The sequence below is a fragment of the Paraburkholderia sp. BR10954 genome (assembly GCF_040965775.1).
GTDB classification, from domain to species: domain Bacteria; phylum Pseudomonadota; class Gammaproteobacteria; order Burkholderiales; family Burkholderiaceae; genus Paraburkholderia; species Paraburkholderia youngii.
Map to the genome: position 1 here is coordinate 1 of NZ_JBFRCK010000024.1, position 57,312 is coordinate 57,312.

The window sequence follows — 57,312 nt, forward strand, 5'->3', positions numbered from 1 at the left end:
GCCAAGGGTTATCTGAATCGCGGCGTGCCGCTGCTCGATCTTATCGAGGAGGGCAATCTCGGGCTGATGCACGCAATCGAAAAATTCGATCCGACGCGCGGCTTCCGTTTTTCGACTTACGCGACATAGTGGATTCGCCAGAGCATCGAGCGCGCGATCATGAACCAGGCGCGCACCGTGCGCTTACCGGTGCATGTGATTCGTGAGCTCAACCAGGTGTTGCGCGCGAAGCGCCATCTGGAAAAGAACTCGATGAATTCGGGCGAAGCCGCCGAGCGCCGCGACGCGAGCATCGATGACATCGCCTATCTGACCGGCAAGACCACCGACGAAGTCACCGACATCCTCGCGCTGAACGAGCACACCGCGTCGCTCGACGCGCCGCTCGACCTCGATCCGGCGAGCAGCCTGCTCGATTTGCTGTCGGACGACCAGAGCCAGTCGCCAGACGCCGAGGTGCAGCATCGCGAGCTCGAAACGCTGACACGCGCATGGCTCGCGCGTTTGTCGGACAAGCACCGCCATGTAATCGAGCGGCGCTTCGGTCTGAATCATATCGAGCCCGCCACGCTCGAGGAGCTGGCCGACGAAATGGGCCTTACGCGCGAGCGTGTGCGCCAGATCCAACAGGAAGCGCTGGTGCGGCTCAAGCGCTTCTTCGCCTCAAACGGTGTCCGCAAAGACGCCGTTCTCTGACCTGATGACACCGATTCTTGTTTTCGACATCGAGACGATTCCCGATGTCGCCGGCATCCGCCGTCTTGAAGATTTGCCCGCGTCGATGAGCGACGCCGATGTCGCCGAGCACGCGTTCGCCGCGCGCCGGGAAAAAACCGGCAGCGATTTTCTGCCGCATCACCTGCAACGGGTCGCGGCGATTTCCTGCGTGTTCCGCGACAACAACGGTTTTCGCGTGCGCTCGCTCGGCACGCCCGAGGACGGCGAGGCGACGCTCGTGCAGTCGTTCTATCGCGTGATCGAAAAGTACACGCCGCAGCTCGTGTCGTGGAACGGCGGCGGATTCGATCTGCCGGTGCTCAACTATCGCGCGCTCGTCAACGGCATTCCGGCCTACCGGTTCTGGGATCTCGGCGAGGACGACCGCGACTTCAAGTGGAACAACTACATCAGCCGCTACCACGCGCGCCACACCGACCTGATGGACGTGCTCGCGATGTACCAGGCGCGCGCGAACGCGCCGCTCGACGCGCTCGCGAAGATGTGCGGCTTTCCGGGCAAGATGGGCATGGACGGCAGTCAGGTGTGGCAGGCGTTCCAGCAAGGGCGCATCGAGGAAATCCGCAATTACTGCGAGACCGACGTCGTCAATACGTACCTGCTGTATTGCCGCTTCCAGTTGATGCGCGGCGGCTTTTCGCCGTCGGAGTATGCTGACGAGATCAACCTCGTGAAGAATGCGCTGGCGCTGGAAACCGCGCCACAGTGGGGCGAGTATCTGGCGGCGTTCGAGCCGTAACGGCGCGCGAGTAGCGCGTCCGCCGGGGCGCCGCGCCGCAATCCGGGCCGCGATCCACACGCGCTCCGGGCGTGGTCCAGACCACGCCACTGGCAGGCTCGGCGCTTGGTCTACAATCTCGCCTTTCCCCATAGTTTGTCAGGAAGTCCGCAGGTGTCCCGAACTGCCCCCCAACGTCGCTCGCCGCGGCGCTCATCGAAGCATGCGAAGGCGCACGCCCCGGCGCCGGCGCCCGTCATTACCGGCAACGAACCGGTCATCGAAATCGTTTCGCTCGATATGGAAGCGCGCGGCGTGGGCCGCACCGCGAGCGAAGACGGCACGCCAGGTAAGGTCGTGTTCGTCGAAGGCGCACTGCCGGGTGAGCTCGTCAGTTATTCGACGCATCGCAGCAAGCCGAAATTCGAACAGGCCGAAGTCGTCCAGGTGTTCCGCGAAAGCGTGATCCGCACGACGCCGAAATGCACGTACTTCAACATCTGCGGCGGCTGCTCGATGCAGCATCTGGACATGCGCGCGCAAGTGGCGGTCAAGCAGCGCGTGCTCGAGGACAACCTGCAGCATCTGGCGAAGCTGCGCCCCGAAACGGTGTTCCGGCCGATTCACGGGCCGTCCTGGGGTTATCGCTATCGCGCGCGGCTCGCGGTGCGCTATCTGCCGGAGCGCGGCGGCATGCGCATCGGCTTTCATGAGAAGAAGAGCAGCTATATCGCCGATATGAAGACCTGCGAGGTGCTGCCGCCGCATGTGTCGGCGATGCTGATGCCGCTGCGCTTCATGGTCCGCAAGCTGTCGATCTACGACCGTATGCCGCAGCTCGAGCTCGCAGTCGGCTCCTCGGTCACCGCGCTCGTCGTGCGCAACCTCGAACCGCTGACAGCCGCGGACGAGCAGGTGCTGCGCGAGTTCGCGGACGAGCACAAGGTGCAGTTCTGGATCCAGCCGGGTGGTCCCGACACAGTCACGCCGCTTTATCCGCTCGACGTGCAACTCGACTACACGCTGCCGGAATACGGCATCCGCATGCCGTTCAAGCCGACTGATTTCACCCAGGTCAATCACGCGATCAACCGTGTGCTGGTGAGCCGCGCGTTGCGCCTGCTGGCGCCGGCGCGCACGGACCGCGTGCTCGACCTGTTCTGCGGGATCGGCAATTTCACGCTGCCGCTCGCGCGAATTTCGCGGGAAGTGGTCGGCATCGAGGGCAGCGAAGTGCTGACCCAGCGCGCGCTCGCGAACGCGGAGCTGAACGGCGTCGCGGGGCATACGTCGTTCGCCAGCCGCAACCTGTTCGAAGTCACCGCCGACGACCTGCGCGCGCTCGGCCACTTCGACAAGTTCCTGGTCGATCCCCCGCGCGAAGGCGCGCTCGCGATCGCGAAGGCGCTCGCGGAGATCGCGCAGAGCGGCAACGGGCCGCTGCCGAAGCGCATCGTCTACGTGTCGTGCGCGCCGGGCACGCTCGCGCGCGATGCCGGGCTGCTCGTGCATGAAGCCGGCTATCGGCTGGTGGGCGCGGGCGTCGTCAATATGTTCCCGCATACGTCGCACGTGGAATCGATTGCGCTGTTCGAGCGCGATTGAGTTTCGCGGCGCGCACGAACGAAAACGCCACGACCGAGGTCGTGGCGTTTTCGTTTCCAGACGACGGTCAGTGTGCCGTCGGCGCGTGGGGAATCAGAACTGCCACCACGACTTCGCCGTGCCGGGCCGTGCGTGGCCGGTCACGTACGGGCTGTCGGGGAAAGTGCCGGCCAGCACGCGGCGCGTGTCGTCAGCGAGTTGGTGGTTGTTCAGCTTCTCGTACGACAGAATCATGATGTGCAGCGCGTCTTCGATGGCCGGCGCGTTCTTGTACTCGCGCAAGGCGAGCTGCGCGCGGTTGATCGCGGCGACATAGGCGCCGCGGCGGTAGTAGTAGTCCGCCGCGTGGACTTCGTGCGATGCCAGCGCATTCACGATGTAGCGCATGCGCTGCGCAGCGTCCGGCGCGTACTTGCTGTTCGGGAAGCGGTCCACCACGACCTTGAACGCGTCGTACGACTCGCGCAGCGACTTCGGATCGCGCTCGCTCATATCCTGGCCCGAGAAGCGGCCGAACAGACCGAGGTCGTCATTGAAGTGGATCATGCCCTTCAGGTAATACGCGTAGGCGATGTCCGGGTGATCCGGGTGCAACTGGATGAAGCGGTCGATGGCCTGGTCGGCGGCGGCGTTTTCGTTGTCTTTCCAGTTGCAGTACGCGACGTTGATCTGCGCCTGCTGGGCGAAGTGGCCGAACGGGTCGCGGCCCTCGAGAAGCTCGAAATACTTCGCGCACTTGCCCCAGTCACCACCGGTCAGGGCGTCGTTCGCCTCCGTATATAATTTGTTGTTGTTCCACGTTGCCGTTTCGTCGGTCTTCTCCGGCAGGCCGTGGCAAGCCGCAATAGCGACGACGGCCGCGGCGCACGCAACGTATCCGGCCACTTTCCGGGCCGCCTTCTTGATGGCCGCCAAATTGATCGCCGCTTCAGTGATGGTGTTCAAGGCTCGCATTTTCCAGTCTAGCTTTACGTCCAGGTGACCCAGATTCAATGACCCGCTCAAATACTCCAGGCACCGCAGGCGCCGGGAATAGCAACAAAGATTATAGCGTAAGCGCCGACCCGGCCGACGCGTTGGGCGTCGATTCCCTCGATGACGATTTCGCCGGCGACGCGCTCGCCGAAAGCGGTCCGCAAGGCTCCGCGGCCACGGCGGCGCCGGTGCCCGTGCGCGCGGCCGACGAGGCGCCGCGCAGCGTCGTGGTGCCCGACGAACTGGCCGGCGAGCGCCTCGACAAGGTGCTCGCCAAAGTATTCCCGGAGTTCTCGCGCAGCCGTCTGCAAAGCTGGATCGAGGCGCAGCGGGTGCGTGTCGACGGCAAGCCGGCGAAGATTCGCCAGCCGGTGCCGCTCGGTGCCACGATCGAGCTCGTGCCCGATCTGCTGCCCGAGCAGCTCGCCTTCACGCCCGAGCCGGTGCCGCTCGAGATCGTCTACGAGGACGACACGCTGGTCGTCATCAACAAGCCGGCCGGCATGGTCGTGCATCCGGCGGCCGGCAATTGGAGCGGCACCGTGCTGAACGGACTGCTCCACCGCTATGGCGAGGCCGCGGCGGGTCTGCCGCGCGCGGGCATCGTGCATCGGCTCGACAAGGAGACTTCGGGACTGATGGTGGTCGCGCGCACGCTCGAGGCGCAGACCGACCTCGTGCGTCAGTTGCAGGCGCGCACGGTCAAGCGCCGCTACCTCGCGCTCGTGTGGGGCAACATGCCCGACGAAGGCACGATCGACGCGCCGATCGGCCGCGACCCGCGCGAGCGCACGCGCATGGCCGTGGTGACGGGCGCGGCCGGCAAGCCGGCGCGCACGCATTTTCGGCGCGTGGCCGCGGCGATCTGGCAGCGTCAGCCGGTCACGGCGATCCACTGCGATCTGGAGACTGGGCGCACGCATCAGATTCGCGTGCATTGCGCGCATATCGGTCATCCGCTGCTCGGAGACCCCGTCTACGGACGCGCGCGCGGCAAGCGCTCGGTCACGCCGCTGCCGGACGGCTTCGCGCGCCAGGCGCTGCACGCGTGGCGGCTCGGCCTGATCCATCCGAAGACCGGCCGCTCGATGCAATGGCGCGCCGACGTGCCGCCCGACATCGAGGCATTGTCGGCCGCGCTCGGCCTCGGTCGCGACGACGCCGGGGAGTTCGACGACGCGTATGACGAGGACTACGATGCATCGTTCGACGATGGCGCGTACGATGAAGACAGCGACCACGATGAGGACGATCACGCATGAGCGCCAATCTGCCGGAGCTGGGTTTTGCCGATGTCGTGCAGCCCGCATGGAACGTCTCGCCGCGCGTGCGCGCGCTCGTGACCACGCGCGACGGCGGCGTCAGCGACGCGCCGTTCGGCCGCTGGCGCGGCGGCGCCGACCAGCCCGGCGGGCTGAACCTGGGCATGAAGACCGGCGACGATCCGGCCGCGATCGCGAGCAATCGCGCACGGCTCGTCGCGCTGACCGGTGTTCGCGAAACCGCGTGGCTCGAACAGATTCACGGCGCCGGCATCGTGCGCGCCGAGGATGCAGTCGCGCACGCGCGCGAGCATGGCGCGCCGGCGCGCGCCGACGCGAGCGTCACCGATCGCGCGGGCATCGCGTGCGTCGTGATGGTGGCCGATTGCATGCCGGTGCTGGTGTGCGACGAAGCGGGGCGCGCGGTCGGCGCCGCGCATGCCGGCTGGCGCGGACTCGCGGCGGGCATCGTCGAGCAGACCGCCGCGCGGGTCGCGGCGCTGGCGGGCGTGCCGGCCGCCGAGTTGCATGCGTACCTCGGACCGTCGATCGGGCCCAACGCGTTCGAAGTCGGTGCAGACGTCCGTGACGCCTTCATGACTGGTGTCGACGACGCACAACGCGATGCGACCGCGAAGGCGTTCGTCGCGCATCCCTCGAATGCCGGCAAATATCTCGCCAATCTGCCGGCGCTGGCGCGCTTGCGCCTGCAGCGGCTCGGCGTTACGCGTATCAGCGGCGGCGACCTGTGCACGGTCACACTGCGCGAGCGCTTTTATTCGTATCGCCGGGACCGCGAAACCGGCCGTATGGCCGCGTTGATCTGGATCGACGAACAGGCGCAATCAATTGCCGATTAATTCTGGGTAGCGCGCGCATCTCGTCATATTTTTAGAATCGAACGGTGGTTTCATTCTGCGTGAATGCGCACCGGTTCGAGATTCGCGAATGGCACGGCAGGTCCGTCACTGAAGGCCTTCCCTCGGCCTTCAAGCACATTTTTTGTTGCACTGCCGGAAGGATTGCAGATAGCGCGAATCCCCGGCTGCTCTGTGGGCGAGCGCACGGATAAATACGCTTAAGTGCCATGCGCCGTTGGACTTTTTTTGAGTTGCGTGCGGCATGGGACATTTATTCGCAAAAGCGCAATTTGCCATACAGGGAAAACGATAATTAAAAAAATATCGCACCGCGGCAAAATCGGGAGCAAGCATTGACATGCCTTGTGATGGGGAGCAAGAATGTTCCTTCTAAGCTCCTCCTCGTTCATGAGACAGGGTGTGACGAAGTCGCGAGCAATCGCCCCGTGCGCACGAACCTGCCTCTCAACCCGTCCGCAAGGACTTACCGGTCAAAAGCAGGCATGGCAGCATCTCATTCCTCAGCTTCCCCCAGCACGGACTCCTCGAAGGAGCAGACGCAGCAGGCCGGTACGAGCGGTGCATCGTCAGCCGCAGGCATGCAGCAATTTCTCGACGCCTGGATGAACGCCTGGCGTTCGTTCGGCGCCCCGCCCAATGGCGCGGCATTCCAGATGCCTTCAATGCCGCAGATGCCGGACCTCGCGCAGATCACGGCGGGCTTTCCGCAAATCCCGGCATTTCCCGGCATGCCCGACTTCAGCAAGCTGGCCGCCGGCGCTCTGCCGGGGCTGAGCATTCCCACCGCCGCGATTCCGCCCGAGCGTTTGCAGAAGCTGCAAACCGACTATTCGCGCGAGGCGATGGAACTGATCCAGCAGGCCACCACATCGGCGATCAAGGCGCCCGAGCTCAAGGACCGGCGCTTTAGCGCCGACGCCTGGAGCCAGTCGCCGGCCTACGCGTTCACCGCCGCGTGGTATCTGCTGAACGCGCGCTATTTGCAGCAGATGGTCGACGCGCTCGATACCCAGCCGAAAACCCGCGAGCGCATTCGCTTCGCGGTCCAGCAGTGGACTGCGGCGGCCTCGCCGAGCAACTTCTTCGCGCTGAATCCCGAAGCGCAGAAAACGCTGCTCGACAGCAAGGGCGAGAGCCTGCGCCAGGGTGTGATGAACCTGCTCGGCGACATGCAGCGCGGCAAGATTTCCCAAACCGACGAATCGCGTTTCGCGGTCGGCGAGAACCTCGCGAACACCGAAGGCTCGGTCGTGTTCGAGAACGATCTGCTGCAGCTGATCCAGTACAAGCCGCGCACGGCGACCGTGCGCGAGCGGCCGCTCCTGATCGTGCCGCCGTGCATCAACAAGTACTACATCCTCGACCTGCAGCCCGAAAACTCGCTCGTCGCGCACGGGCTCGATTCGGGCCACCAGGTATTCCTGATTTCGTGGCGCAATGCCGATCAGTCGATCGCGCACAAGACGTGGGACGACTACATCGCCGAGGGCGTGCTGACTTCGATCGACACCGTGCGCCAGATCAGCGGCCGCGAGCAGATCAATACGCTCGGCTTCTGCATCGGCGGCACGTTGCTCGCCACCGCGCTCGCGGTGGCCGCGGCGCGCGGCGAACATCCGGCCGCGTCGATGACGCTGCTCACCGCGATGCTCGACTTCTCCGACACGGGCGTGCTCGACGTGTTCGTCGACGAGGCGCACGTGCAGATGCGCGAGCAGACCATCGGCGGCAAGAACGGTGCGCCGCCGGGGCTGATGCGCGGCATCGAATTCGCGAACACGTTCTCGTTCCTGCGTCCGAACGACCTCGTATGGAACTACGTCGTCGACAACTACCTGAAGGGTCGCACGCCGGTGCCATTCGACCTGCTGTACTGGAACAGCGACTCGACCAGTGTGCCGGGGCCGATGTACGTCTGGTATCTGCGCAACACCTATCTCGAGAACAAGCTGCGCGAGCCGGGTGCGCTGAGCAGCTGCGGCGAGCCGATCGATCTGTCGAAGATCGACGTGCCGACCTTCATTTACGGTTCGCGCGAAGACCATATCGTGCCGTGGCAAACCGCGTATGCGTCCGCGCCGCTGCTCACGGGACCGCTGAAGTTCGTGCTCGGCGCGTCGGGTCATATCGCGGGCGTGATCAATCCGCCCGCGAAGAAAAAGCGCAGTTTCTGGAAGCTCGAGAGCGACGCGAAGACGCTGCCCGCAAGCGCGGACGAATGGTTCGAAGCGGCGACGGAAGTGCCCGGCAGCTGGTGGCCCGAATGGACCGACTGGCTCGATCAGTACGGCGGCAAGAAGGTGAAGCCGCGCGCCACGCTGGGCTCCGACGAATTCCCGGTCATCGAGCCGGCGCCGGGCCGCTACGTGCGGCAGCGGGAGTAGGTTTCACGCACGGGCCGACGCGCGCGTCCGAAGTTGCTGCGCAGTCGGCCGGTGCATAGGTGTTTGGCAGGTGAATGAGCGTCTGGTTGATGAAGGCGTGAGAGCAACGCAAGTTGCGACGCAATTTTTAACGTAACGGGCTGCGGCGCAGTTTGCCGGGATGCCCTGAGGATATGGAAATGACTGATGTTGTGATCGTATCGGCCGCTCGTACTGCAGTGGGCAAGTTTGGTGGGTCGCTGGCGAAGGTTGCCGCACCTGAACTCGGAGCGGTCGCGGTGCGCGCCGTACTCGAACGGGCCGGCGTGAAGCCGGAACAGGTGAGCGAAGTTATCCTGGGCCAGGTGCTGACGGCGGGCTCCGGTCAGAACCCCGCGCGTCAGGCGCTGATCAAGGCGGGTTTGCCGTCGGCCGTGCCCGGCATGACGATCAACAAGGTTTGCGGCTCGGGTCTGAAGGCCGTGATGCTCGCGGCGAACGCGATCATCGCCGGCGATGCGGACATCGTCGTCGCAGGCGGCCAGGAAAACATGAGCGCCGCGCCGCACGTGCTGCCGGGTTCGCGCGATGGTTTCCGCATGGGCGACGCGAAGCTGATCGACTCGATGATCGTCGACGGCCTGTGGGACGTCTACAACCAGTACCACATGGGCGTGACGGCTGAGAACGTCGCGAAGGAACACGGCATCACGCGCGAACAGCAGGACGCGTTCGCGGCGCTGTCGCAGAACAAGGCGGAAGCCGCGCAGAAGGCAGGGCGCTTCAACGACGAAATCGTGCCGGTCGAGATTCCGCAACGCAAGGGCGAGCCGCTGCGCTTCACCACCGACGAATTCGTGCGTCACGGCGTGACGGCCGAATCGCTCGCGGGCCTGAAGCCGGCGTTCTCGAAGGAAGGCACGGTCACGGCGGCGAATGCGTCGGGCCTGAACGACGGCGCGGCCGCGGTGCTCGTGATGTCGTTGAAGAAAGCGGAAGCGCTCGGCCTCACGCCGCTCGCGCGCATCAAGGCGTACGCGAACGCGGGTGTCGATCCGAAGGTGATGGGCATGGGCCCGGTGCCGGCTTCGCGCCGCTGCCTCGAGCGCGCGGGCTGGACGCCGGCCGACCTCGACCTGATGGAAATCAACGAAGCGTTTGCCGCACAGGCGCTCGCCGTGCATAAGCAGATGGGCTGGGACACATCGAAGATCAACGTGAACGGCGGCGCGATTGCCATCGGCCACCCGATCGGCGCGTCCGGCTGCCGGATTCTCGTCACGCTGCTGCACGAAATGCAGAAGCGCGATGCGAAGAAGGGTCTGGCCTCGCTGTGTATCGGCGGCGGCATGGGTGTCGCGCTCGCGGTCGAGCGCGTTTAAAGTACGCTGGATACGCCGCGCGCGACCGCGACCGTTCGCGCGCGGCCTTCGCCGGCACAGCCATCTGGCCGCGCCGCACGCCAACTGGCGGTGCAGCGCGCTGCGCTGCAACAGGTGACTCGGGCCGGCAGCGCACGTTGCCAGACGGTCGCCCGGCGGCAACGTGAACCAGCATCAGGCGAGGCACGAGGCCGCCGGCAGGCGCCTCGACAACGATAACGGAGTGTGGTTTATGACACAGCGAATTGCGTACGTAACGGGCGGCATGGGCGGCATCGGCACCAGCATCTGCCAACGTCTGCACAAGGAAGGCTTCAAGGTGATCGCGGGCTGCGGCCCGAATTCGCCGCGCCGTGCAAAGTGGCTCGACGAGCAGAAGGCGCTTGGCTTCGACTTCGTCGCCTCCGAGGGTAACGTCGGCGACTGGGAATCGACCAAGGCCGCGTTCGACAAGGTCAAGGCCGAAGTCGGCGAGATCGACGTGCTGGTCAACAATGCCGGCATCACGCGCGACGTTGTGTTCCGCAAGATGACGCACGAAGACTGGACCGCGGTGATCGACACCAACCTGACGAGCCTGTTCAACGTCACCAAGCAGGTGATCGACGGCATGGTCGAGCGTGGCTTTGGCCGCGTAATCAACATTTCGTCGGTGAACGGCCAGAAGGGCCAGTTCGGCCAAACCAATTATTCGACTGCGAAGGCGGGCATCCACGGCTTTACGATGTCGCTCGCGCAGGAAGTCGCGACCAAGGGCGTGACGGTCAACACCGTGTCGCCGGGCTACATCGGCACCGACATGGTCAAGGCCATCCGCCCGGACGTGCTGGAAAAAATCGTCGCGACGATTCCGGTGCGCCGCCTCGGTCAGCCGGACGAAATCGGCTCGATCGTCGCATGGCTCGCGTCGGACGAATCGGGCTTCGCCACCGGCGCAGATTTTTCGCTGAACGGCGGCTTGCATATGGGCTGAGCCATCGGCGCGCCGGACCGGATGGCGGCGCGCTCCGGCTCAGATGGTTTCCCCGGCGTCCCGGCTGCGCAATCGATTCGATCGCACAGCCCGGACGCCGTTTCCGCGTTTGCTTAACTCGAGCTTAAAGGCGTTACATGACTACTACTACAAAGAAAACGGCCGAACGACTGATCAAGAAATATCCGAATCGTCGGCTCTACGATACGGAGACGAGCACCTACATCACGCTGACTGATGTGAAGCAGCTCGTGCTCGATCAGGAAGATTTCAAGGTGATCGATGCCAAGAGCAACGAGGACCTGACGCGTTCGATCCTGCTGCAGATCATTCTCGAAGAAGAGAGCGGCGGCCTGCCGATGTTCTCATCGTCGATGCTGTCGCAGATCATCCGGTTCTACGGTCATGCGATGCAGGGCATGATGGGCACGTATCTGGAGAAGAACATCCAGGCCTTCATCGACATTCAGGCGAAGCTCGCAGACCAGTCGAAGAATCTCTATGAAGGCAAGGCGATGAACCCCGAGGTCTGGTCGCAGTTCATGAACATGCAGGCGCCGATGATGCAGGGCATGATGACCAGCTATATCGAGCAGTCGAAGAATATGTTCGTGCAAATGCAGGAGCAGATGCAGAACCAGGCGAAGACCATGTTCGCCACGTTCCCGTTCACGCCGGGCGGCGCTGTCAATGCGAACAACGCGAGCAATGCGCCGGCTACGCCACAGGGCAATCCGGAGCCGGAGAAGAAGTGAACGAGTGAATGGCGGCGAGGTCCGCTCGGGTCGACGAGGGCTTCGGGGTAGCCCGCGGACGCGAAGCCGACCTTCATGGCTGCAACGGGATCGCGCGACCTGGCTGAGCCAGCTCCTGGCCGTCGGCGTAGCGTTGGCATCCAGCCGCTCCGTTGCCAATCTCCCAGATGGCTCGCACGATCGCGCAGCCACCGACGCGCTACAATACCGGCCCGCGCGTGGGGACGCTTTTCCGTCGGAACCGGATTCAGGCCGCGGTTCAAGGTCCGTTGCGTCCCGCTGCCGGCACATCGCTGCTAGCGCCGTTATCGTTTTCCTTCCGCTGGACCCGCCTTATGTTTCAGACCGTCTCCCTGATCGCGTCCGTGTCTTCCGTTGTGAAGGCCGCACGGATCGTTCTTCGCTGATCCGCCGTTCACCCACATCCTCATGAGCCGGCTGTTTCTCGCCCCAATGGAAGGGCTTGCGGACTACGTGCTGCGCGACGTGCTGACGAGCGCGGGCACTTTCGACGGCTGCGTGTCCGAGTTCATCCGCATCACGGGCTCGATGCTGCCGACGCGCGTCTATGAGCGCGAGGCGCCCGAGATCCTGCACGCGAGCGTGACCGCCAGCGGCACGCCGATGGTGATTCAACTGCTCGGCAGCGATCCCGAGTGGATGGCGCGCAACGCCGCGTACGCGGCCACGCTGTCGCCGTACGGTATCGACCTGAACTTCGGCTGTCCCGCTAAAGTGGTCAATCAGCATGGCGGCGGCGCGATGCTGCTCGCTAACCCGAAGCTGCTGAACCAGATCGTCGCGGCCGTGCGCGCCGCGGTGCCGGCCGATATCGCGGTGACCGCGAAAATGCGCCTCGGCGTGTCCGACACGTCGCGGGCGATCGAATGCGCGCAGGCGCTCGTGGACGGCGGCGCGGCCTCGCTCGTCGTGCATGCGCGCACGCGCGACGACCGCTACCGGCCGCCCGCGCACTGGGAGTGGGTCGCGCATATCGACGACGCCGTCGATGTGCCCGTCATCGCGAACGGCGAGGTCTGGACAGTCGCGGACTGGCAGCGCTGCCGCTCGGTCAGCGGCTGCACGGACGTGATGATTGGCCGCGGCGCCGTGTCGGACCCATTCCTCGCGCAGCGAATCCGCGGGCTCATGGACCCGTGTGCGTCGGCCGACGAATGGCCGCAGGTGCTGGGTTCGATCGTCGGCTACCTGAACAAGCTGCGGGCGCACGGCTCGCTGACCCATGAGCACGGCCGCGTCAAGCAGTGGCTCAGCTACTTGCAGCGGACCTGGCCGCAAGCGGCCGAACTGCATGCGGCGATTCGGCGAGTGCAGGACTCTGACGAAATTCTTACGGTGATCGGCCAGGCGCTGGCGGCCGCAGGCGCGTCGGCGCCAACGCGTGAGTACGTTTTCAGCGACGAAAATAGCGAGCTGAATCAACCCGAACCGGCTGAACCCATCCCCGTTTGAAGACTAGAATTCAAAGACTTACGAGCGGTGGCGGTGGCGAACCGCTACAATTCAGGGTTTAACGTCTTCAAGCGGTTCCCCATGTCTTCCACCCCCTCGAACGCTCCGGCCGCGCCGGGCGCCACGCCGAAAGTCGGCTTCGTTTCCCTCGGCTGCCCCAAGGCCCTCGTCGATTCCGAGCAGATCATCACCCAGCTGCGTGCCGAAGGCTACGAAATCTCCGGCACCTATGACGGCGCGGACCTCGTGGTCGTCAACACCTGCGGCTTCATCGACGAAGCCGTGCAGGAAAGCCTCGACGCGATCGGCGAAGCGCTCAACGAAAACGGCAAGGTGATCGTCACCGGCTGCCTCGGCGCAAAGAAGAGCGCGAGCGGTTCTGGTCTGATCGAGGAAGTGCATCCGAAGGTGCTCGCGGTGACCGGCCCGCACGCGGTCGGCGAGGTGATGCAGGCGGTGCACAGCCATCTGCCGAAGCCGCACGATCCGTTCGTCGACCTGGTGCCTGCCGCGGGCGTCAAGCTCACGCCGCGCCATTACGCGTACCTGAAGATTTCCGAAGGCTGCAATCATCGCTGCACGTTCTGCATCATCCCGTCGATGCGCGGCGATCTGGTATCGCGCCCGGTCGCCGAGGTGATGCTCGAAGCCGAGAACCTGTTCAAGTCCGGCGTGAAGGAACTGCTCGTGATTTCGCAGGACACGAGCGCCTACGGCGTCGATGTCAAATACCGCACCGGTTTCTGGAACGGCAAGCCGATCAAGACGCGCATGACGGATCTGGTCGCCGCGCTCGGCGAACTCGCCGCGCAATACGGCGCGTGGGTGCGCCTGCATTACGTGTATCCGTATCCGAGTGTCGACGAAGTGATTCCGATGATGGCCGCGGGTCCGTTCAAGGGCCATGTGCTGCCGTATCTCGACGTGCCGTTCCAGCACGCGCATCCGGAAGTGCTCAAGCGCATGAAGCGCCCGGCCAACGCCGAGAAGGTGATGGAGCGCGTGAAGGCCTGGCGCGAGATCTGCCCGGATCTGACGATCCGCAGCACGTTCATCGCCGGCTTCCCGGGCGAGACCGAAGAGCAGTTCGAAACGCTGCTCGATTTCATCCGCGAGGCGGAGCTCGATCGCGTCGGCTGCTTTGCATATTCGCCGGTCGAAGGCGCGAGCGCGAACGAACTCGACGGCGCGCTGCCCGACGAAGTGCGTGAAGAACGTCGCGCGCGCTTCATGGAAGTGGCCGAGCAGGTGTCGGCGAAGCGCATCGCGAAGAAGGTCGGCAAGACGCTGAAGGTGCTGGTCGACGAAATCAACGCAGACGGCGGCATCGGCCGCACCGCGGCGGACGCGCCGGAGATCGACGGCGTCGTCTATATCGCGCCGTCCAGCAAGGCATCGAAGCGCTACAAGGTCGGCGATTTCGTGTCCGTGAAGATCACCGGCGCGGACGGCCACGATTTGTGGGGTGAGGTCTAAGCGATGGCGCTCGGCGCGGCCGCACGGCCTGAAGCTCAAACACCGGACATCCTCGCGCTCGGCGAGGCGATGATCGAATTCAACCAGTCGGCGAAGGATCAGCCGAACTACCTGCAAGGCTTCGGCGGCGACACGTCGAACTTCTGCATCGCGGCCGCGCGCCAAGGTGCGAGGACCGGCTTCGTATCGGCGGTCGGCGCCGATCATTTCGGACGCCTGCTGGTCGATCTGTGGGAGCGCGAACAGGTCGACACGTCGTTCGTGCGCATCGATGCGCAAGCGTCGACCGGCGTCTATTTCGTGTCTCACGGCCCCAACGGCCACGCGTTCGACTATCTGCGCGCGGGCTCGGCGGCGAGCCGCTATGCGCCCGCCGATCTGCCGCGCGACGCGCTCGCGGCGGCGAAGGTCGTTCATCTGTCCGGCATCAGTCTCGCGATCAGCGTCAGCGCTTGCGATGCCGCGCTCGAAGCGATCGCGCATGCGCGCGCGAATGGCGTGCGCGTGAGCTTCGATACCAATCTGCGTCTGAAGCTGTGGCCGCTCGCGCGGGCGCGTGCGGTGATGCTCGAGGCGATCCGCCAGACCGACATCTGCTTGCCGAGCTGGGACGACGTCACCGAACTAACGGGGCTGACCGGCCGCGACGAGATCGTCGATTTTCTGCTGTCGCACGGGCCGAGCGTGGTCGCGCTGAAGCTCGGCAAGGACGGCTCATATATCGCGACGCCTAACGAGCGACGCGTCGTGCCGGGTCACGTCGTCGATGCGGTCGATGCGACCGGCGCCGGCGACTGCTTCGGCGGCGCATTCATCGCGCGCATCGTTGCGGGCGACGATCCATTTGCGGCGGCACGCTACGCGAACGTCGCCGCCGCGCTGTCGACGAAAGGTTATGGCGCGGTCGCGCCGATCCCGTCGCGCGAGACCGTCGAGCGGCTGCTGGCGGGCTAGATATTACGTAAGCCACGCGCGGCGCAGCATGGCCCGCGTTGGCGCAATCATCCAGGCGAACTGGAGACAACAGGAGGGGCAAGCGATGCAACGGGACGTAGTGGTGGTAAGCGGTGTGCGCACGGCAATCGGCACGTTCGGCGGTAGCCTGAAGGATTTCGCCCCGACCGATCTCGGCGCGCGCGTCGTGCGCGAAGTGCTCGAGCGCGCGAGCGTGTCGGGCGATGAAGTCGGGCACGTGGTGTTCGGCAACGTCGTGCACACCGAGCCGAAAGACATGTATCTCGCGCGCGTCGCGGCGCTCAACGGCGGGGTCGCGCAGCATACCCCCGCGCTGACGGTGAACCGGCTGTGCGGCTCGGGCTTGCAGGCCATCGTGTCGGCCGCGCAAAGCGTGCTGCTCGGCGACGCCGATATCGCGATCGGCGGCGGCGCTGAAAACATGAGCCGCGCGCCGTACTCGATGCCGGCCGCGCGCTTCGGTCAGCGCATGGGCGATGCGCGTCTGGTCGACATGATGGTCGGCGCGCTCAACGATCCGTTCCAGTCGATCCATATGGGCGTGACCGCCGAGAACGTCGCGCGCAAGTACGACATCTCGCGCGACGCGCAGGACGCGCTCGCGCTCGAGTCGCACCGTCGCGCGGCTCACGCGATCACGAGCGGCTACTTCAAGGAACAGATTCTGCCGATCACGCTCGCGTCGAAGAAGGGCGACGTCGTATTCGACACCGACGAGCACGCGCGGCTGAACGCAACCGCCGACGATTTCGCGAAGCTGAAGCCGGTGTTCGTGAAGGACAACGGCACGGTGACGGCGGGCAACGCGTCGGGCATCAACGACGCGGCCGCGGCCGTCGTGCTGATGGAGCGCAGCGTCGCCGAGCGGCGCGGCGTGAAGCCGTTGGCGCGGCTCGTGTCGTACGCGCATGCGGGCGTCGATCCGGCGTATATGGGCATCGGGCCGGTGCCAGCGAGCCGCAAGGCGCTCGAGCGGGCGGGTCTGACAGTCGCCGATCTGGACGTGATCGAGGCCAACGAGGCCTTCGCCGCGCAGGCCTGTGCGGTCAGCAAGGAGCTCGGTTTCGATCCGGCCAAGGTCAATCCGAATGGCTCGGGCATTTCGCTCGGCCATCCGATTGGCGCGACCGGCGCGCTGATCACCGTGAAGGCGCTGTACGAGCTGCAGCGCATCGGCGGGCGTTATGCGCTCGTCACGATGTGCATCGGCGGCGGCCAGGGGATCGCGGCGGTTTTCGAGCGTCTGTGACCACGCATGGCAGGCCGGCCCGGCATAGGTAGCAAGCAGGAACCAGCAACAAGGATCGACAGGATGTGGGACGCGAAAGTGACGAAGGGTTCGGTAACGCACACGTTGCGTCGGCGCGCCGGCGCGGTGGCAAGCGCCGCCGCGCTGCTGTGTGCCGGCACGGTGCTGTGGATGCCGTCGCAGGCGTGGGCGGAAAGCGATGCAGTCAAGGAGCTGGCCGCGCCGCCGCCGATCCAGCTGCCGCTGAAACCGAGCCCCGAGTTCGCGAAGTTTCCGCGCTACGCGGGCACGCTCGGCGCGCGGCCGATCGTGCTGCGGCTCGGGCCCAAGACCGACGATCCTTCCGGCGTGCACGGCGAGTATCAGTACACCGATAACGGCGAAGTGATCCTGATCGCCGGCGATCGCGTCGGCGATACGCTCGAAGTCGAAGAATCGAACGACGGCACGCATATCACCGGCAACTGGGTCGGCAAGTTCGCGGCGGACGGCTCGCTCGAGGGCGACCGCATGAACGTCGACGATTCGAACCCTCAGGAATTCAACCTGAAGCCTCTTGCGGCGGGGCAGGCGGCACCTGCGGCCGCTTCGGCCGGCGCGGCGGCCGCCAAGGCGGCTACCCCCACTCCGCAGCCGGCTGGCGCGAACGGCGCAGTGGCGGCTCCCGCGCCGGCATCCGCTGCCGGCGGGCACCCGGTGGGCGGCGTCAGCAACCTGCAAACCGGCGACTGATGCGTACGCACGCCGGGCATCTTGAGTCGCGCGGCGCGGCGCTTGCTCCAAGCCCGCTTCCCTGTGTATTTCATCGAACTCCATATGACTGAATCCAAACTCAAACACCGCCTGCAGACCCGCATCGTGCGTGCCGAGGACGACATCACGCCGGGCTTCGAATCGTTCTCGACGCCGGTCACGCGGGCGTCGACGGTGGTGTTTCCCGATCTCGCCGCGATGCGCGCGCTCGACTGGAAAAACGACGCGCAATGGCGCTACGGCCTGCATGCGACGCCGACGCAGATCGCGCTCGCGCAGCGCCTCGCCGCGATCGAGGGCGGCAAGCATGCGCTGCTGCAGCCGTCGGGGCTGTCGTCGATCTCGAACGTCTACTTCGGCCTCGTGAAGTCCGGCGACGACGTGCTGATCCCCGATAACGTCTATTCGCCGAACCGCGACCACGGCGACTGGCTCGCGCGCGATTTCGGCATCACGGCGCGCTACTACGATCCGCTGATCGGTGCGGACATTGCCAGGCTGATCCAGCCGAACACGCGCCTGATCTGGATCGAAGCGCCCGGTTCGGTGACGATGGAAGTGCCGGACGTGCCGGCCATCACGGCGGCGGCGCGCGCGCGCAACGTCTTCACCGCGATCGACAACACGTGGTCCGCCGGCCTCGCGTTCCGGCCGTTCGACCACGGCGTCGACATCTCGGTGCAGGCGCTGACCAAGTACCAGTCGGGCGGCGGCGACGTGCTGATGGGCGCAACGATCACGGTCGACCGCGACGTGCATGTGAAGCTGAAAGCGGCGCGCATGCGCATGGGCATCGGGGTGTCCTCGGACGACTGCTCGCTGATCCTGCGCAGCCTGCCGAGCATGCAACTGCGTTTCGCGCAGCACGATCGCGCGGCGCTGTCGCTCGCGGCTTGGTTGAAGAGCCGGCCGGAAATCGTCGCGGTGCTGCATCCGGCGCTGGCCGACTGTCCGGGGCACGAAGTGTACAAGCGTGATTTCACCGGCGCGGGCGGCCTGTTCTCGGTCGTGTTCGACGAGCGATACAGCGCGGCGCAGATCGACACGTTCTGCGAATCGCTCGAACTGTTTTCGCTCGGCTGGAGCTGGGGCGGCGCGCATAGCCTCGCGATGCCGTACGACATCGCGTCGATGCGCACGGCGGCACAGTGGCCGCACCGCGGCACGCTGGTGCGTTTCTATATCGGTCTCGAAGACGAGGCTGATCTGCGCGCGGATATCGAGCAGAGCCTGGCTAAGCTGGCTTAATACGCGTTAGCCCTGTTCGATACGTCGTGCGAGAAGCCCGCCGGGATGTGTTCCGGCGGGCTTTTTGTTGCGCTGAGTATCGAACCGACCTGACCGTTTGGCCGAATGTTCGATACGGTTGCGCGACGCTACGATCGTGTGCTTGCCGAATAACGTTGCCGCGCTCGGGGAGGGGCTTCGATGAATCTTTTCTTCTGGGTGTTGCTGAATCTCGCGGTGCCGATTGCCGGGCCGATTTTTACGCTTGCGCTCGTTGCGCCCGCGTATGGCTGGCGCGTTGCGAGGACGATGATTGCGGCGTCAGTGAAAGACGGGCAATTGTTCTGGTGTGCGATCGGACTGTGTGCCGCCGATGGTTGGCGCGCTATCACGTGGGGCGATAAGCTTGTCGATTTTCACGATCTGCCTGGCGGCGTTTCTATTCGCGGCCCTACACATTTACCTCAATTAGATTTATGGGAGAGTGCAGAGCTTATACTTGCTCCGTCTCGTGGAGGAGCTTATGAAACAATTTATTCTGTCGCTGGAAATAGGCAAAAATCACGACCGCATCATAAAGGGCGTGTTGATCTTCAACCTCCTGATTTCCATCGGCATGTGCGCCCTGTTCCTGCCGGCCATTTTCAACAGATAACAACACAGTTCGCGCATTTCGTTATCGCGTCGGTCGTTGTGCCGACGCGATAACGAACCCCTCGAGCAACAGCCTCAGAACAACCGCAGCAACCCGTCCAGTCCAACGAAATTGAACGACACGCTGGCTGCTTCGCGCACCACCGGCTTCGCGCGGAAGGCAACGGAAAGTCCGGCTTCGGCCATCATTTTCAGATCGTTCGAGCCGTCACCCATCGCAATGGCGCGCGAAGGCTCGATGCCGAGCGTCGCGCAGGCTTCGCGCAGCGTGCGCGCTTTCACGTCCGCGTTGACGATCTCACCAATCACGTTGCCGGTCAGCTTGCCGTCGACAATTTCAAGCGTGTTCGCACGCGTGAAATCGAGGCCGAGGCGCGCCTTCAGCTTCGCGGTGAAGAACGTGAAACCGCCCGACACGAGCAGCGTTTTCAGGCCCGCCTGTTTCGCGCCGCCCAGCATGCGCTCGGCGCCCGGCGACAACTGCAACCGCTCTTCGTACACGCGCTCGAGCGCGCTGGCGTCGAGCCCCTTCAGCAGCGCGACGCGGCGCGTCAGGCTTTCGTTGAAGTCCTTGATCTCGCCGCGCATCGCAGCCTCGGTGATCGCCGCGACTTCGGCTTTGAGCCCGCAGAAATCGGCGATTTCATCGATACACTCGATCGTGATCAGCGTCGAATCCATGTCCATCGCGACGAGCCCGAAGTCGCGCAACTGGAGGCCGGCTTCGACAAACGCGTAGTCGAGTTGATGCGTATAGCAATACGCCTCGACGTCGGCGCGTTGCGCGAGGTTTGCGTCGGCGATGCGAATCGCGTTCTCGTCGATGACGGTGGCGTGCGAGCCGCGCGCGAGCGCGACGAGTGTTTTGTGATGATCGGCGGAAAGGGGGGCGACGCTTTGAATGACGAGGTTCATGGACGACCAGTGACGCGGGAAGAAAGAGGCGCGTGGCGCGCGGAAAATCCCGCTATTGTATCGGTTCCGTGCGTCGCGCCGTCGCGGGCGGCTGTAGCGGGCGGGTTTGCCGAGCGCTGTGGCAGTGCACGGTTCATACTGACGCATCGAATCGTGTGGCGCGCTCGTCGTCAGGTTGGTAGAAGTCGGCGTTTCGCGTATCGCCGTAACGGAACGGACCGAACAAATACGGTCACACGAACCCGCCACATCACAAGCGCAACAAGACGCCCCACGGAGACAACGCATGACCCCGGCAACCGCCAGCGACGCTTCCTCCCTTGCCCGCGACTTCGATCTGCGTCATCTGAGCCCCGCGTTCTACGCCGATCCCTATCCGGTCTATCACGCACTGCGCACCTATGACCCGATCCGGCGCATGCCCGACGGCTCGCTGTTCCTGACGCGCTTTCGCGACGTGCAGGCGGTCTACCGCGACCCGAAGACCTTCAGTTCCGACAAGACCGTCGAGTTCCGCCCGAAATACGGCGACTCACCGCTCTACGCGCATCACACCACGAGCCTCGTGTTCAACGATCCGCCGCGCCATACGCGTGTGCGCAAGCTGATCGCCGGCGCGCTGACCGCGCGCGCGATCGCGGCGATGGAGCCCGCGTTGATCCGGCTCGTCGACGGCCTGCTCGACGCGGCCGCGCAGCGCCGACGGATCGATCTGATCGGCGAGTTCGCGGCGGCGATCCCGGTCGAGGTCATCGGTAATCTGCTCGACGTGCCGCACGAGGAGCGCGCACCGCTGCGCGACTGGTCGCTGGCGATACTCGGCGCGCTCGAGCCGTCGCTGACCGACGCGCAGTTCGAGCGCGGCAATCGCGCCGTCAGCGAATTCGTCGACTATCTGCGCGGCCTCGTCGCACGACGCCGCCGCGAGCCGGGCGATCCGCAGCACGACGTGCTGACACGGCTGATTCAAGGCGAGGGCCCGGACGAGCAGCTATCGGAAGCCGAGCTGCTGCAGAACTGCATTTTCATCCTGAACGCGGGGCACGAAACGACCACCAACCTGATCGGCAACGGGCTCGTCACGCTGAGCCAATGGCCCGACGAGCGTGCCGCGCTGCTGCGCGAGCCGGAGTCGATCGGCACCGCGGTCGAGGAGTGTTTGCGCTTCGAGAGTTCGAACCAGCTCGGTAACCGCATGACCACCGTCGATACCGAGATCGGCGGCGTCGCGGTTGCACGCGGCACGCCGGTCACGTTGTGCATCGGTGCGGCCAATCGCGATCCAGAGCAGTTTGCCGAGCCGGAGCGCTTCGATATCCGCCGCGATCCGAACCGGCATCTCGCGTTCGGTTTCGGGATTCATCAATGCGCGGGCCTGTCGCTGGCGCGGCTGGAGGCGCGGATTGCAATTGGGCGCTTCGTGCGGCGCTTCCCGGCGTATCACGTCGATGGCGAGCCGACGCGGGGCGGGCGCGTGCGGTTTCGCGGGTTTGCGTCCGTGCCGGTCCTGCTCGATCCTTGATGCACCCCCTGATAGCGCGCGCACTAAGACAGCCGTAGCTTTTGCCGCTTCGTCGCAAGACTTACAGCCTTATGACAGCACGCCGCCGAGCGGACCGGCTCATCCTTTAGGCGTGGCAGCAGCGCAAAACCCACCAAAACTCGGGCACGCTTGCTGCTTCGCCTGATATCTCGGGGCCATGGGACAGGGGGAGCGCGCGATGGCACATATGATCTGGAAGGGCGCAATCAGTTTCGGGCTGGTGCACGTACCGGTGCAGCTCTATCCGGCGACACAGTCGGAGAAGGTCGGTTTCAATCTGCTCGACAAGCGCACGATCGACCCGATCGGCTACAAGCAGATCAACAAGCGCACTGGCAAGGACGTGACCCGCGAGAACATCGTGCGCGGCTTCGAATACGAGAGGGATCACTACGTCGTACTGTCGGACGACGAGATCCGCTCGGCGAATCCCGAGTCGACGCAAACGGTCGACATCCTCGCGTTCGTCGACGCGGCCGACATCTCGTTTCTCTATCTCGACACGCCGTATTACCTGACGCCCGACCGCAAGGGGGAAAAAGTCTATGCGTTGTTGCGCGAGGCGATGACGGCCTCGGGCAAGATCGGCGTCGCGAGCGTCGTGCTGCACAACAAGCAGCATCTGGCCGCGCTGATTCCGCTCGGTCCGATGCTCGCGCTGAACACGCTGCGCTGGGCCGACGAGGTGCGCGGTCTGGACGAATTCAAGGTGCCGCCCGAAGGCATGAAGGCCGCCGGCGTGTCGGCCAAAGAACTCGACATGGCGAAAAAGCTGATCGACGACATGAGCGAGACGTGGGACCCGATGCAGTATCACGATACGTTTCGCGACGACATCATGGCGCTCGTCGAGCGCAAGATCCAGGCGGGCAAGACCGAGGAGGTCACCGAGGTGGAAACGCCGCACGAGCCGCGCAAGTCCGCCGACATTCTCGACCTGTCCGATCTGCTCAAACGCAGCCTCGGCCGCGGCAAGGGCAAGCAGGCGGCCACCGGCCGCAAGCGCACCGCCGGCGAGGACGAGGATCAGGCCGATAGCGAAGCCGGGTCCGATGAAGAGGCGGCCGCGCCCGCGCGCAAGAAGGCTCGCGCAACAAGCACCGCGCGCAGTCGCAGCGGTAGCGGCAGCAGCGCCCGCGCCGCATCGAAAACCACCGCAACGTCGCGCAAACGGCGCGCGGCGGCCTGAACGCGCGGCCGCCGCGCCGCTCGCGCTTAACGCACCGGAGTCATCGCCATGAACGACCGACTCGAGGTCTATCACCGCAAGCGCCGCTTCGAAGACACGCCGGATGGCTCCGGCGTGACGACCCGCAAGCGCGCGGCAAGCAAGACGGGCAGGAGCGCGACGCGTGCCGCGCCCGACACACTGTCCTACGTGATCCAGGAGCACGACGCGCGGCGTCTGCACTACGACTTCCGGCTCGAACTGAACGGCGCGCTGCTGTCGTGGGCGGTTCCGAAAGGGCCGAGCCTCGACCCGTCGGTCAAGCGGCTCGCGGTGCACGTCGAAGACCATCCGGTCGAATACGGTACGTTCGAGGGCGAGATTCCGCCCGGCAACTACGGTGCGGGAACCGTGATCGTGTGGGATCGCGGCACGTGGGAGCCGGCGGGCGGCGTGGCCGAAGCCGCGCGGTCGTACGCGGCCGGCAAGCTCAAGTTTCATTTGCACGGTGAGAAGCTGCACGGCGGCTGGACGCTGGTACGCAGCCATATGCGCGGCAGCGGCGACAAGGAGCAATGGCTGCTGATCAAGGAGCGCGACGAGGAAGCGCGCGACGAGAGCGACTACGACGTGCTCAAAGAACTGCCGGGCAGCGTGCTGGCCGACGGCGCGTCGAAAGGCAGGAAAACGAAGCAAGCGAAAGCGCAGACGAAAACGTCGGGCGACGGCAAAGCCACGGGCACAGGCAAGCCAGCGAAGTCCGCCTCCTTGCGCCGCGCAGCCGATCCCAAACGCCCCGACATCGTCGCGACGCGTACCGCGCAGTCGTTGCGCGAACTCGCCGCATCGCCATCGATTGAAGGCGCGGTCAAAGCTGCCTTGCCCGCGAGCCTGACGCCGGAGCTGGCGACGCTCGTCGACACTGCGCCGCCTGGCGACGACTGGCTGTACGAAATCAAGTTCGACGGCTACCGGGTGCTCGCGCGCATCGACCACGCGTCGAAAAAGAAGGCTGGTGCGGTCAGCGTTTTCACGCGCAACGGCAACGACTGGACCACCAGATTCAGCAAGCAGATCGAGGCCATCGCCGGGCTCGACCTGCAAAGCGCGTGGCTCGACGGCGAAGCGGTCGTGCTCGATGAACGCGACGTGCCGAGTTTCCAGTTGCTGCAAAACGCGTTCGATGCGCATCGCCCGCAGGACATCGTCATCTATCTGTTCGATCTGCCGTTCCTGAACGGCTACGACCTGCGCGGCGTACCGCTCGAACAGCGCCGCGCAATTCTGCGCGCGCTGCTCCAAGGCGTCGACGATCGCGTGCTGCGCTTTTCGAACGACTTCGCGTTCAGCGCCGGCGAGCTGCTCAGGAGCGCGTGCGACATGGGGCTCGAAGGCATCATCGGCAAGCGGCGCGACAGCCGCTATGTGTCGGGCCGCGCGCCGTCGTGGATCAAGCTGAAGTGCCGGCGCCGCCAGGAGTTCGTGATCGGCGGCTATTCAGAGCCGGCCGGCAGCCGCGAGGCGTTCGGCGCGCTGCTGCTCGGCGTCTACGACGCCGAAGGCCAACTGCAGTACGCGGGGCGCGTCGGCACCGGCTTCGACGCCGCGTTGCTGCGCTCGGTCAAACAGGCGCTCGACGCGCACGCGAGCAAGCGCATGCCGTTCGCGAGCGCGCCGCGCGAGCGCAGCCGCACGCCCGTGCATTGGGTCGAGCCGGTGCTCGTCGCCGAATGCAACTTCGCCGAATGGACCAGCGACGGCATCGTGCGCCAGGCGTCGTTCGTCAGTCTGCGCGACGACAAACCGGCGCGCCAGATCGTCAAGGAAACCGCCCGACAAGGAGCCGACGTGCAACAGCAAACCGAAACCGCCGCCGACGATACGCGGCAAACAGGCGCGCCGAAAAAGCGCGCAGCCACGAAAACCACCAGGACTGCCAGGACCGCCACGCCCGCCGCGACGGAAAGCGCGCCCGCCCGAACCACGGCAACACGCTCGCGCGCGCAAAGCGAAATCGCCGGCGTGCGCATCTCGCATCCCGAACGCGTGATCGACAAGAGCAGCGGCGCAAGCAAGCTCGAACTGGTGCAGTACTACGAATCAATCGCCGAATGGATGCTGCCGCATCTGCGCGAGCGGCCCGTCGCGCTGGTGCGCGCGCCCGAGGATATCGGCGGCGAGCTGTTCTTCCAGAAGCACAGTCAGAAGCTCTCGATTCCGCACGTCACGCAGCACGAGGGACTCGACCCGGGCCATCCTGCGCTGATCACGATCGACACGCTCGCCGCGCTGGTCGGCGCCGCGCAGATGGGCACCGTCGAATTTCACACGTGGAACGCGCTCGCGTCGAATATCGAAAAGCCCGACCGGATGGTGTTCGATCTCGACCCGGACCCGTCGCTCGGCTGGGAACGGATGGTCGAGGCCGCGCAACTGACCCGCTCGCTGCTCGACGAACTGGGCCTGAAGTCGTTCGTCAAGACGAGCGGCGGCAAGGGCTTGCACGTGGTCGTGCCGCTCGCGAAGCAGGCCGGCTGGGATGAAGTGAAGGATTTCTCGCAGGCGGTCGCGCAGCATATGGCGACGACGCTGCCGCAGTACTTCAGCGCGAAGATGGGTGCGCAGAATCGCAAGAAGAAAATCTTCATCGACTATCTGCGCAACAACCGCGGCTCCAGCACGGTGGCCGCATTCTCGGCGCGGGCGCGGCCGGGGCTCGGCGTGTCGGTGCCGCTCGCGTGGGACGAACTCGACAGCACGACGGGCGGCGATCAATGGGGGATCCGCAACGTCCACGAGCGCGTGGACGGCCTCGCAAGCGACCCATGGGCCGACTATGCGAAGACACGTCAGCGCATCACCGCGGCGATGAAAAAACGTCTGGGCGTCGCGTCATGAGTGCTCGTCCAGGTGGCTGAACAACCCGCGAATTCGCCATGCGCACTCAGTGCGCGAACGCGCTTCGCGAAGGAGCAATGCAATGAAGACCCTGCCGCAATCGACTGAGGGCGACTCGCAAGCCGACCCGCACGCGAACAAGGACCCGAAGTCGTTGCAGGAAGCCGCGGCGCCGCTGCCGCATGAAACCGATCAGCATCCGGAGTCGCAGCACGAGGACCATCCGCGCCATGTCGGCAAGCAGGCGCATGAGGATATCGAGCATGGCTTGCAGGACACCGACCGCCGCGGCGGCGGCGAGTATCAGCAGCGCACGCAGAACGACTCGCATGCCGATGTGAATTCGGATCGCAAGCAGGGCGGCGCGAAGAGCGGCAAGCGCTGACGCCGCGTACCGGGCGTGACGCCTACGCGCCCGCCAGTCCAACCGGCTCCCGGTCCCAATACGGCGGATCGTCGAAGTGCGCGGCGACGAAGTCGATGAATGCGACCGTCTTCGGCGGCACGAACGCGCGGCTCGGGTACACGGCCCAGATCGCGACGTCGTCCGCGAGCGGATAGCTGTCGAGCACACTGACGAGTTCGCCGCTGCGCAGATAAGGCGCCACGTCCCATGTCGATTTCAGCGCGATGCCGAAGCCCGCGAGCAGCGCGTCGCGAATCACCTCGCCATTGTCGGTGACGAGGCGGCCGCTCACGCGCACGTCGAGCGGGCCAGTGGGCGTCACGAAGCGCCAGTCGCGCTGCTCCGACAGGATGATGCACTCGTGCCGCGCGAGATCCGACGGATGATGCGGCGTGCCGTGCGCGGCCAGATAGGCGGGGGCCGCGCACAGCACCCGGCGATTGACCGCGAGCCGCCGCGCGACCAGCGACGAATCCTTCAGCACGCCGACGCGGATCGCGACATCGATGCCCGCGTCGACCAGATCGACCACCTGATCCGTCAGGCGCAGATCGACGCTGACGCCCGGATAGCGGCGCAAAAACTCGCTGATCACCGGCGACACATGCTGGCGCCCGAACGACGACGGCATCGTCACGCGCAGCCGTCCCTGCGGCTCGGCCTGCGCGCGGCCGACCGATGCGCGTGCGGCGGCGGCCGCGTCGAGCAGTGCCTCGGCGCGCGTCATGAACACTTCACCGTCCTGGGTGAGGCTGATGCGGCGCGTGGTCCGATGCAACAAACGCGCGCCGAGCAGCTTTTCGAGTTGGGCGATCCGAGCGCTCGCGACCGCCGCCGACAAACCGAACTCGCGCCCGGCCGCCGACACGTTGGCGAGCAGCGCGGCGCGCACGAACAGCCCGACATCGAGCAGATCGAGCCGTTCGCGCTCGCTGGGCAGGGACCGGCCAGCCGGAGTTGAATCGTTCATTATTCTGAAAAATCAAAAAATGTTTCAGTGATTATGACTGTTTTAGCAGAATAAGAACCGTCTTACGATTCGGGTCATGCTTGCACATCAACCGAACCCACGAGGAGCAGCCATGAAAGCCGTCGGACTCTACCGTTATCTGCCAATCGATCACGCCGAAGCGCTCGTCGACGTCGAGATCCCCAAACCCGAAGCGAGCGGCCGCGATCTGCTGGTCAAGGTCGAAGCCATTTCCGTGAACCCGGTCGACACCAAGGTGCGCGCGCCGAAGGATAGCGTCGAGAAGACGCCGCGCGTGCTCGGCTGGGACGCGGCCGGCACCGTCGTCGCGGCCGGGCCCGAGGTCACGCTGTTCAAGGTCGGCGATCCCGTGTTTTATGCGGGCAGCATTACGCGGCCGGGCGCCAACAGCGAGTTTCATCTGGTGGACGAACGGATCGTCGGACACAAGCCGGCGTCGCTCGATTTCACGCACGCGGCCGCCTTGCCGCTGACCGCGATCACTGCATGGGAAGCATTGTTCGACCGCCTCGGCGTGTCGCCGCAGGGCGCCGACGCAGGCCGCACGGTGCTGATTTTCGGCGGCGCGGGCGGGGTCGGCTCGATCGGCATCCAGCTCGCCAAGCAGCTCGCCAAGCTGAAGGTGATCGCGACCGCGTCGCGGCCCGAATCGGCGAAATGGGCACGGGAGCTCGGCGCGGATCACGTCGTCGATCACTTCGGCGATCTGTCCGCGCAGATGAAAGAGCTCGGCATCGAACAGGTCGACTACGTGCTGATCTTCAACGACACCGATCGCAATTTCCCGGCCGCGGCCGAACTGATCAAACCGCAAGGCGATATCTGCACGATCGTCGAGAACAGCGCCGCGGTACCGGTCGAATTGCTGAAGGCGAAGAGCGCCGCGTTTCACTGGGAATTCATGTTCACGCGCTCGATGTTCGGCACGCCCGACATGATCGAGCAGCACAAGCTGCTGACCGAGGTCGCGCGCCTCGTCGACGCGGGCACGTTGCGCACGACGCTCGGCGAGGACCTGGGCCGCATCAACGCCGAGAATCTGCGCCGCGCGCATCGGTTGCTGGAAGCAGGACGCGCGATCGGCAAGCTGGTGCTGACCGGCTTCTGAGATGAAATCGACGCGCAGAAAGCGCGTCGCCGCAAGCGGGTTAACACCCGAGCCGACACGACACGCGCGGCAGCGCGCTTGGCGTTAGACTGACGACGCAGCATGCCAAAACGGTTGCGTGTCTTGCGGCGAGGCAAGGCGGTGTGAACCGGCCGGGCCTCGGCAGTGCGCGAACAGTGCACGGGCAATCGCGTCGACGCGAGCGCGCAGCGGCACAACAACGAGGTGACAGTATGAGCTTCAGCTTCAAACTCTCCGCCGTTTCGATTGTCGCTTCTCTCGCCTGCGCGCTCGAGCCGGCTGCTCACGCAGCCACGCCGATCACGGTGACCAACAAGGCCGCGCTCGACGGTCCGATCCGCTACACCGTTCGCGTCACGTCGAAACAGTTCGGCAATTCCCAGGAGACCCGCACGATCCGCTCGGGCGAAACGGACGACTTCACGTGGAAGACTGTGCCGCCCGGCGGTCCGGTGCCCGCTACCGACGCATGCCCGGACTATGCGTCGCTGCCGGTCGACGAGAACGGCGCGATGATCCGCCAGACGCAGATCCGTCTCGCACCGGTGGTGGCGGGCGACGGCACCGCGACCGTACAGCTTAGCTTCCAGGCGCAGACGCCGCATGGTGTCAAAACCGTGACGAGCGGAGGCAAGTCGCTCAAGTGTCCGAACGATGTGCGCATGAGTCAGATCGTGCGTTTCACGATGCCGGTCAACGGCACGACGAAAACGCTGACGCTGAACGATGGCACTGAGGTCGCCGTCACCGCGAAGCGTTGAATGGTCCAGCGCGCGCCGTGATGGCCGCGTGCGCGAACCGTAGCACGCATTAGCGTGTCATCCCGGTGAGTCATCCTTTGCGTGCCTCACGCTCGACGAGCCGCGCCGGCAAGAACTGATGCTCGGCCGAAAACAGTCGTCGGTACGTGAGCAGCACTGCGCCCACCGTCCCCAGCGCCGACGCCGCCGCGATCAGAAACATGATGACGATCTGATAGCGCACCGCCTGCAATGGCGACTGCCCGGCCAGCACCTGCCCGGTCATCATGCCCGGCAAACTGACGACGCCGACCACCGCCATCTGATTCAACGTCGGCATCATGCCCGCACGCACCGCCTGGCGCGCCGGCGCTTGCGCGGCCTCCCAGCGTGTCGCGCCGAGCGCGAGCGCCATGTCGACGCGGTCGCGCCGCGCGGTCAGTTCCTCGGTCATCCGCTCGATGCCGAGCGATACACCGGTCAGCGTGTTGCCGAGGATCATGCCGAGAATCGGAATCGCATATTGCGGCTCATACCACGGATGGATGCGGATCACGACGAACAGTCCCACCGCGGCCACGAGCCACGAGCTGACCCAGATCGACAGCACGCTGTCGGCGCGTTGCCCGGCATAGGTGTGGCTGCCGCGTTGCGCGCCGGCGAAACCCGCGATCAGCGTCATCACGATCATCAGCGGCAGCACCACGTACCAGCGAGCGAAACTGAACACCCAGCCGAGCACATAGCCGATCGCGAGCAACTGGACCACGGTGCGCACCGCCGCCCATGCGAGCTTGCGTTCGAGATCGAGTTTCAACGCGACCGACACCGCGCCATTCACGACGATCAGCAGCGTCGCGATTGCGACGTCCCACAAGCTCAGATTCTGCAGGCTCATGGACGGGACTCCCGACGCAGGTCCGCAACATCGCGTTGGTCCGCGTCGCGCCGCACCGTAGTGTGTTCGGCCAGCACGCCGGCGCCCATCGTCAAATGCCGTTCGCTCATGCGTGCCGCCTGCTCGGGATCGTGCGATACCCATATCGATGCGTGAGCGCGAGGCGCGGCATCGAACCATGCCTGCACGAGCGCTTCGATCGCGCGCGACGAAGCCGGGTCGAGCGACGCGGTCGGCTCGTCGAGCAACAACACTTCGGGCGTGAGTTGCAGCACCCGGATCAGCGCGGCGACCTGCGCTTCGCCGCCCGATAATTCGCTTGCGCGCTTGCCGAGAAAGTCCTCGCCGCGGCCGGCCTGCATCACAAGCCTGGCTGCTCGCGCGCGATCGAAGCGCGCGTCGCGATACGCGCGCAGATCGAACGGATAGCGCAGATTGTCTTCGACGCTGCCGTCGATCAGCGCGGGCCGCTGCCGGATATACGCGACGCCGCGCCGATAGCGCGGGATCGCCGCTCGCACGAGCGGCGCACCATGCCACAAGATGCGCCCTGCATCGATCGGATCGAGCAGCGCGAGCGCGCGCAGGAACACGCTCTTGCCGGAGCCGGACGGTCCGGTGATCGCGACGCGCTCGCCGGCGCGCAGCACGAAGGTGGTCTGCTGCAACAGCGTCTGGCCGCGCTGCGCATCGCGCCGCACGATGCCGTCGGCGAAGAGGAGAGGAACATCGGTCGTCATGGTTGGAACGTCGTGGGGAGGGTGTCGCTTCGATGCCGGCGCGACGGCGTCAATGCTCCGGTCGGTCTGTCGGCAAAGCGTGCGCCATGATAAAACGACGAGGCGCGAATAGCGCACCCAACCCACAACCGGCGCGACGATTCATTGCCACGCGCCAGGCACGATAACTGCTGCACGGTGCACAACGTGGAACAACACGCGGAGCCTTTCAATGGCAGTGTCGAGCAGCATCGGACGACGGGTCGGAAAAATCTTTGCATGGCTGCTGGCGGTGCTCGTCATCCTGATCGTCGCGCTCGTCATCTTCATCCTGACCTTCGACTGGAACCGCGCGCGGCCTTACATCGACGACAAGGTCAGCCAGGCGATCGGCCGGCCGTTCGCGATCAACGGCGATCTGAAGGTGGGCTGGCGTCATGCGGTCGGCGAAACCGGCTGGCGCGGCTGGGTGCCCTGGCCGCGCTTTTCGGCGGCCAACATCACGATCGGCAATCCCGACTGGGCCAAACAGCCGCAGTTCGCGACGCTCGACGAAATCGACTTCGAAGTCGAGGTGCTGCCGCTCCTCGCGCACGACATCGTGATTCCGGCGATCAACCTCGTGAATCCATCGGTCGATCTCGAACGTCTTGTAGACGGCCGCAATAACTGGACCTTCAAACTGCCTTCATCGACCGGGCCATCCGACTGGAAGCTCGATCTGCACGATATCGCGTTCGCGAAGGGCAATATCGCGCTCTCGGATCAGCAGAAGAAGGTCGAGGTGCAGATGGTCGTCGATACGCTCGGGCAGCCGATCCCGATCGGCGACGCGCTGAAGCAGCAGGAGGCGGCCTCGCGCAGCGCGTCGGCGCAGGCGATCGGCCGCGCGGGTGCGAGCAAGCTTGCCGCGCAGGCCGAAGCGCAGGCGGCCTCGGCGGCGAAGGCGGCTTCCGAAGCGGCGGCTTCTGAAGCACGGACGCCGGCACCGGCGTCGGCAGCCTCGGGCCCGGCTGCAACATCAGGCGCGCCCGCGACGAGCGGCGCCGCCGCGCCAGGTGGTGAAACCGGCAGTGAGAGCGCCAGCACGCCTGCGGCCGTCTCGGCCGCGAGCGGCGGCACCGCACCCGGCGCGCCACGCGCGACGCCGCTCTATGCGATCGCCTGGACCGTCAAGGGCATCTACAACCGCACGCCGCTGTCGGGCAGCGGCAAGCTCGGCGGCGTGCTCGCGCTGCAGGACGCGAACCGGCCGTTCCCGGTGCAGGCCGACGTCAAAGCCGGCGACCTGCATATCGCCTTCGTCGGCACGGTCACCGATCCGGCGCATCTCGCGGCGCTCGATCTGCGTCTCTGGCTGCAAGGCAACAGCATGGCCCGGCTATATTCGCTGACGGGGGTGACCCTGCCCGAGACCCCGCCATACGCGACCGAGGGCCATCTGATCGGCCGGTTCAAATCGAGCGGCAACGTGTTCACGTATGAAAACTTTACAGGCCGAGTCGGCGGCAGCGATCTGAACGGTTCGTTGACCTATACCGGCCGCCAGCCGCGTCCGCTGCTGAAAGGCGAACTCGAGTCGCATCTGTTGCAATTCTCGGATCTCGCGCCGGTGATCGGCGCCGATTCGAACGCGAGCAAGGCGAAGCGCGGCGGCGCTGCCGCGCAGCCGAGCAACCGCGCGCTGCCGGTCGAGGAGTTCCGCACCGACCGCTGGAAGGCGATCGACGCCGACGTCAAGTTCACCGGCCGGCGCATCATCAAGAACGCGAATCTGCCGATCACGGATCTGTACACGCATGTCGTGATGACCGACGGCGTGCTGTCGCTCGTGCCGCTCAAGTTCGGCGTCGCGGGCGGCTCGCTCGCGTCGGACATTTATCTCGATGGCAGCGGGGCGCCGTTGAAGGGGCGCTTCGCGATGTCGGCGCGGCATCTGAAGCTCAAGCAATTGTTCCCGAACTTCAAGACGATGCAGAGCGCGCTCGGCGAGATCAACGGCGACGCGTCGCTGTCCGCGACCGGCAACTCTCCGGCGGCGCTCGCCGCGACTTCGAACGGCGAGCTGAAGGCGCTCGTGAGCGAGGGCACCGTGAGCCGTCTGCTGATGGAGGCGGCCGGCCTGAACGTCGCGAACGTCGTCTATGAAAAGCTGTTCGGCAATCGCGACGTGAAGATCAACTGCGCGGCCGCCGATTTCGTCGCGACCGACGGCGTGCTCGAAGCGCGCGTGTTCGCGCTCGATACCGACGACGCGGTGATCAACATCGACGGTCACATCAATCTGCGCGACGAAACGATGGACCTCGGCGTGCATCCGCATACGAAGGGCTTCCGGGTCTTTTCGCTGCGCTCGCCGCTGTACGTGAAGGGCACCTTCAAGGACCCGCACGTCGGTGTCAATGCGGCCGCGCTTGCGCTGCGTGGCGGCGCGGCGGTCGGGCTCGGGCTGATCAATCCGTTCGCGGCGCTGATCCCGCTGCTCGCGCCGAGCAACAACAAGCCGCTGCCGTGCACGCAATTGCTCGCGCAGGTGCGGCAGATGCCGAAGGCGCCGCCGCCGGGCGTGAAGCAACAGCCGAAGGCGCCGATGTCGCTGGAGGGCGCGCCGGTCAACAAGCCGTCGAGCGGTGCGTCGTCGCCGGCCGCGACGGATCGCAATCAAAAGCCCGCGACGCAGTCGCCGGCGAGCGCGGCCGAATACAAGGGTAGCTGATGTTGGTGGCGGCCTGTGCGTGATCTTTCTGTGGCTGATCAGCGTGCCGCCCGCGCGCGAGCGCGTCGATTTTGCGATGGCCGAATCAATGGCAGGATGCCGCGCGCGCAACTGCGCGCGGTCGCCGTCGAAGCCCGTGTTTCAATGCAATGAAGCGAACTGGAAAGCAACGCAGCGCGCCACCGAAGACGCCAGCGATGGGTGTCGACATCGGCTGTCGAAACCGCGGATGAATGACGACGAAACGAGCTGTCAGTAACCCTGAACTTCAAGGTCTCTGATCGGCGCTACCGGAGAGAGCGCGGTGTTGCATCGCCCGACGCATCCTGGCGACGCACGCCGCGGCGAGTACCGATCCGCGTCGCGCCGAACTCCGTCAGAATCTTGCCGCGCGCACGACTCGCGAACACGAGGAAGCCGAAGCCGTCGGCCTCGTACCAGTAGCCGCCGTTCTCGAGACCATCGAGCGGTTGCTCCAGTGCGTTGGTAATGGATTCGATGCAGCGCCGCCGCAATTCGGCTGGTGCGGGGTAGGGCGGCTGCGCGCCGCGCACACTGCATAGAAGCACGTCGAGTCCGGGCAGTACGTGTGCATAGAGCACCGGTTCGTCCTGCGCGCGAGCCCGCGCAATCTTGGTGTCGAGTTGACCGAACGGCTTGAAATGCCGCAGAACCGCGAGGAACGACTCGTCGCCGTCCACCTTCGCGCGTCTACGCTTTTTCGGGAAGGACATAAAAATTCGCCTGAAAAAGAATTGCAAGAAACGCTGCGTCCTCATGCGACCACTCCCGGCTTTCGCGCGCCGCACGTCGATCTTTTATAGCATACGACAAGGCCGGATTCACGATGATTCGACGTTGCTGCATCGCTCCACCGCTCCCGCACGAATCATGCCGAACCGCCTCGCCGCGCGCATTCGCATCCCAGCACACCTTGTCTCCATCATAGACGCAGGCGGCGCGGAAAAAACATCCCATCCCAATAAAAAAGTCATTTTTGTGTGGTCGAGCGCTTGCAGGCGCGCCGTTGAAATATCTCTGGTTCACGTCGATAATGGCCCGTCCGGCCGCGCGGCGCCCGCCTTACAGGGCGCCACGGGTGCGCGAGCCCCGCCGTTCGAGTGACAGCCTGAACCACAGCCTGAACGCCCTGACGGAACCATGAAACTATTCACCAAAGGCCTGCTGCTGATCGCGATACCGAGCGTGGTCGAACTCGCGCTGCTCGGGGTCGTCTTCGACACCCAGGAGCGCACCGCGCAGGCCGCGCGATGGGTCGACAACAGCAAGCAGATCCTCTACGAGTCGTCGGCCATCGTCGACCCGCTGCTGCGCCAGGCCGCGCGCGTGCGCACCGCGATGGTAACGGGCGATGCGTCGCTGATCGAGCGCCACGCGGTGTGGGTCGAACTGAACGACCGCCTCGCGAAGCTCGATGCGCTCGTCGCCGAAACACCGGCCCAGGCCGAGCGCGTACGCAGCATGCGGCGCGCGATCGGCGCGTATCGCGAACAGAGTGTCGCGATCTCGCAGGCTTTGCACGAGGGGCGCAGTCTACGCCCCTATATCGCGCTCGAAACCGGCGAGTTGCCGGAGCAGATCGCCGTGTTCCGCGAGGAGCTGGCCCAGTTCGACGCGGCGGCGTCGGTACTCGATGTCGAGCGCGCGAGCGCGCTCGGCGAGCGTCGCGAGCTTCAGCAGCGCACGCTGATCGCCGCGGCATTCGGCTCGATGCTGATCTGGGCGGTCACCGCCTTCGTGTTCGCGCGCGGCATCGGCCAGCGCCTCGAAGTGCTGACCGATAACGCCGAGCGGCTCGGCAGCGGCCGGCCGCTCGCGGCGCCGTTGTCGGGCAGCGACGAAATCGCCGCGCTCGACACGGTGCTGCATCAGACCGATACGCGCCTGCGCGAGGCGGAAGCCGGGCAGCAGGCCCTAAAGGCCGAGCTCGAAGCACGCGCGCGCGAACTGACGGCCGTCAATGAGGAATTGCGCCAGGAAACGCAGGACAACGAGATGTTCATCTACAGCGTGTCGCATGATCTGCGCTCGCCGCTCGTGAATCTGCAAGGGTTTTCGAAGGAACTGCACGTATCGTGCGACGAACTCGACGGCCTCGTCAGGCGCGCTCGCCTGCCTGAGATCGAAGCGCGGCGCATGACGCAGATTCTGAATGGCGACGTGCGCGAGTCGTTGCACTATTTGCGCACGGCTGTTGCGCGCGCGGCGGCGATCATCGACGCGCTGTTGCGCATCTCGCGCGCGGGACGGCTCGAATACCAGTGGCAGCGGGTCAGCGTCGGGCGCGCGGTGGCGCGGGTCGTCGATGGGCTGCAAGGCACGATCGACCAGCGCGCCGCGAGTGTCACGGTGCGCGAGCTGCCGCCCGCATGGGGCGATCCGGCGGCGGTCGAACAGATCTTCAGCAACCTGATCGGCAATGCGCTGACTTTTCTCGATCCGGCGCGCCGCGGGCGCATCGAGGTCGGCGCGCTGGCGCCCGAACCCGTCGATGAAAGCGAGCCGCGCGCGGTCCGGATGCGCACCTATTACGTCCGCGATAATGGGCTAGGCATTCCGGCCGCGTATCTATCGAAGGTGTTTCGCGCGTTCCAGCGTCTGCATGCAGACGCCGCTAGCGGCGAGGGGATCGGCCTCGCGGTGGTGCGGCGCACGGTCGAGCGGCACGGCGGACGCGTCTGGGTCGAATCGGCTGAAGGCGCCGGTTCGACCTTTTTCGTGGTGCTGCCCGAGCAGCCCGTGCGCTTCTGAGCGTTGCGCATGCCGGCGCGGACATGGATGACGAATCGTTGGCACGGAGAGCCTATGAATCACGCGCAAACGGCCAGCTTCGTTCTGATCGAAGACGACGACGGCCACGCAACGCTCGTCGAGCGGAATCTGCGCCGCGCCGGCGCGAATCCGCTCGCTGCTACGAACCCGGTTGCAACGTCTGCGTCTGCAAGCCGGTCGAATACGATACGTTCATCGAGGCCGTGCGCCGGCTGGGCTTTTTTCTGCAAGTGGTCAAGCTGCCGCCGGCGCATCGGCTCGAGCCGGCCTGAAGGCGACCGAAAGCCGTTCATGACAACATAAGCACTGACCTTAGCCACAGAGCATCCGCATGACCGAAGAAGTGTCCAAGCCGCAAGCCGCTTATGTGCTCGTTGTCGATGACGACGAGGGCATCCTGCGGCTCGCGCGCAAGTCGCTCGAACGCGCCGGCTTCCGGGTGGCGATCTGCGCCGGTGTCGAGGCGGCCCGCGAGCGGCTCGCGAGCGGCGGCCTCGATCTGCTGGTGCTCGACTATCAGTTGAACGGGCCGGAGACCGGGCTCGATTTCTTTCGGCGCCTGCGCGCGGAGGGCGTGCGCATTCCGGCGATTCTCGTGACCGGCTTCACCGACGAGTCGCGCGTGATCGAAGCGCTGCGCGCGGGCGTGTCCGACGTGGTGCCGAAGTCCGGCGACTATCTCGACTATCTGCCGGAGGCCGTGGAGCGCGTGCTGTCGCAGGTGCGGCTGCAACGCGCGTCCGACGAAGCGCTGCTGCTGCGCGATCGCGAACTGCATTACCGCACGCTGTCGGAGACGTTGCCGCATCTGGTGCTGACCTGCGACGCGGCCGGCGATTGCGACTTCCTGTCGAAGCAATGGTACGACTACACGGGCTTGCCCGAACCCAGCTCGCATGGTCTTGCGTGGCTCGACGCTGTGCATCCCGACGATCGCGAGCAGATCCGGCAAAGCTGGCTCAAGGCCGTGGCGAGCCGCAACGGCGACTATCGGCACGAGATGCGGATTCGCCGCCACGACGGCGAGTACCGCTGGTTCGACGTGCGCGTGGTCGCGATGCGCGATGCCGAAGGCAACGTCAGCAAATGGTTCGGCAGTTGCACCGACATTCACTCGCAGCGCGAGGCGATCGAGGCGCGCGAGCGGCTGCTCGAGTCCGAGCAGGCCGCGCGCCAGGCCGCCGAAGAAGCGAATCGCGCGAAGGACCGTTTTCTCGCGATGCTGTCGCACGAATTGCGCACGCCGCTCACGCCGGTGCTGGCGGGCGCGAGCGTGCTCGAGATGATTGCCGATCTGCCCGAGCAGGCGCGCGCGAGCGTGCGGATGATCCGCCGCAACGTCGAGCTGGAGGCGCGGCTGATCGACGATCTGCTCGATCTGACGCGCGTCGCGAACGGCAAGCTGCGGCTGTCGCTGGAAACCGTCGACGTGCACGACGTGATCGACAGCGTGCTCGAACTCTTTCGCAGCGAAATCCAGGTCAAGCAGCAGGACGTGCATGTCGACAAGCGCGCGACACATCACTACGTGCTCGCCGATCGCGCGCGTCTGCAACAGATGCTGTGGAACCTGATTCGCAATGCCGCCAAGTTCACGCCGGACGGCGGCCATATCTATGTACGCACGCGCGACGAACGCATGCAGGTGCAGATCTCGGTCGAAGACACCGGCATCGGCATCGAGCCGGAGCAGATCGGCAAGCTGTTCAACGCGTTCGAGCAGGGCGACCAGAGTATGACGCGGCAATTCGGCGGGCTGGGTCTCGGTCTCGCGATCACGAAGGCGCTGACCGACGTGCACGGCGGCACCGTGACCGCGCAGAGTCCCGGTCCGCATTGCGGCGCAACCTTCACGATCACGCTGCCGACCGCGGCCGCGCCGACCGCCGCGCCGCCGGTCATCGTGCCGAGCACCGTGCAGCCGGCAAGTTCGCTGACCGTGCTGCTGATCGAGGATCATGCCGATACCGCCGACGTGATGGCCCAATTGATGCACGGCTTGGGTCATCAGGTGACGGTGGTCGGGCGCATCGACGATGCGCTTGCGGCGATGCAGCTGCAGAACTTCGATCTGGTTGTCAGCGATGTCGGGTTGCCCGATGGCACCGGCCTCGATTTCATCGAGGCGTTTCGCGAACATTCCGATGTGCCAGCCGTCGCGTTGACCGGCTTCGGCACCGACGAGGACGTGCGCCGTTGTTTGGGTGCGGGCTTTACATCGCATCTGACGAAGCCTGTCAATTTCGGCCAGCTCGAAGCGATGATCGAAAGCGCCGCGCAATTGAAGGCGCAAAAGAATGCGTGAGGCTCTATAAAGGGCAGTGTGCTGAAAGCAAAGTGAAAAGACAAAGGCCTGTTGCGAAGTCAGTCGCAACAGGCCTTTTTCATTTCACTGGCTCAGGTATTTGAAACCGAGCTCATTTTAACAATTAACGCTGCTGGTTTTTCAGCGAATCGCGGATCTCGCGCAGCAGCAGCACGTCTTCCGGCGTCGGCGGCGGTTCCGCCGGAGCAGCTTGCGGCTCCTTGCGCAGTTTGTTGATGAACTTGACCATCAGAAAGATGATGAACGCGAGAATGATGAAGTTGATCGTCGCGGTAATGAACGAGCCGTAACCGAACACCGCCACGCCGGCCGTCTGCAGGTCTTTATACGATTCGGGGTTGCCTTTGTAAGTCGCTGGAATATGGCCGAGGCGAACGAACAGATTGGAGAAATCGAAGCCGCCGGTAGCGAGCCCGACGACCGGCATGATCAGGTCTTTAACCACGGAATTGACAATGGTGGAAAATGCGCCGCCGATAATCACACCGACCGCCAGATCCATCACATTGCCTTTGAGGGCAAATTCTTTAAATTCCTGGATCATGCTCATACACACACCTCCCTGATATGAATAGCCGAATCATACCAACCTGAAGCGGATAGGCTAGTGCTTTGGCCCCGACGCAACAATTGCATTCGCCGCGTGTCGTTAATGAGGAAACTGTGACTCGCCATGACGCGCGCGCTCCAGATGCGCGGCAAAACTGACCGGGTCGATGTTCGCGCCGCACAGCAGCACGCCCACGCGTTTGCCCTGCAACTGTTCGCGCAACGGTCCGAGCAAGGCGGCGGTGGCGGCCGCGCAAGCCGGCTCGACCGCGAGCTTCAACTGATTGAACAGGATCAGCATCGCTTCGCGCAACTGATCGTCGGACACCGTGACGAGCCGATCGATATGGCGGCGGCACAACTCGTAGCTGTATTGCTCGGTATGCGGCGACATCAGCGAATCGGCGATGCTGTACATATGGCCCATTCTGACCGTATGGTTGGCGGCAAAACTCTTGCTCATCACATCCGATCCTTCGGGTTCGACGCCGTACACGTGGATGTTCGGATTCGCGAGGCGCAGCGCGGTGGAGACGCCGGCCGCGAGTCCGCCGCCGCCGATCGGCACGATCACCGCTTCGAGGTCGGGTGTTTGCGTCGCCCATTCGTAGCCGAGCGTCGCCGAGCCGAGCACCGTGCGATAACCGTTGAACGGATGCACGAAATAACGGCCTTCCTCGGCCTCTATGCGTCGCACCAGTTCGAACGCTTCGGCGAGATCTTCCGCATAGACGATGTCGGCGCCGTATGCACGGCACAACGCGACGCGCGCCGGATTCGCCGCGCTGAACAGCACGACCTTCGCGCTGACCCCGAGCCGCATCGCCGCATAGGCGACCGCCACCGCGTGATTGCCGCCTGACACGCAGGTCACGCCCGCGCTCTTCTGCGCGTCGTCGAGCGCGAGCAGGTTCGTAAAGGCGCCGCGCGCCTTGAAGCTGCCACCCGCCTGCAAGAGCTCGAACTTGAAATTGACGACGGTGCCGCGCAGCGACGAGAAGTCGAGCCGGTCGAACACCGGCGTGCGCGCGACCCACGGCGTCAATGCGAAATGCTGCGCGGCGATGTCGTCGAGCGTGGGGATCGGCTCGCCGTCGATCGTGTGATCCGTGTGCTGCTGCATGGCGCTGGACATGGCGGTCGCTCCGGAGTCGTCGATGTCGCTCAGACCTGTGGCGCGGCGCGCAGGTTCACCACGGCTGCGCGCCGCTGCAACGAGACGGGCTAAGCGGCCTCGACCGACATGCTGTGAATGAACTTGTGCAGGAAGCGCTCGCACGCGACGAGCTGCTCGAGCTCGACGAATTCGTTCGCCTTGTGCGCCTGCTGGATATCGCCGGGGCCGCAGACGATACTCGGAATCCCCGCGTTCGAAAACAGGCCTGCCTCGGTGCCGTACGCGACCTTACGCTTATCCTGGTCGGCCGTCAGCGCGCGCACGAGTTGCGTGATCGCGGCCTGCTCAGACGAATCCAGTCCGGGCGCCGCGGCGATCTTCGTGATCTCGATCGCGGCCGACGGATGCTCGCGCAGCATTTTCGGCAACAGCGTTTCGCGCGCGTAGCTGTCGATGCGCGCGAAGATCTGCTCGGGATCGAGCGTCGGCAGATTGCGGAATTCGAACTGGAACTGGCATTCGGCCGGCACGGTGTTGATCGCGTTGCCGCCCGTGATCGTGCTAGTCTGCGCGGTGCTGAACGGCACGTCGTACAGTTCGTCGAACGGGCCTTGCGCGCGGAACTGGTCGGCCATGTCGCGGATGTGGCAGATCAGGCGCGCCGCGTACTCGATCGCGTTCAAGCCCTTCGGCGTCAGCGACGAATGCGCGGCCTGGCCTCGCACGCAGCAGTGATACGCGTTGATGCCCTTGTGCGCGATGATCGGACGCATACTGGTCGGCTCGCCGACGATACAGCCGTCCGGCTTCACGCCGCGCTTCATCAGATCGGCGATCATCAACGGCGCGCCGACGCAGCCAACTTCCTCGTCGAACGACAGCGCGAAGTGGATCGGTTTCGCGAGCCTGGTACGCTGCATCTCGGGCACGAGCGCGAGCGCCGCGCCGATGAACCCCTTCGTGTCGCAGGTGCCGCGGCCGTAGAGCTTGTCACCGCGAATCTCGGGGTTGAACGGATCGCTGTCCCATTGCTGGCCATCCACTGGCACGACGTCCGTATGGCCCGACAGCACGACGCCGCCGTTCGTTTCGCCATCGTGCGCGGGAATCGTCGCGAACAGGTTCGCCCATTTGCCGCCCTTGCCGTGCGTCAGCGTCGCGTCGATACCGACCGCGCGCAGTTCGTCGCGCACGGTTTCGATCAGGCCGAGATTCGGATTGCGGCTCACCGTGTCCATCGACACCAGACGGGTGACCCAGGGCAGAGATACCGGAGAAGCGGGAGAAGCGGAGGAGGCGGGCGACTGCGACGATTGCGCTGTTTCAGCGACGTGAGACATGACATGACTCCATCATTTTGTGTCTATCGATCATATCCCATATTGCATATTGGTAAGGTGGCCAAAACGGCCGGCGCGCGTTGGCGCAGCGCAGCATCGATGCAAAAAAACGGGGGACGTCCCCCCGTTTTATTGCTGTTTCAGGACCCTCAGCGCGCGGGCGCAGGCGCCGTGCCGCGGCTCGGCGAACCGAGCGCGCGCAAGGTCTCCTTGACCGTCGCGACGCGCACCGCGAGATCCGGGCTGCGCGTTTCGATACGCAGCTTGTCCTGGCCCGCGAGCTTGATGTGCTTGTGCTTCTGCACCATCTCGATGATCCGCATCGCGTCGACGGGCGGATTAGGGATGAACTGCAGGCCGATCACCGCTTCGCCGGCATCGATCTTCGAAATGCCGAGCGGTTTCGCGGCGAGCCGCAGACGATGCGTCTCCACCAGCGCATGCGCCTGCGGCGGCAGCTTGCCGAAGCGGTCGATCAACTCCTCCTGGATACCGTCGATCGAATCGCTGTGTTCGCAGTTCGCGAGGCGCTTGTACAGCGACAGACGTTCCTGCACGTCGCCGCAGTAGTCCGACGGCAGGATCGCCGGCGAATGCAGGTTGATCTCGGTGGTCGCCGCGAGCGGCGCGGTGAGGTCCGGCTCCTTGCCGTTCTTGAGCGCCTTCACCGCGTCGTTGAGCATGTCGGTATAAAGCTGGAAGCCGATCTCGTGAATCTCGCCCGACTGCTTGTCGCCGAGCACCTCGCCGGTGCCGCGAATCTCGAGGTCGTGCATCGCGAGATAGAAGCCCGAGCCGAGTTCCTCCATCTGCTGGATTGCTTCGAGCCGTCGTTGCGCCTGCTTGGTGAGCCCCTGCGGATCATGCACGAGCAGGTACGAATACGCCTGGTGATGCGAGCGGCCGACGCGTCCACGCAGCTGATGCAATTGCGCGAGACCGAACTTGTCGGCGCGATGGATCAGGATCGTGTTCGCGCTCGGCACGTCGATGCCGGTTTCGATGATCGTCGTGCACAGCAGCACGTTCGCGCGTTGCGCGACGAAGTCGCGCATCACGCGTTCCAGTTCGCGCTCGTGCATCTGGCCATGCGCGACCGCGATGCGCGCTTCGGGCACGAGTGCTTCGAGCATCTGCCGACGGTTCTCGATCGTCTCGACTTCGTTGTGCAGGAAGTAGACCTGGCCGCCGCGCTTCAGCTCGCGCAGCATCGCTTCGCGAATCACGCTGTCTTCCTCGCGCCGCACGAAGGTCTTGATCGCAAGGCGCTTTTGCGGCGCCGTGGCGATCACCGAGAAATCGCGCAGGCCTTCGAGCGCCATGCCGAGCGTACGCGGAATCGGCGTCGCGGTCAGCGTCAGCACGTCGACTTCAGCGCGCAGCGCCTTCAGCGCTTCCTTCTGACGCACGCCGAAGCGATGCTCCTCGTCGATGATCACGAGCCCGAGCCGCTTGAACTGCACATCCGACGACAGCAGCTTGTGCGTGCCGATCACGATGTCGACCGAACCTTCGTTGATCTGCTGGATCGCAGCGTTCACTTCCTTGGTCGACTTGAAGCGCGACAGCTCGGCGATGCGCACCGGCCAGTCGGAGAAGCGGTCACTGAAGGTTTGCGTGTGCTGTTCGGCGAGCAGCGTGGTGGGTGACAGCAGCGCGACCTGCTTGCCGCCCATCACCGCGATGAACGCCGCGCGCAACGCGACCTCGGTCTTGCCGAAGCCGACGTCGCCGCACACGAGCCGGTCCATCGGCTTGCCGCCCGTCATGTCGCCGATCACGGCCGCGATCGCGGCGGCCTGGTCCGGTGTCTCCTCGAAACCGAAGCTCTCGGCGAACTTCACATAGTCCTTCGGTTCGAGCGCGAACGCGTGGCCTTCGCGGGCGGCGCGGCGCGCGTACAGGTTGAGCAGTTCGGCGGCGGTATCGCGGATCTGCTGCGCGGCCTTGCGTTTGGCCTTTTCCCACTGGCCCGAACCCAGCGAATGCAGCGGCGCGCTTTCCGGATCGGCGCCGCTGTAGCGCGAGATCACGTGCAATTGCGCGACCGGCACGTAGAGCTTGCTGTCGCCCGCGTATTCGAGGTGCAGGAACTCGGTTTCGCCTTCGCCGAGGTCCATCGTCACGAGACCCATGTAGCGGCCAATACCGTGCTGCGAATGGGCGACCGGATCGCCGACCTTCAGCTCGGACAGATCGCGCACCATCGAATCGACGTTGCTCGCCTGTTCCTGGCGGCGGCGTCCCGCGCGGCGCGCGAGCGGTCCGTACAGCTCGGTTTCGGTGATGATCGCGATGCCTTCGTCCGGCACCGCGAAGCCGTTCGCGAGCGGCGCGACGCCGAGCGAGAACGGCGCATCGCCCTTGAGCCAGTCGGCGAAGCTGTCGGCCGAGGCGGGCTTCAGCTGATTGTCGGCGAGCAGTTGCAGCAGCGTCTCGCGACGGCCCGCCGATTCGGCGGCGAACAGCACGCGGTTCGGCGTCGTGCTCAGATACGCGCGCAGTGCCGAGACGGGGTCGTCGGCGTGACGGTCGATCGCGAGGTTCGGCAGAGCGATCGACCAGGCGCCGCCGCCGTTGGTGGGCAGCACGAGCCGTGCGAACGGTTTCGCGAACGTGAAGAAATCTTCGTCCGACAGGAACAGCTTCTGCGGTTCGAGTATCGGCCGGTCGCGGTCGTGCGACAGGAAGTTGAAGCGCTGTTTCGTGTCGTTCGTGAAGCGCCGGATCGCCGCGTCCAGATCGCCGACGAACGCGAGCTGGGAACCGTCGGGCAGGTAATGGAAGAGGGTGGCCGTTTCCTCGAAGAACAGCGGCAGATAGTATTCGATGCCCGCCGACGGCACGCCGTTGCCGATGTCTTTATAGATCGACGCGCGGCTCGGATCGCCCTCGAAGGTCTCGCGCCAGCGGCTGCGGAATGCGGTGCGCGCGGCTTCGTCGAACGGGAATTCGCGGCCCGGCAGCAGGCGCACGTCCTTGACCGGATAGAGGCTGCGCTGCGTGTCGGGGTCGAATGCGCGGATCGAGTCGACCTGGTCATCGAACAGGTCGATCCGGTAGGGCAGCGGGGAGCCCATCGGGAACAGATCGAGCAGCGAGCCGCGCACGCAGTATTCGCCGGGACGCACGACCTGGCTCACGTGCTCGTAGCCGGCGAGCGTCAGCTGCGCCTTCAGCTTCGCTTCGTCGAGCCGTTCGCCCTGGGAGAACGAGAACGTGTAGGCGGCGAGGAACGACGCGGGCGGCATCCGGTACAAGGCCGTCGTGGCCGGCACGAGCAGGATGTCGCAGCGGCCTTCGCCGAGATCGTGCAGCGTCGCGAGACGCTCGGACACGAGGTCCTGGTGCGGCGAAAACGTGTCGTAAGGCAGCGTCTCCCAGTCGGGCAAGAGGCGCACGCGCGCGTCGGGCGCGAAGAAGCCGATTTCCTGCGACAGCCGTTGCGCGTCGACCGCGCTTTCGCAGACCACCGCCAGCAGCGGCATCTTCTCGCGATAGCTGAGATGGTAGCGGGCGATCAGCAGCGCGTCGGACGAACCGCGCGTGCCGTCGAAGGCGAAACGCTGGCCGGCCTTGACGAGCGCGACGGGCGAGGAGGACTGCGAGATTGCGGCGATGTCTGGCATAAGGGGGAGAAAGCGGCTCGGGGCTCACACGACGGCCAAGTTTACGCGTCCACGGGCGTGAATGCGAAGGACGTATTATAAAATCCGTCCTTTACTTTGACCTGGCGGCATCCGCACTCGTGACTTCCCGTCTCTTCGCCCTGATCCCGTGCGCAGGCACCGGCAGCCGTTCCGGCGCCGCGATGCCCAAGCAATACCGCACTGTCGCCGGCCGCGACATGCTGCATTACTCGCTCGCCGCGTTCGACGCGTGCAGCGAGTTCACGCAGACGCTAGTCGTCATCGCACCCGACGACCAGCACTTCGACGCGCGCCGCTTCGGCAATCTGCGTTTCGCGGTGCGGCGCGTGGGCGGCGCGTCGCGCCAGGCGTCGGTGCTCAACGGTCTGCACGCGCTCGCCGAGTTCGGTGCCCACGACGACGATTGGGTGCTCGTGCACGACGCAGCCCGGCCCGGCATCACGCCGGCGCTGATCCGCACGCTGATCGGAACGCTGAAGGACGATGCTGTCGGCGGCATCATGGCGCTGCCGGTCGCCGATACGTTAAAGCGTATCGACCGCGCGTCGGCCGATGGCCGCATCGCCCGGACCGAGGCACGCGACGGCTTGTGGCAGGCGCAGACGCCGCAGATGTTCCGCATCGGCATGCTGCGCGAGGCGATCCTGCGTGCGCAGGCCGACGGCCACGATCTGACCGACGAGGCGAGCGCGATCGAATGGTCGGGGCATGCGCCGAAGCTCGTGCAAGGCAGTCTGCGCAATTTCAAGGTCACGTATCCGGAAGATTTCGATCTGGCCGAGGCGATTCTGAGCCGCGCCGCCGGTTCGTGATACCTCGCATACGCACGATAGAAAGATTGGGAAAGGCTTTAAAGAAGCTTTAAAAGCTTCAGCACTTGAGGATGTGACGCATATGGATTTCAGAATTGGGCAAGGCTACGACGTGCATGCGCTGGTGCCGGGACGCGCGTTGATCATCGGCGGCGTGACGATTCCGTACGAGCGCGGGCTGCTCGGTCACTCGGACGCGGACGTGCTGCTGCACGCGATCACCGACGCGCTGTTCGGCGCGGCCGCGCTGGGCGATATCGGCCGCCACTTCTCCGATACCGACGCGAAGTTCGCCGGCGCCGACAGCCGCGTGCTGTTGCGCGAATGTGTGGCGCGCGTGAAGGCGGCGGGCTTTGCGATCGGCAACGTCGATAGCAGCGTGATCGCGCAGGCGCCGAAGCTCGCGCCGCATATCGAAGGGATGCGCGCGAATATCGCGGCGGACCTCGGCCTGCCGATCGAGCGTGTGAACGTCAAGGCGAAGACGAACGAGAAGCTCGGTTATCTCGGCCGCGGCGAGGGCATCGAGGCGCAGGCCGCGGTGTTGCTGGTCAGGAACTGAGCGGGCTTTGGTTTGCGTGAACGGCGGTGCCGCTTACAGCGTCGCGCCGCCGATCGTCCGATTGCTCGGACACAGTTCGTCCGTTTGCAGGCCGTCGAGGATGCGCAGCACTTCCTGGGGGTTACGGCCCACGTATAGATTGTTGACCGACACGTGCTGGATCGTGTTGTCCGGATCGACGATATAGGTCGCGCGCAGCGCGACGCCCGCTTCCTTGTCGCGCACGCCGAGCTGGTCGATCAATTCGCCTTTCACGTCGCCGAACGAGTAATGGTTGAGCCTGTCGAGCGCCTTGTCCTCGCGGCGCCACGCGAGCTTCACGTATTCATTGTCGACGCTGCCGCCGAGCAGCACCGCCTCGCGGTCCTCGAACTCCTTGACGAGCTTGCTGAAATCGACGATTTCCGTCGGGCAGATCAGCGAAAAATCCTTCGGATAGAAGTAGATGATTTTCCACTTGCCCGGAAACGACTGATCGGTGATGTATTCGAACGCCGAGACGCCGTGCTCTTCGGGATGGTTGAAGCCCGGTTTCGCGGCAATGACGGTGAACGCTTCGAGTTTGTCGCCAACGGTTTTCATGCAAAGGCTCCTTCGGAAGTCACATAAAGCGGCGTGCTTCGAATCACGACGGCGCGCCGTGTCGCGCGTCGTCGGCTCACGCGCTTTTCGCGAGCGGAAACTCGATCGTCACTTCAAGTCCAGGTCCGGGCGAGCGGTTGCGCAGACGCAGCGCGCCGCGATAACGCGCGACGAGCCGCTGCACGATCGCCATGCCGAGGCCCGTGCCGTTGGCCTGGGTGCGCGCCGAATTCACGCGATAGAACGGCCGCGTGACGAGCGCGAGCTGGTCTTCGGGAATGCCGGGGCCTTCGTCGACCACCGACAGTTCGACGCGCGAATGCGACACGCGCGTTTCGAGAATCACGCGTGGCACACCGTCACCGTCGCTGAGACCATATTTGCGCGCGTTCTCGAGCAGATTGCCGACCACGCGCCGCATGTCGGTTTCATCGGCCTCGATCACCGCCGACGGAGCGAGCCGTGTGATCAGCCGCATGCTGTCCTCGCTTTGCATCCGCGCCGCGAGCTCGCTCGCGATTACCGACAGGTCGACCGGTTCCGGCACGCGCTGCACCGGACGCGCGTAGTCGAGGAAGCGGCCGATGATCATGTCCATCTGCTCGATGTCGTCGACCATCGCGTCCTTGGTGGCCTGATCTGACGGGCTCATTTCGGTTTCGAGCCGCAGCCGCGCGAGCGGCGTGCGCAGATCGTGCGAGATGCCCGCGAGCATCAGCGCGCGATCGGCCTCGAGCTGTTCGAGGTCGCGCACCATCTGGTTGAAGCTTCGATTGGTTTCGGCGGCGACGCCCATGCCGCGCTCGGGCAGCGGCTCGGGCGATTGCCCGGAGCCAACCCTACGCGCGGCCATCGCGAGGCGCGCAAAAGGCCGGTTCACCAGACTCGTGATGAACGCCGCGCCGAACAGCGACAGCGCAAGCGCGAACACGCCCCAGCCGGCCCACTGCAGGCCGGTCGCGTTATCGAGCTGATCGCGATCGAGGGCGACCCAGTAATCGTCGTCGTCGATCTTGAAGCTGATCCATACGCCGTTGATATCGTTGACGCTCTGCGCGATCACCGTGTCGTCGCCGAGACGGCCGCGGATGTCGTGCTCGATCAGACGATTCAGTGATTCGTCGGGCTGGAGTTTGTATTTGTCGGTGGCTTCGCGCGGATACACGCGCACCCCTTCATTGCTCTCCAGATCCTGCAGCAGCGCGCGCCGCAGGTCGGGATCGGAATAGAGGAGTGCGGTGCGCGTGAGTTTGACGATCGCGACGAGTTGCAGAGCCACGCGCTGCGCACGCGGCTCCCGCTCGATCACGCGAAAGCTCTGGAACCACGCGGCGAGACTGACTGCGATCAACAGCGCGATCAGCAGAAAGGTCCGCCAGAAAAGGCCGCCGAACGCGAGCGTCAGGAGGCGCCGGTCGATCCGCATGGGCCCTTCTTATCTGGAGTCAAAGACAGAAACTATATGGGACCGAAGCAGGTGCTTTGCATGAGACCAGATGACGCACTGAAGCGCGAACTCTGATCGACAGCTAAAGCGCCTACTCTGGTCGACATGAAAACGGAGCACAAACTCAGGCTGCGCCGTCGGGAATGAACACGTAGCCGAGGCCCCACACGGTCTGAATGAAACGCGGGCTGCCCGGATCCGGCTCGATCAGCTTGCGCAGACGCGAGATCTGCACGTCGAGGCTGCGGTCGAAGACTTCGTATTCGCGGCCGCGTGCGAGCTCCATCAGCTTTTCGCGCGACAGCGGCTGACGCGGATGACGGGCGAACACCTTCAGCACCGAGAATTCACCGGTGGTAAGCGGAATTTCCTGGCCGGCCTTGGTCAGCGTGCGGGTGGCGAGATTCAGTGCGAACTCACCGAACTCGAACACCTCGGTGGTCTCGGACGGCGCGCCCGGCAACTCGGACGGCGACTGACGGCGCAGCACCGCGTGAATGCGCGCGACCAGTTCGCGCGGATTGAACGGCTTGGGCAGGTAGTCGTCGGCACCCATCTCGAGTCCGACGATGCGATCGACATCCTCACCCTTGGCCGTCAGCATGATGATCGGCGTGCGGTCGTTGCTGCCGCGCAGACGCCGGCAGATCGACAGGCCGTCCTCACCGGGCAGCATCAGATCGAGCACCAGCAGATCGAAGCGCTCGCGCACCCAGAGCTTGTTCATTGACGGCGCATTTTCGGCGACGTAGACGTTGAAGCCCTGCTCGCCGAGATAGCGGCGCAGAAGATCGCGCAGGCGTGGGTCGTCGTCGACGACGAGGATTTTCGAAGGGTTTTTGGTTTCCATGGTCGGCATCTTAGCGCGATTAGAAAGTGGTGCGCGGTTACACCATTTCTGGGGTTACAGTCAGTTACAAAATTTACCCGCGGTATGGCGCGACGTAAAGTATGCGCGTTTAGACTCCTTTACTGAATGCGGCTGTTCGGTGGATACTTCACTCGACAAAACTCTCGTACCCGGCTGTTACCGGGGTTTGTATACGCATCTGAGGTAGCCGGTTGCCGCGCCACGAAGGGAACAACATGAAGGGAGGGGTTTGGCCAAATGTGCGCCTGAGCGTGATTGCACTGGCGGTTGCCGGTACGCTCGCAGGCACACTGGGCCCGACGCTCGCCCATGCGCAGCCGTCCGCGGATAGAGCGGCGAGCGAGCATGCGCCCCGCTCCGGCAATGGCAAACCCAGCCACCGCAATCCGAACATCGATCACCCTGCTTCTGACGTGATGTTGCGTACCGCGGTTCCCCCTGATCTCGATCAACGTCGGCGCGACGGGCATATGACGCCCGAGGAGCGTCGGCTGCTGCGGCAGCACATCGAAGACGCCGTGCGCGAGTTGTACAAGCGTTAGTCTCAGCGCGCGCATCGTCGCGTGAACAATCCTGTTGCACCTTCCGCTTCCACTTCCTGGTCCGCTGCTCTGTTGAGTCGCTAGCATCCGTTCGAGATTTCACGCGCAACGGATCAGCGTTGGCGAACCTTTTCAACGTGTGTGGTGAGCGTCACGCGTCAGCGCGCGCAGCGAAGCGATATCGGCGTCTCCTGACTGGGTGTTCGAGCCCATTCCAATGCGTGCCGAGCGCATCACACGGAGACCGGACCAGCGTCGCGAGCAACAAATGCGGCTCGGACAGCGTTACGAACTATTACGAGCAAGCTGAGTGCGCGCCGGGCGAACACGCCTTCGCCGCCAGTCGAGTTCGTGATGGCCGCGTTGCGCGCATTCGATGCCGGCTACGACGATACCTCGCGGTTCGTCATGGCGCGCAATGGCCGGGATGGCGTACGCTTTGACGTCGCGATCTGGCTCGCGCAGAGGCAACGGGCGGCCCGGCACGCGCCATCATGATCACGACGAGGTGCAGCATGGAACGACGCAGCTTTCTGTCGATGAGCGCGGCCGCCGGCGCATTGCTGTGTTTGCCTCGCGCGCTCGCCGCGCAGGACGCGAACGCTGCGCATTGGCGGGATGCATCGAAAGCGTCGGTTGTGCCGGGGCGCGGTTACGACAACCTGCTGATCCTGATCGAACTCAAAGGCGGCAACGACGGTTTGAACACCGTGATCCCGTTCGCCGATCCCGCGTACTACGCGCTGCGCAAAAACATCGGCATCAAACGCGAACAGATGATCCACCTCGACGAGCGCACCGCGCTGCATCCAGCGTTGCAGCCGTTGATGCCGCTGTGGCGCAGCCGGCAACTCGCGATCGTGCAGGGTGTCGGCTACGCGCAGCCGAACCTGTCGCATTTCCGGTCGATCGAGATCTGGGATACCGCGTCACGCTCCGATCAGTATCTGCGCGACGGCTGGCTCACGCGCGCGTTCGCGATGAAGCCGGTGCCCTTCGATTTCGCGGCCGACGGCGTCGTGATCGGCAGCGCCGAAATGGGGCCGCTCGCAAATGGCGCGCGCGCGATCGCGCTGGTCAATCGCACACAGTTCGTCGGGACCTTGCGACTCGCGACGCCGGTGCCTCAGTTGAAGACCGCGTTTCCTGATGGCGCGTTCGGCAGTTCGATCAAAACGGCGATGCAGGTGCTGGCCGCTTCGGACACCCTGAAGATAGCTGCCGCCGGACGCGCGCCAATGGAGCAGTCATCGAGCGGCCGAGGTGTGGCCGTGATCCGGCTAACGCTGAACGGTTTCGATACGCACCAGAACCAGCGCGGACAGCACGCCGCGTTGCTTCAACACTTCGCGCAAGCGATGGTGGCGATGCAGGCCGCGCTCGTCGAGTTGGGCCGGTGGAACGATACGCTTGTGATGACGTATGCGGAGTTCGGGCGGCGTCCGCGCGAGAATGAGAGCAACGGCACCGATCACGGCACGGTGGCCCCGCACTTCGTGACGGGTGGTCGCGTGCGGGGCGGTTTGTATGGCGTACCGCCAATGCTTGCGCGGCTCGACGGAAATGGCAACCTGCCGGTTGGCGTGGATTTTTGCGAGATTTATGCGACGGTGCTCGGGCCGCGGTGGGGCTTGGACGCGTCGACGATTCTGCGGCGGCGGTTCGAGCCGCTGCCATTGCTGCGGGCGTGAGCGGATGGGTGCGAATCGACGCGCCCCGCTGTCAGGCTACTTCGCGCGCCATGCGATCCATAGCTTGCGGATCGGCGTCAACGCGATGCGTTGATGCAGCACGTGATAACCGTCGCGCTCGATTTCATCGAGCAACGCCAACGCGAGCGCCGCGAGCGCGAGCAGCGTGCGCTGGGCACGCCGCGCGCTCGCGGGCACCGCGGCGAGCGCGCTCTGCACGGCATCGCGCGCGCGATGCGTCTCGAAGCGCATCAGCTCGGTGAACGCGTCGGTGTATTTGCGGTTGATCAGATCGGCGGCGGTGACGTTGTAGCGCTGCATCTCGTCGATCGGAACGTAGATGCGGCCGTGCCGCGCATCGTTGCCGGTTTCGGCGACGAACTGTGCGAGCATCAGCGCCTCGCCGAGCGGAGCGGCCCACGTCGACGCTTGCTCGGCATCGTCGGCCGATCCGGCTGCCGCGGCGCGCGACACCAGCGACGCGAAATTGCCGCCGACCCCGCGCACATAGCGCCGCAGGTTCGGATAGTCGAGATAGCGTGCCTGGTCGAGATCCATCTCGAAGCCCGCGAGCAATTCCTGCAGAGCCGGATACTCGGCCTGCGCGTCGGGCAGATAGGCCGCGAGCGCCTTGGACACCGGATGCGACGGCGAACCCGCGGCGAGCGCGGCGATTTCTTTCTGCCACCACGCGAGCTTGGTGCGGCCGACCGCGGGATCGCTCGTCTCCTTGACCGTTTCCTCGAACTCGCGACGCAATGCGAAGAGCGCCGTCAACAGCGGCTGACTGGCTGCGCGGGCCTGGCGAAGCGCATAGTAGGTGCTCGATCCTGGGGGCGCCGCTTTCTGCTGGCAATAGTCGTCGAAATTCACGGGATGAGAGTGTGGGGAAGGGCTGGCGAGAAGGGCGCTGGCGTCCGTTGCGGCGCCCGTCTCGACGAGCCGAAAATTGTAGCATCGGCGCCGCGCGCGCAGATACCGACGGGTGCAGACAAGCGCGAATCAATCGGTTAGAATCTCGCGCTTACGCTTTCGGGCACGTGTTTGGCGCGCATGGAAGTGCACTGGACAATCGGGCATGACGCATCGCGGCGTACCCGGCTGCGAGGGTGGCGAAATTGGTAGACGCACCAGGTTTAGGTCCTGACGCCCGCAAGGGTGTAGGGGTTCGAGTCCCCTCCCTCGCACCATTTATTGGTAGTCAAGAAAAACCCCGTCAAGTCTTTGGACCGACGGGGTTTTTTCTTTGCCGCACGGTCTCTGCAAGGCCGCAGGGTTGCCCCGCGGCCTGTCATTGCGGCCGCGCGACTTAGGCGCCCGGCGTTCCCGGCGCCTGCTGCGAACCCGGCAACTCCGCTTGCGCGGCACCTTCGAGGAAGCGGCGCGTCGACTCGAACGCTTGCAGCATCTGATCCGGCCACGGCGTTTGCAGCATCACGGCCTGATGATTTTCAAATGCCGACGACAGAAGTTTCGCCAGTTCCGGCGAACGAAGATGACGCAGCACGACGCTGACCGCGATTGCGGTTGCCTGGCTCGCGCCGGCGGTCTGAAGTTCCGACGCGGTGAGTGCCGCGACCTGTTTGTTGATGTCCACTGAAACGTCCCTGGATGAAAAGAGGGTGAAGGCACGTTGGCCAATGCTCAATTTTGACACGCGCCGCCCAATGCCGTGAAACGGCGCTCTTCAAATATGGCCGGTGCGCCGCGCGTGATCACTCCCGCGCGTTCATCGCGCGAATTACCTTGTCGAGCGCCGCGCCGAACGCGGCCCTTTCTTCTTCGTCGAGACAGTCGAACATATCGCCGTTCCACTTGCGCGCGATCGGCATCACCTTGCGATACAGCGCGCGACCTTCCTGCGTCAGCGAGACCAGCACGACGCGGCCGTCCGCGGCGCTCGTCTCGCGTTGCACGAGTCCCTGCCGGATCAGCGCTTCGGCTGCGCGACTCGCCTGGCTTTTGTCCAGATTGGCATGACGAGCCAGTTCCATGATCGAGAATGGTCCGAACGATCCCACCGACGCAATCACACGCGCTTCAGGCAGCGTTACGTCGAGCTTCGCCGCGTAGCGCGCGCTGATGCCGCGCTCGGCCAGTTTGTTTAGAACATGCAGACGATACGTGAGGAGCTGCTCGAGCCCGGCTTTGGCGGAGTCCTTCATGGTCACCCCGTGATGTGTGGAACGGTCGTGGCGCTGTGATTGTTGCGGCAACCGTTTCGCGGGTCAACGCATGCCGTATTTCAGCCGCGTCAACTGCTCCGCCTCGTTGGCGAGCAGGCGCGCTGCGTCGCGAATCGCGACGTCGAGCGTGATCGGCCCGGGCGCCGGCGAAAAGCAGCCGCTGAAGTGTTCGGCGAGGCGTGGCAGCGCGGCGGGGTCGACTGCGCCCGACAGCAGCGTGGCGGGCACGCCCGCGGCTCGCGCATGCGCGCACGCGATGAACGGCGCCTTGCCATGCAGCGTCTGTACGTCGGAGCGGCCTTCGCCGGTGATCAGCCAGTCGGCGCCGGCGAGCGCCGCGTCGAGGCCGATTTGCCGCGCGACGGTCTCCGCGCCCGCCTCGAACTGCGCGCCGAGCATATGCAACGCGAAGCCGAGACCGCCTGCCGCGCCCGCGCCCGGCAGGTCGCGCGCGCTGTGGCCGAGCGCGGCTTCGAGCAGATCGGCGAAGCGCGCGAGCGCCGCGTCGATCGGTGCGACCTGTTCGGGCTTCACGCCTTTTTGCGGTCCGAAGATCGCGGTCGCGCCGTGCTCGCCGGTCAGCGGATTGTCGACGTCCGACATACCCACGAACTGCGTGTCGGCAAGCCGCGCGTCGAGTAGCGACGCATCGACCCGCGCCACGCGTGCAAGCTGCTCGGGCGTGCCTTCGAGCGCGTTGCCTTGCGCGTCGAACAGTTGCAGGCCGAGGCCGGTCAGCAAGCCGGCGCCGCCGTCGTTCGTGCTGCTGCCGCCGAGCGCGACGAAAAAGCGCCGCACGCCGGCGTCGAGCAACGCGCGAATCGCTTCGCCCATGCCACGCGTGCTGCGCGCCTCGACCGGCACGGCCATGCCGACTGGGTCCGTAATGCCGACGATTTCCGCCGTTTCGATGATTGCGCTGCCATCCGCGAGCAGGCCTGTGAGCGCCGCGCGCGTCGGGCCGGCCGCGCCGCGCACACTAAGCGTGCGGCGCTCGCCGCCGCTCGTGAGCATGGCGTCGAGCGTGCCTTCGCCGCCGTCGGCCATCGGACAAATGCGCACGCTTGCGTCGGGGCGGGCACGCTGGATGCCGGCTGCGATCGCCTGCGCGACCTCTTCCGCGCTGAGCGAGCCTTTGAATGAATCGGGAGCGATGACGACGACAGGCGAGGGCGACGAATTCGGCATGGTGTCTCTGAGAGGTTTGAGGCGTTGTAAGCGGTTGCTGGCGCCGATGAAGCGACCGGCTGCCGGTGACCGGCGGTAGTGGCCCGACCGAGTGCGTTAGCTTATCAGCATGGGGGCGTCGGCTGAATATGTCGAAAGGCATAGGCGGGATCGCTGCAAACCGGATAGCGACGCCAGAGACAAACCACGCTTGCTGTGCCAAAACAACCCGAAAATGCCCCGCAAAACGCGCAGAATGAAGGGAAAACTCGATGCATTCATCGAATCCCGGCTTGGCGCGCAAATAGTTTGCTAAAATATTCGGCTCTTTGGACTCAACCGTGCTGCCGGCGGCCTGCAAGCCCGCGGCGCAGGTGCGTGATCGATGCAATCGGCGCAAATCGATGCGAAGCGACATCGACGGGCAGCACGGAGAAGATAACTGATTCGCTCGAATAATTTTAGGACGATTGAAGCCATGGCTAACGTTGTTGAAAACCTCGGCAAGCTCGAACGCCGCGTGACGATTTCCCTGCCGAAGGATGCCGTGCAGAAGGAAGTGGATTCGCGTATACGTCAACTCGCGAAGAACGTGCGCATGCCGGGTTTCCGCCCGGGCAAGGTGCCGCTCAAGATGGTCACGCAACAGTATTCGGGCCAGGTGGAAGCCGAAGTGCTGAGCGACAAGGTCGGCAAGGAATTCTTCGACATCAGCCGCGCCGAGAACCTGCGTGTGGCGGGTCAGCCGAGCTTCGCGCCGAAGACCGACGCCGCTGAAGGCAGCTACGCGTTCGACGCGACCTTCGAGGTGTACCCGGAAGTGAAGCTGGGCGACGTCGCCACGGCTGAAATCGAGCGCACCACGACCACCATCAGCGAAGCGGAAATCGACCGCACGCTGGACATCCTGCGCAAGCAGCGAGTGCACTTCCACGCTCGCGGCGAAGCCGGCGAGCACGGCGACGGCGGCGCGGACACGGCCGCCAAAGAAGGCGACCGCGTGACGGTCGACTTCGTCGGCAAGATCGACGGTGAAGCATTCCAGGGCGGTAGCGCCGAAGACTTCGGCTTCATCCTCGGCGAAGGCCGCATGCTGCCGGAATTCGAAAAAGCGGCGCTCGGCCTGAAGGTCGGCGAAGCGAAGGAATTCGACCTGAAGTTCCCGGACGACTACCACGGCAAGGAAGTGGCGGGCAAGACGGCGCAATTCACGATCACGATGAAGAAGATCGAATGGCCGCATCTGCCGGAAGTCGATGGTGAATTCGCGAAATCGCTCGGCATCCAGGACGGCGATCTGGCCAAGATGCGCGCCGAAATCAAGGACAACCTCGAGCGCGAAGCGAAGCGCCGCACGCAAGCCATCGTCAAGAATCAGGTGATGGACGCGCTGCTGAAGATCTCGGAACTCGACGTGCCGAACGCGCTGATCGAACAGGATCAGGAGCGCCTCGTCGCTATGGCTCGCCAGGATCTGGAGCAGCGTGGCGTGCCGAACGCGAAGGACGCGCCGATCCCGGCTGCGATGTTCAAGGAACAGGCCGAGCGCCGCGTCAAGCTGGGTCTCGTGTTGGCTGAACTCGTCAAGGCGAACGGACTCCAGGCGAAGCCGGAGCAGATCCGTGCCGAAGTCGACGAATTCGCGAAAAGCTACGAAGACCCGAAGGAAGTCGTCCGCTGGTATTATTCGAACCAGCAACGTCTTGCTGAAATGGAAGCGTACGTCGTTGAAGCCAACGTCGTCGACTTCGTCCTCAGCAAGGCCAAGGTGACAGACAAGGAAGTGAGCTTCGAGGAACTGGCAAGCGCAACGGCGCAAGCGTAAGCGTCGCTGCAACGGCGTGCCGGCTGTCGGAGCGACCGACGGCCCGCACGCCGTTTTTTTGCGCCGCGAGAGTGTGTGACGTACCGGATCCCCGGTCGTGGGTGCACACAAAGACGGCACTTGAATACGGGCTCGTCGCACCAATCTGTGTCTAGCAGCTAATATTCAGAATATTTCCAGACAAGGATCCATTGCATGACCTTTCGCGCCCAAATGCTGGACACGTTGACCTCCCAGTCGTCCCGGGATCTCGAAGCGCAGGCACTCGGT

Annotated in this window: 49 protein-coding genes, 1 tRNA gene and 2 pseudogenes (1 of these 52 only partly in view); 34 read left to right on the plus strand and 18 right to left on the minus strand. The window is 64.9% G+C overall.

Features of this window, described 5'->3' with window-relative positions; all coding sequences use genetic code 11:
* The 3 genes and pseudogenes from rpoS to rlmD all read left to right on the plus strand — a co-directional run.
* Positions 1-696: pseudogene (rpoS, locus tag AB4Y34_RS27535) on the plus strand (RNA polymerase sigma factor RpoS); the annotation flags it as partial.
* A gap of 4 nt (positions 697-700) precedes the next feature.
* A complete protein-coding gene (locus AB4Y34_RS27540; RefSeq protein WP_176377861.1) occupies positions 701-1,477 on the plus strand; it encodes a 3'-5' exonuclease in 777 nt (258 codons plus the stop codon).
* A gap of 153 nt (positions 1,478-1,630) precedes the next feature.
* Positions 1,631-3,061: a 23S rRNA (uracil(1939)-C(5))-methyltransferase RlmD gene (gene rlmD, locus AB4Y34_RS27545; protein WP_176377860.1), complete on the plus strand. Its 1,431-nt coding sequence runs from the start codon at positions 1,631-1,633 to the stop codon at positions 3,059-3,061.
* A gap of 93 nt (positions 3,062-3,154) precedes the next feature.
* Here the strand turns inward: rlmD and AB4Y34_RS27550 are convergent, their stop codons facing one another.
* Complete coding sequence (locus tag AB4Y34_RS27550) at positions 3,155-4,015, minus strand: outer membrane protein assembly factor BamD (RefSeq protein ID WP_368717809.1); 861 nt, start codon at positions 4,013-4,015, stop codon at positions 3,155-3,157.
* 38 nt (positions 4,016-4,053) lie between these two features.
* On the opposite strand from AB4Y34_RS27550, the gene AB4Y34_RS27555 reads away from it, so the two are divergent.
* The 13 genes from AB4Y34_RS27555 (at position 4,054) to AB4Y34_RS27615 (ending at position 19,513) form a co-directional block, all read left to right on the plus strand.
* Entirely contained in the window at positions 4,054-5,298 is a 1,245-nt protein-coding gene (locus tag AB4Y34_RS27555) for an RluA family pseudouridine synthase (protein ID WP_368717810.1), read from the plus strand.
* Positions 5,295-6,158 carry a peptidoglycan editing factor PgeF gene (gene pgeF, locus AB4Y34_RS27560; RefSeq protein WP_368717811.1) on the plus strand — a complete coding sequence of 288 codons (864 nt, stop codon included), beginning with the start codon at positions 5,295-5,297 and terminating at the stop codon, positions 6,156-6,158. The genes AB4Y34_RS27555 and pgeF overlap by 4 nt, the downstream gene beginning before the upstream one ends.
* A gap of 599 nt (positions 6,159-6,757) precedes the next feature.
* Positions 6,758-8,563: a class I poly(R)-hydroxyalkanoic acid synthase gene (gene phaC / locus AB4Y34_RS27565; protein WP_368717872.1), complete on the plus strand. Its 1,806-nt coding sequence runs from the start codon at positions 6,758-6,760 to the stop codon at positions 8,561-8,563.
* A gap of 179 nt (positions 8,564-8,742) precedes the next feature.
* Entirely contained in the window at positions 8,743-9,924 is a 1,182-nt protein-coding gene (locus AB4Y34_RS27570) for an acetyl-CoA C-acetyltransferase (protein WP_176119881.1), read from the plus strand.
* Positions 9,925-10,156: 232 nt separating this feature from the next.
* Positions 10,157-10,897, plus strand: a complete 741-nt coding sequence (locus AB4Y34_RS27575; protein ID WP_176108639.1) for a 3-ketoacyl-ACP reductase — start codon at positions 10,157-10,159, stop codon at positions 10,895-10,897.
* Between the two features lie 137 nt (positions 10,898-11,034).
* Positions 11,035-11,652: a polyhydroxyalkanoate synthesis repressor PhaR gene (gene phaR, locus AB4Y34_RS27580; protein WP_176108638.1), complete on the plus strand. Its 618-nt coding sequence runs from the start codon at positions 11,035-11,037 to the stop codon at positions 11,650-11,652.
* 429 nt (positions 11,653-12,081) lie between these two features.
* Positions 12,082-13,125, plus strand: a complete 1,044-nt coding sequence (locus AB4Y34_RS27585) for a tRNA dihydrouridine synthase (protein ID WP_368717812.1) — start codon at positions 12,082-12,084, stop codon at positions 13,123-13,125.
* A gap of 81 nt (positions 13,126-13,206) precedes the next feature.
* The gene (rimO, locus tag AB4Y34_RS27590) at positions 13,207-14,601 is read left to right on the plus strand and encodes a 30S ribosomal protein S12 methylthiotransferase RimO (protein ID WP_368717813.1); all 1,395 of its coding nucleotides are present in this window, start codon (positions 13,207-13,209) and stop codon (positions 14,599-14,601) included.
* 3 nt (positions 14,602-14,604) lie between these two features.
* Positions 14,605-15,555, plus strand: coding sequence for a sugar kinase (locus tag AB4Y34_RS27595; RefSeq protein ID WP_368597390.1), 951 nt, complete (start codon positions 14,605-14,607; stop codon positions 15,553-15,555).
* Positions 15,556-15,640: 85 nt separating this feature from the next.
* A complete protein-coding gene (gene bktB / locus AB4Y34_RS27600) occupies positions 15,641-16,825 on the plus strand; it encodes a beta-ketothiolase BktB (protein ID WP_368717814.1) in 1,185 nt (394 codons plus the stop codon).
* Positions 16,826-16,888: 63 nt separating this feature from the next.
* A complete protein-coding gene (locus AB4Y34_RS27605) occupies positions 16,889-17,557 on the plus strand; it encodes a hypothetical protein (RefSeq protein WP_368717815.1) in 669 nt (222 codons plus the stop codon).
* Between the two features lie 84 nt (positions 17,558-17,641).
* On the plus strand, positions 17,642-18,826 hold the full coding sequence (locus AB4Y34_RS27610; protein WP_368717816.1) for a cystathionine beta-lyase: 1,185 nt from the start codon (positions 17,642-17,644) through the stop codon (positions 18,824-18,826).
* A gap of 180 nt (positions 18,827-19,006) precedes the next feature.
* Positions 19,007-19,513 (plus strand): hypothetical protein, encoded by a 507-nt coding sequence (locus AB4Y34_RS27615; protein WP_368717817.1) that lies wholly within the window; start codon positions 19,007-19,009, stop codon positions 19,511-19,513.
* 21 nt (positions 19,514-19,534) lie between these two features.
* On the opposite strand, the gene serB is transcribed toward AB4Y34_RS27615, so the two are convergent.
* Entirely contained in the window at positions 19,535-20,374 is an 840-nt protein-coding gene (gene serB / locus AB4Y34_RS27620; RefSeq protein WP_368717818.1) for a phosphoserine phosphatase SerB, read from the minus strand.
* Between the two features lie 286 nt (positions 20,375-20,660).
* On the opposite strand from serB, the gene AB4Y34_RS27625 reads away from it, so the two are divergent.
* The 4 genes from AB4Y34_RS27625 (at position 20,661) to AB4Y34_RS27640 (ending at position 26,368) form a co-directional block, all read left to right on the plus strand.
* On the plus strand, positions 20,661-21,896 hold the full coding sequence (locus tag AB4Y34_RS27625; RefSeq protein ID WP_368717819.1) for a cytochrome P450: 1,236 nt from the start codon (positions 20,661-20,663) through the stop codon (positions 21,894-21,896).
* 199 nt (positions 21,897-22,095) lie between these two features.
* Positions 22,096-23,106 carry a Ku protein gene (locus tag AB4Y34_RS27630; protein ID WP_368717820.1) on the plus strand — a complete coding sequence of 337 codons (1,011 nt, stop codon included), beginning with the start codon at positions 22,096-22,098 and terminating at the stop codon, positions 23,104-23,106.
* 48 nt (positions 23,107-23,154) lie between these two features.
* The gene (ligD, locus tag AB4Y34_RS27635; RefSeq protein ID WP_368717821.1) at positions 23,155-25,983 is read left to right on the plus strand and encodes a DNA ligase D; all 2,829 of its coding nucleotides are present in this window, start codon (positions 23,155-23,157) and stop codon (positions 25,981-25,983) included.
* Between the two features lie 82 nt (positions 25,984-26,065).
* Positions 26,066-26,368: a hypothetical protein gene (locus AB4Y34_RS27640; protein WP_176377847.1), complete on the plus strand. Its 303-nt coding sequence runs from the start codon at positions 26,066-26,068 to the stop codon at positions 26,366-26,368.
* A gap of 22 nt (positions 26,369-26,390) precedes the next feature.
* Here AB4Y34_RS27640 and AB4Y34_RS27645 read toward each other — a convergent pair whose 3' ends face one another.
* Entirely contained in the window at positions 26,391-27,359 is a 969-nt protein-coding gene (locus tag AB4Y34_RS27645; protein WP_368717822.1) for a LysR family transcriptional regulator, read from the minus strand.
* Positions 27,360-27,471: 112 nt separating this feature from the next.
* Here AB4Y34_RS27645 and AB4Y34_RS27650 point away from each other — a divergent pair, with 112 nt between their 5' ends.
* A complete protein-coding gene (locus AB4Y34_RS27650) occupies positions 27,472-28,488 on the plus strand; it encodes a zinc-binding alcohol dehydrogenase family protein (RefSeq protein WP_368717823.1) in 1,017 nt (338 codons plus the stop codon).
* A 233-nt stretch (positions 28,489-28,721) separates the two neighbouring features.
* Positions 28,722-29,270 carry a DUF6013 family protein gene (locus AB4Y34_RS27655; RefSeq protein ID WP_176377844.1) on the plus strand — a complete coding sequence of 183 codons (549 nt, stop codon included), beginning with the start codon at positions 28,722-28,724 and terminating at the stop codon, positions 29,268-29,270.
* A 70-nt stretch (positions 29,271-29,340) separates the two neighbouring features.
* Here the strand turns inward: AB4Y34_RS27655 and fetB are convergent, their stop codons facing one another.
* Positions 29,341-30,147 (minus strand): iron export ABC transporter permease subunit FetB, encoded by an 807-nt coding sequence (gene fetB, locus AB4Y34_RS27660; protein WP_176119868.1) that lies wholly within the window; start codon positions 30,145-30,147, stop codon positions 29,341-29,343.
* Positions 30,144-30,887, minus strand: coding sequence for an ATP-binding cassette domain-containing protein (locus AB4Y34_RS27665; protein WP_176377843.1), 744 nt, complete (start codon positions 30,885-30,887; stop codon positions 30,144-30,146). The genes fetB and AB4Y34_RS27665 overlap by 4 nt, the downstream gene beginning before the upstream one ends.
* A 211-nt stretch (positions 30,888-31,098) precedes the next feature.
* On the opposite strand from AB4Y34_RS27665, the gene AB4Y34_RS27670 reads away from it, so the two are divergent.
* Positions 31,099-33,582, plus strand: coding sequence for an AsmA family protein (locus tag AB4Y34_RS27670; protein WP_368717824.1), 2,484 nt, complete (start codon positions 31,099-31,101; stop codon positions 33,580-33,582).
* Positions 33,583-33,869: 287 nt separating this feature from the next.
* Here the strand turns inward: AB4Y34_RS27670 and AB4Y34_RS27675 are convergent, their stop codons facing one another.
* Both AB4Y34_RS27675 and AB4Y34_RS27680 read right to left on the minus strand, forming a co-directional pair.
* Positions 33,870-34,361, minus strand: coding sequence for a hypothetical protein (locus tag AB4Y34_RS27675; RefSeq protein ID WP_013089382.1), 492 nt, complete (start codon positions 34,359-34,361; stop codon positions 33,870-33,872).
* Positions 34,294-34,629 carry a hypothetical protein gene (locus tag AB4Y34_RS27680; protein WP_157646264.1) on the minus strand — a complete coding sequence of 112 codons (336 nt, stop codon included), beginning with the start codon at positions 34,627-34,629 and terminating at the stop codon, positions 34,294-34,296. The genes AB4Y34_RS27675 and AB4Y34_RS27680 overlap by 68 nt, the downstream gene beginning before the upstream one ends.
* A 114-nt stretch (positions 34,630-34,743) precedes the next feature.
* Between AB4Y34_RS27680 and AB4Y34_RS27685 the strand changes: the two genes are divergently transcribed.
* From AB4Y34_RS27685 to AB4Y34_RS27695, 3 genes and pseudogenes are all read left to right on the plus strand, one after another.
* Entirely contained in the window at positions 34,744-36,354 is a 1,611-nt protein-coding gene (locus AB4Y34_RS27685; protein ID WP_368717825.1) for an ATP-binding protein, read from the plus strand.
* 54 nt (positions 36,355-36,408) lie between these two features.
* Positions 36,409-36,647: pseudogene (locus AB4Y34_RS27690) on the plus strand (hypothetical protein).
* A 59-nt stretch (positions 36,648-36,706) separates the two neighbouring features.
* Positions 36,707-38,680, plus strand: coding sequence for a response regulator (locus AB4Y34_RS27695; RefSeq protein ID WP_368717826.1), 1,974 nt, complete (start codon positions 36,707-36,709; stop codon positions 38,678-38,680).
* Between the two features lie 124 nt (positions 38,681-38,804).
* Here AB4Y34_RS27695 and mscL read toward each other — a convergent pair whose 3' ends face one another.
* The 4 genes from mscL to mfd all read right to left on the minus strand — a co-directional run bounded on the left by mscL (position 38,805) and on the right by mfd (position 45,336).
* The gene (gene mscL / locus AB4Y34_RS27700) at positions 38,805-39,251 is read right to left on the minus strand and encodes a large conductance mechanosensitive channel protein MscL (protein ID WP_018432034.1); all 447 of its coding nucleotides are present in this window, start codon (positions 39,249-39,251) and stop codon (positions 38,805-38,807) included.
* Between the two features lie 99 nt (positions 39,252-39,350).
* A complete protein-coding gene (locus AB4Y34_RS27705) occupies positions 39,351-40,385 on the minus strand; it encodes a threonine/serine dehydratase (RefSeq protein WP_176377838.1) in 1,035 nt (344 codons plus the stop codon).
* A gap of 89 nt (positions 40,386-40,474) precedes the next feature.
* On the minus strand, positions 40,475-41,707 hold the full coding sequence (gene argE, locus AB4Y34_RS27710; protein ID WP_368717827.1) for an acetylornithine deacetylase: 1,233 nt from the start codon (positions 41,705-41,707) through the stop codon (positions 40,475-40,477).
* A 149-nt stretch (positions 41,708-41,856) separates the two neighbouring features.
* Positions 41,857-45,336, minus strand: coding sequence for a transcription-repair coupling factor (gene mfd / locus AB4Y34_RS27715; RefSeq protein ID WP_368717828.1), 3,480 nt, complete (start codon positions 45,334-45,336; stop codon positions 41,857-41,859).
* 119 nt (positions 45,337-45,455) lie between these two features.
* Here mfd and ispD point away from each other — a divergent pair, with 119 nt between their 5' ends.
* Together ispD and ispF are read left to right on the plus strand one after the other, a co-directional pair.
* Entirely contained in the window at positions 45,456-46,169 is a 714-nt protein-coding gene (gene ispD, locus AB4Y34_RS27720) for a 2-C-methyl-D-erythritol 4-phosphate cytidylyltransferase (RefSeq protein ID WP_176377835.1), read from the plus strand.
* Positions 46,170-46,251: 82 nt separating this feature from the next.
* Entirely contained in the window at positions 46,252-46,731 is a 480-nt protein-coding gene (gene ispF, locus AB4Y34_RS27725; protein ID WP_368612116.1) for a 2-C-methyl-D-erythritol 2,4-cyclodiphosphate synthase, read from the plus strand.
* A gap of 33 nt (positions 46,732-46,764) precedes the next feature.
* Here ispF and AB4Y34_RS27730 read toward each other — a convergent pair whose 3' ends face one another.
* The 3 genes from AB4Y34_RS27730 to ompR form a co-directional block, all read right to left on the minus strand.
* Positions 46,765-47,313, minus strand: a complete 549-nt coding sequence (locus AB4Y34_RS27730; protein ID WP_176108612.1) for a peroxiredoxin — start codon at positions 47,311-47,313, stop codon at positions 46,765-46,767.
* Positions 47,314-47,389: 76 nt separating this feature from the next.
* Complete coding sequence (locus tag AB4Y34_RS27735; RefSeq protein WP_176108611.1) at positions 47,390-48,739, minus strand: ATP-binding protein; 1,350 nt, start codon at positions 48,737-48,739, stop codon at positions 47,390-47,392.
* Positions 48,740-48,884: 145 nt separating this feature from the next.
* Positions 48,885-49,610 carry a two-component system response regulator OmpR gene (gene ompR / locus AB4Y34_RS27740; protein ID WP_033379433.1) on the minus strand — a complete coding sequence of 242 codons (726 nt, stop codon included), beginning with the start codon at positions 49,608-49,610 and terminating at the stop codon, positions 48,885-48,887.
* 236 nt (positions 49,611-49,846) lie between these two features.
* On the opposite strand from ompR, the gene AB4Y34_RS27745 reads away from it, so the two are divergent.
* From AB4Y34_RS27745 to AB4Y34_RS27755, 3 genes are all read left to right on the plus strand, one after another.
* Positions 49,847-50,173 carry a hypothetical protein gene (locus tag AB4Y34_RS27745; RefSeq protein ID WP_368717829.1) on the plus strand — a complete coding sequence of 109 codons (327 nt, stop codon included), beginning with the start codon at positions 49,847-49,849 and terminating at the stop codon, positions 50,171-50,173.
* A 354-nt stretch (positions 50,174-50,527) separates the two neighbouring features.
* Positions 50,528-50,671, plus strand: a complete 144-nt coding sequence (locus AB4Y34_RS27750) for a hypothetical protein (protein ID WP_368717830.1) — start codon at positions 50,528-50,530, stop codon at positions 50,669-50,671.
* 17 nt (positions 50,672-50,688) lie between these two features.
* Positions 50,689-51,864 (plus strand): DUF1501 domain-containing protein, encoded by a 1,176-nt coding sequence (locus tag AB4Y34_RS27755; protein ID WP_368717831.1) that lies wholly within the window; start codon positions 50,689-50,691, stop codon positions 51,862-51,864.
* A 36-nt stretch (positions 51,865-51,900) separates the two neighbouring features.
* Here AB4Y34_RS27755 and AB4Y34_RS27760 read toward each other — a convergent pair whose 3' ends face one another.
* Positions 51,901-52,737 carry a squalene/phytoene synthase family protein gene (locus AB4Y34_RS27760; protein WP_176108607.1) on the minus strand — a complete coding sequence of 279 codons (837 nt, stop codon included), beginning with the start codon at positions 52,735-52,737 and terminating at the stop codon, positions 51,901-51,903.
* A 230-nt stretch (positions 52,738-52,967) separates the two neighbouring features.
* On the opposite strand from AB4Y34_RS27760, the gene AB4Y34_RS27765 reads away from it, so the two are divergent.
* Positions 52,968-53,054 (plus strand) — tRNA-Leu (locus tag AB4Y34_RS27765).
* Positions 53,055-53,173: 119 nt separating this feature from the next.
* Here AB4Y34_RS27765 and AB4Y34_RS27770 read toward each other — a convergent pair.
* The 3 genes from AB4Y34_RS27770 to AB4Y34_RS27780 all read right to left on the minus strand — a co-directional run bounded on the left by AB4Y34_RS27770 (position 53,174) and on the right by AB4Y34_RS27780 (position 55,238).
* Entirely contained in the window at positions 53,174-53,461 is a 288-nt protein-coding gene (locus AB4Y34_RS27770; RefSeq protein WP_176108606.1) for a hypothetical protein, read from the minus strand.
* A 118-nt stretch (positions 53,462-53,579) separates the two neighbouring features.
* Positions 53,580-54,029: a MarR family winged helix-turn-helix transcriptional regulator gene (locus AB4Y34_RS27775; protein WP_176108605.1), complete on the minus strand. Its 450-nt coding sequence runs from the start codon at positions 54,027-54,029 to the stop codon at positions 53,580-53,582.
* A gap of 63 nt (positions 54,030-54,092) precedes the next feature.
* On the minus strand, positions 54,093-55,238 hold the full coding sequence (locus AB4Y34_RS27780; protein ID WP_368717832.1) for a glycerate kinase: 1,146 nt from the start codon (positions 55,236-55,238) through the stop codon (positions 54,093-54,095).
* 457 nt (positions 55,239-55,695) lie between these two features.
* Between AB4Y34_RS27780 and tig the strand changes: the two genes are divergently transcribed.
* Together tig and clpP are read left to right on the plus strand one after the other, a co-directional pair.
* Positions 55,696-57,042 (plus strand): trigger factor, encoded by a 1,347-nt coding sequence (gene tig, locus AB4Y34_RS27785; protein ID WP_368717833.1) that lies wholly within the window; start codon positions 55,696-55,698, stop codon positions 57,040-57,042.
* 195 nt (positions 57,043-57,237) lie between these two features.
* On the plus strand, positions 57,238-57,312 hold the beginning of the coding sequence (clpP, locus tag AB4Y34_RS27790; protein WP_013089401.1) for an ATP-dependent Clp endopeptidase proteolytic subunit ClpP. 579 nt of this gene lie beyond the right edge of the window; the window shows 75 of its 654 coding nt (coding positions 1-75); the start codon lies at positions 57,238-57,240; its stop codon lies off the right edge, out of view.

Bases quoted from the DNA above. Each gene is read 5' to 3' on its own strand.
- AB4Y34_RS27755 (WP_368717831.1), top strand. From the start codon at position 50,689: ATGGAACGACGCAGCTTTCTGTCGATGAGCGCGGCCGCCGGCGCATTG.
- mfd (WP_368717828.1), bottom strand. From the start codon at position 45,336: ATGCCAGACATCGCCGCAATCTCGCAGTCCTCCTCGCCCGTCGCGCTC.
- AB4Y34_RS27780 (WP_368717832.1), bottom strand. From the start codon at position 55,238: ATGCCGAATTCGTCGCCCTCGCCTGTCGTCGTCATCGCTCCCGATTCA.
- fetB (WP_176119868.1), bottom strand. From the start codon at position 30,147: ATGAGCCTGCAGAATCTGAGCTTGTGGGACGTCGCAATCGCGACGCTG.
- AB4Y34_RS27750 (WP_368717830.1), top strand. From the start codon at position 50,528: ATGGCCGCGTTGCGCGCATTCGATGCCGGCTACGACGATACCTCGCGG.
- AB4Y34_RS27705 (WP_176377838.1), bottom strand. From the start codon at position 40,385: ATGTCCAGCGCCATGCAGCAGCACACGGATCACACGATCGACGGCGAG.
- mscL (WP_018432034.1), bottom strand. From the start codon at position 39,251: ATGAGCATGATCCAGGAATTTAAAGAATTTGCCCTCAAAGGCAATGTG.
- AB4Y34_RS27775 (WP_176108605.1), bottom strand. From the start codon at position 54,029: ATGAAGGACTCCGCCAAAGCCGGGCTCGAGCAGCTCCTCACGTATCGT.
- AB4Y34_RS27745 (WP_368717829.1), top strand. From the start codon at position 49,847: ATGAAGGGAGGGGTTTGGCCAAATGTGCGCCTGAGCGTGATTGCACTG.
- pgeF (WP_368717811.1), top strand. From the start codon at position 5,295: ATGAGCGCCAATCTGCCGGAGCTGGGTTTTGCCGATGTCGTGCAGCCC.
- ompR (WP_033379433.1), bottom strand. From the start codon at position 49,610: ATGGAAACCAAAAACCCTTCGAAAATCCTCGTCGTCGACGACGACCCA.
- AB4Y34_RS27675 (WP_013089382.1), bottom strand. From the start codon at position 34,361: ATGAGGACGCAGCGTTTCTTGCAATTCTTTTTCAGGCGAATTTTTATG.
- AB4Y34_RS27650 (WP_368717823.1), top strand. From the start codon at position 27,472: ATGAAAGCCGTCGGACTCTACCGTTATCTGCCAATCGATCACGCCGAA.
- AB4Y34_RS27695 (WP_368717826.1), top strand. From the start codon at position 36,707: ATGACCGAAGAAGTGTCCAAGCCGCAAGCCGCTTATGTGCTCGTTGTC.
- AB4Y34_RS27670 (WP_368717824.1), top strand. From the start codon at position 31,099: ATGGCAGTGTCGAGCAGCATCGGACGACGGGTCGGAAAAATCTTTGCA.
- bktB (WP_368717814.1), top strand. From the start codon at position 15,641: ATGCAACGGGACGTAGTGGTGGTAAGCGGTGTGCGCACGGCAATCGGC.
- AB4Y34_RS27550 (WP_368717809.1), bottom strand. From the start codon at position 4,015: ATGCGAGCCTTGAACACCATCACTGAAGCGGCGATCAATTTGGCGGCC.
- phaC (WP_368717872.1), top strand. From the start codon at position 6,758: ATGCAGCAATTTCTCGACGCCTGGATGAACGCCTGGCGTTCGTTCGGC.
- AB4Y34_RS27665 (WP_176377843.1), bottom strand. From the start codon at position 30,887: ATGACGACCGATGTTCCTCTCCTCTTCGCCGACGGCATCGTGCGGCGC.
- AB4Y34_RS27575 (WP_176108639.1), top strand. From the start codon at position 10,157: ATGACACAGCGAATTGCGTACGTAACGGGCGGCATGGGCGGCATCGGC.
- AB4Y34_RS27735 (WP_176108611.1), bottom strand. From the start codon at position 48,739: ATGCGGATCGACCGGCGCCTCCTGACGCTCGCGTTCGGCGGCCTTTTC.
- tig (WP_368717833.1), top strand. From the start codon at position 55,696: ATGGCTAACGTTGTTGAAAACCTCGGCAAGCTCGAACGCCGCGTGACG.
- serB (WP_368717818.1), bottom strand. From the start codon at position 20,374: ATGAACCTCGTCATTCAAAGCGTCGCCCCCCTTTCCGCCGATCATCAC.
- AB4Y34_RS27555 (WP_368717810.1), top strand. From the start codon at position 4,054: ATGACCCGCTCAAATACTCCAGGCACCGCAGGCGCCGGGAATAGCAAC.
- AB4Y34_RS27610 (WP_368717816.1), top strand. From the start codon at position 17,642: ATGACTGAATCCAAACTCAAACACCGCCTGCAGACCCGCATCGTGCGT.
- AB4Y34_RS27585 (WP_368717812.1), top strand. From the start codon at position 12,082: ATGAGCCGGCTGTTTCTCGCCCCAATGGAAGGGCTTGCGGACTACGTG.
- AB4Y34_RS27605 (WP_368717815.1), top strand. From the start codon at position 16,889: ATGTGGGACGCGAAAGTGACGAAGGGTTCGGTAACGCACACGTTGCGT.
- AB4Y34_RS27595 (WP_368597390.1), top strand. From the start codon at position 14,605: ATGGCGCTCGGCGCGGCCGCACGGCCTGAAGCTCAAACACCGGACATC.
- AB4Y34_RS27570 (WP_176119881.1), top strand. From the start codon at position 8,743: ATGACTGATGTTGTGATCGTATCGGCCGCTCGTACTGCAGTGGGCAAG.
- AB4Y34_RS27645 (WP_368717822.1), bottom strand. From the start codon at position 27,359: ATGAACGATTCAACTCCGGCTGGCCGGTCCCTGCCCAGCGAGCGCGAA.
- AB4Y34_RS27615 (WP_368717817.1), top strand. From the start codon at position 19,007: ATGAATCTTTTCTTCTGGGTGTTGCTGAATCTCGCGGTGCCGATTGCC.
- AB4Y34_RS27730 (WP_176108612.1), bottom strand. From the start codon at position 47,313: ATGAAAACCGTTGGCGACAAACTCGAAGCGTTCACCGTCATTGCCGCG.
- argE (WP_368717827.1), bottom strand. From the start codon at position 41,707: ATGTCTCACGTCGCTGAAACAGCGCAATCGTCGCAGTCGCCCGCCTCC.
- AB4Y34_RS27655 (WP_176377844.1), top strand. From the start codon at position 28,722: ATGAGCTTCAGCTTCAAACTCTCCGCCGTTTCGATTGTCGCTTCTCTC.
- AB4Y34_RS27625 (WP_368717819.1), top strand. From the start codon at position 20,661: ATGACCCCGGCAACCGCCAGCGACGCTTCCTCCCTTGCCCGCGACTTC.
- phaR (WP_176108638.1), top strand. From the start codon at position 11,035: ATGACTACTACTACAAAGAAAACGGCCGAACGACTGATCAAGAAATAT.
- AB4Y34_RS27630 (WP_368717820.1), top strand. From the start codon at position 22,096: ATGGCACATATGATCTGGAAGGGCGCAATCAGTTTCGGGCTGGTGCAC.
- AB4Y34_RS27540 (WP_176377861.1), top strand. From the start codon at position 701: ATGACACCGATTCTTGTTTTCGACATCGAGACGATTCCCGATGTCGCC.
- ligD (WP_368717821.1), top strand. From the start codon at position 23,155: ATGAACGACCGACTCGAGGTCTATCACCGCAAGCGCCGCTTCGAAGAC.
- ispF (WP_368612116.1), top strand. From the start codon at position 46,252: ATGGATTTCAGAATTGGGCAAGGCTACGACGTGCATGCGCTGGTGCCG.
- AB4Y34_RS27640 (WP_176377847.1), top strand. From the start codon at position 26,066: ATGAAGACCCTGCCGCAATCGACTGAGGGCGACTCGCAAGCCGACCCG.
- rimO (WP_368717813.1), top strand. From the start codon at position 13,207: ATGTCTTCCACCCCCTCGAACGCTCCGGCCGCGCCGGGCGCCACGCCG.
- AB4Y34_RS27685 (WP_368717825.1), top strand. From the start codon at position 34,744: ATGAAACTATTCACCAAAGGCCTGCTGCTGATCGCGATACCGAGCGTG.